Raw genomic sequence first — 57671 nt, forward strand, 5'->3', positions numbered from 1 at the left:
TTGCAAATAACTGTTTTACAGCAGGTTTTATGAGTTGTTTTTCTGCAAAGGAGGATATAACGGAGATTTCCATATACATTATTATATAATATAAGCACATTTATCTTTCCTCAAGGAAAAAATCTTTTTGAAAAAACATACTCTCAAATGACACAAGAATGAAAAACTCACAGAAAAAACGCCCTACTTTGCTTACAAAAAATCAAATAAACAACACTCAACAGTTTTATTATCATCCTACTGAAGGCATACCCTCCCAAAAAACAAAGCATAAAAATAAGGCAAACAGCTATACGAAAATTATAATCTCAATATTTTTCCTCCTTTCCTAACATCTTAATACTTCACCAAACGTTTGGGAGAACCATGCCACGAACATCCCAAACAAAAAACTTCTGATGTATCATACCCATCAAGTGAGTGTTCCGGATCCTTGGCCACCACTTCCCCTTCATCTGTTACATACACTAACAAACGTTCCCCTTTCTCGTTCTTTACATACATAGCAGCAATCTTACACTGCGGACAAAGCATTTTCTTCATATTTCTTTATATCAATATTAATTGCCATAAATATAAAAGAAAACATCATCTTCTCACAAATTGTTTATAGTTTTGTAAATAAAGTTCGTTATACAGATATGGAAGGAAGTACTATTTATATAAAAAATATGGTCTGCAACCGTTGCATCATGGTTGTAAAACAATTGCTCACAAATATGGGATTTACCCTCCGGCACATAGAATTGGGTAAAGTTATCGTTGAAGAACAATTATTACCCAACGACTATAAAGCAATAGACGAACAACTGCGCCCCATCGGATTTGAACTGATAGACGACAAACGTATCCGGCTAATTGAGCAAATAAAGAAAGAAATTATCGAACTGATTTACTATCAGGATAACAATCTCAAGACCAATCTATCGGATTACCTGACTACAAAATGTCACTCCGAGTATAGTCTGCTCAGCAAACTATTTTCAGAAACCACAGGTATGACCATTGAAAAGTATTTCATCGCCCAAAAGATAGAACGAGTAAAAGAACTACTACTCTACAACGAGCTATCCCTCAACGAAATAGCCATAAAGCTCAACTACTCGAGCACAGCACATTTAAGTGCACAGTTTAAAAGTGTAACCGGAACCACTCCCAGTCAATTCAGGAAAATAAAAGAACAAAAAAGAAAAGCCATTGACCAAATCGTATAAATCATATCCATAATTATATAACACCTCCTACCGTTTGCCACTGTATCTTTGCTTCCAATAAAAAAAGAATTATGGCAAACAATAAAATCGTCAAACAAACCTTTCCCGTACTCGAGATGAGTTGTGCCGCCTGCGCGGCACGCGTTGATAAAACCCTGAACAAACAACCCGGAGTATTATCAGCCACAGTAAACTATGCAGCAGCTACGGCTACAGTAGAATATGATACTTCACTCTGCTCACCCGAAGCACTGAAAACTGCCATCCAAAAAGCAGGATACGACTTAATCGTAGACATACAACCTCAAGAACCAGAAGAAGCAGAACATACTCATACAGAAAAACTGCACCATCAGAAAGTGCGTACCATCTGGGCTATTCTTCTGTCACTGCCCATTGCCCTTATCGGAATGTTCTTTATGGACATACCTTATGCCAATTATATCATGTGGATACTCTCCACCCCTGTCGTATTCTGGTTGGGAAGAGACTTTTATATCAACGCCTGGAAGCAACTCAAGCACCGCTCTGCCAATATGGACACTTTAGTAGCCAACAGTACCGGCATTGCCTACCTGTTCAGTCTTTTCAATCTCTTCTATCCTGAATTCTGGCTGGAGCGAGGTGTACAGCCACACGTATATTTCGAAGCAGCCAGTGTCATCATTGCCTTCATCCTATTAGGACGACTGCTCGAAGCAAGAGCCAAAGACAACACATCAGCTGCCATCAAAAAACTAATCGGACTTCAACCTAAAACTGTCACACTTCTTACTCCTGACGGCAAGCAGCAGGAAGTCAGTATCGAACAAATCCGTGTACACGACACTCTTCTCGTAAAACCAGGAGAAAAAATTGCTGTCGACGGTATGGTTTACGAAGGCAATTCGTATATCGACGAAAGTATGCTAAGCGGAGAACCGGTGCCTGTCTATAAAGAAAAAGGCAGTCGCGTTTTTGCAGGTACCATCAACCAAAAAGGAAGCTTCCAGTTCAAAGCCGAAAAAGTTGGCTCTGATACCATGCTTGCCCATATCATCCACATGGTACAAGAGGCACAAGGCAGCAAGGCTCCGGTACAGAAACTGGTCGACAAGATTGCCGGAATCTTTGTACCCGTCATCCTCAGTATTGCCCTTCTAAGCTTTGTATTATGGCTGATACTTGCCCCAGAGAACGGATTTACCCACGGACTACTGGCCGCAGTTACCGTACTCATCATTGCCTGTCCCTGTGCTTTGGGACTGGCCACTCCTACAGCCATCATGGTAGGAATAGGAAAAGGAGCAGAACAGGGAATCCTGATAAAAGACGCAGAAAGTCTGGAAACAGCCAAACGAATCGACACCATCGTACTGGATAAAACCGGTACTATTACCGAAGGACAGCCTACTGTAAACCACATGATATGGTGGAACAACAGCGAAGAAATCCGCAATATCTTTTACAGTCTGGAGAAACTCTCCGAACACCCACTGGCCAATGCCGTCACCCACCATCTGAAAGGAGAATTCCTGCCCCTTACCCAATTCGAAAGTCTCACCGGACAAGGTGTAAAAGCCTGTTTCAACAATCAGTATTATCTGGCCGGAAACGAGCAGTTGCTTAAAACACAGGGTATCCGGATTTCCAGCGAGCAGGAAGAAACCGCAGCAACCTTTACCCGTGACGCACAGACCGTCATCTGGTTTGCCGACGAGAAGCAAGTCCTGGGTATCGCAGCCATCAGCGACCGCATTAAAGAAACATCCCGAGAAGCCATCTCCCTCCTTCAACAACAGGGAATCGATGTCGTGATGCTGACCGGCGACAACCCTTCTACCGCACAAGCCATTGCCCGACAAGCCGGTATCAGCCACTACCAGGCCGAAGTATTGCCTCAACAAAAAGCTGCATACATCAAATCCTTGCAACAGAAAGGCAAATGTGTAGCCATGGTAGGCGATGGAATAAACGACAGTGCTGCTCTTGCCCAAGCCGACCTGAGTATTGCAATGGGTAAAGGAAGCGATATTGCCATGGATGTGGCAAAAATTACATTAATCTCATCCGATCTGACCAAAATTCCAGAAGCCATCCGTCTGTCTGCGCTTACCGTCCGCACTATCCGTCAGAATCTGTTCTGGGCATTCATCTACAATCTGATCGGAGTACCGGTAGCTGCCGGCATCCTGTTCCCAATCAATGGTTTTCTTTTGAATCCGATGCTGGCGGGAGCAGCCATGGCCATGAGTAGTGTAAGCGTAGTAACCAACAGTCTGCGCCTCCGCAACAAGCCACTGCGAAAAGAAAAAGTACGGACAAAATAAAATAAAAACACTATCTTTGTTTTTCATAGTAAAAACAAAGATAGTATGAATTTTAGAACTTGCTTTCACACAGACAGATACACTATATCTTATCCTCGTTTTCAGCTTACACAGCTCCACACATACAGTTCTCTGAATATCTCTAATGTATCTGCCCGATAATGTTTGACTTTTCTACCTCACGAATCGAAATACAGTCCTTCGATCTGTACAACCGTATTGAACAGATACACCGCCAGCCCGCAGCAGCTCCCGAAAATCTCCGGGCCAAATACATTCTTCTGTATAAAGTTTTGGAACAAGCCTGCTACGAACTGACAGTGGGGGTAACCTTTTCTTTTGCCAATCTGTTCTCCCGTATCGACTACATTTGCAAGGAGAAACGCATGACTCCTTCGGACAAATATGCCATACAAACGATGCGCCGCAATTGCAATGCAGCCATGCGAAACGACTTTCAGCCCCTGATGGAAGAATATCTTTACGATTTGCGCGCGCTGGTACGTTTCATTTCACTGGCCTTCGAAGAAGACATTCCTGCCAGTCTGCTTCCTCAAATACCTCATTCCAACCGTCCTTATAAAGGTACGCAGCACTCGCGTATTCCCTACATACGAGCTTCGGTTACAAGTTGGAACGAGAACCACATCTTTGCTGCGACCGACAGTGAAGAAGACCCTTTCATCATCATCGACTATATGAAAGGAGGATGCAACGGAGATTTATCCTATCTGCACGAACTGCTGACAGAAAACCTTCCCATCAACCTGCTCGATGTACACATTGATGAGGAGAACCATTACATCCCACAGCTCATTATCATTCATCCGGACTACCTGATTGACATCAGTTCACTGGCGGCCTGCTTCCGTGAATACGGACGTCATCCGCTGAACTTTTTCCTCAACAAGGTAAAGCCCAAGGCCAATACCGCTCCCATTCTGATGGGTAACCTGGCCAGCCAGTTTCTTGACGATTACATCAACGAACACAGCGAAGAACCGGTTACCTATGCCCGTACCATCAAAAAGTTCTTTGCCTCATCGGCACTGGAGTTTTGTACCTGCCCGCTCCCAGCCAACTTTCATGAACAGGCACAGGCACAGATGGTCAATATCCGATCGTTTGTACAAGACATACTTCCACACAATATCCATGCCTTCGACAAGCACAACACCCTGCTCGAAGCCTCTTTCATCTGCGAAAAACTAGGATTGCAGGGACGTGTCGATATGCTACAGAAAGACTTTAAAGTGCTGATAGAACAGAAATCGGGTAAAAGAGATGAGTTCAACCGCAAGCACAAGGAAGACCACTTTGTACAGATGATGCTCTATCAGGGAGTCTTGATGTACAACTTCGGGAAAGAGACCAACGACTTGCAGACCTTCCTTCTTTACTCTAAATATACCGACGGCCTGATGATAGAACACTTTGCTGAAACACTGTTTAGAGAAAGCATGAGACTGCGCAATTACATCGTTGCCAATGAAATCAGCTTCGGAGAAGGAGCCATTACCCCCGTTGTAGAACAACTCAATACAGACCTGCTCAACGAAAGACAGGTGTGCAACCGATTGTGGAACGACTTCCAGGAGCCTCAGCTACAAGAAACCATCAATACTTTAAAGCGCTGTACCCCATTGGAACGAGCTTACTTCCAGCGCTTCTTCACCTTCGTATCCAAAGAGCAGATTTTAGGCAAGACCGGAGGACGTGTCGACCCCTCCAACGGATTTGCCTCCTTATGGCATATGCCACTTGCCGAGAAACTGGAGTCGGGCAACATCTTACTGGGACTGACCATCCGTTCCAAAGCACAAAGCAGTCCCAACAAAGGATACGACCTCATCGAACTGAGTATTCCCCAGCAAGACGATGAATTCCTGCCCAATTTCCGTGCAGGCGACATCATTATCTTCTATTCCTACAAAGAGCAACCCGATGTCCGCAATCAGATTCTGATGAAAGGAAACATTGTCAGCATTCAGACCGACCGGATTACAATTCTGTTGCGAAACGGGCAGCAGAACAAAGATATTATAGGAGACGAACACGACACATTTGCCATTGAGCACGACTTCTCCGACTCTTCTGCTACCGCCGCCATGCGCGGACTGTATGCCTTTTTATCGGCACGCGCAGACCGCAAAGCACTCATTCTCTGCCAGCGTATGCCTTCCTGTTGCACAGAACGCAAACTGAACGGCTCTTACGGCCGCTTTGATGAGCTTATTCTGAAAGAGAAACAAGCCGACGACTACTTTTTGCTGGTAGGTCCTCCGGGTACAGGAAAGACCTCCTGCGCCTTGCGCTATATGGTAGAAGAAGCACTGACAGAACCGGATGCTTCACTTCTGTTGCTGTCGTATACCAACAGGGCTGTAGACGAGATATGCAGTATGCTGGTCGACTCGGGCATCGCCGCACAGACTCCGTTTATCCGCATCGGAAACGAGCTCTCCTGCGACAAGCGTTTTCTGCCTTATCTGCTGAAAAACAGTCTGGCGGATTGCCCCAAACTGACCGATATCAAACAGAAAATTGCCGATACACGCATTTTTGTAGGAACTACTACGGCCATCAACAACCGCCTGCATCTGTTTAATCTGAAACATTTCCAGTTGGCGATTATCGACGAAGCCTCACAGATTCTGGAACCAGACCTGACCGGAATTTTATCGGCACGCTGCGGACAGGCAAATGCCATCGACAAGTTTGTACTGATAGGCGACTACAAACAGTTGCCCGCCATCGCACAGCAGAGTGTAGAAGAAGCAGCTGTCAATGACCCTATCTTACAACAAATCGGGCTATACGACTGCCGTAACTCGCTGTTCGAGCGTCTGTACAAGCAATGTGCGGACACCCACCGCAGCATTCTCCACAAACAGGGACGTATGCATCCGGCCGTGTCCGAATTTCCCAATCAGACATTCTACTATTACGAGCAACTGGAGCCTGTTCCTCTGCCTCATCAGGAAGAAACTTTTCCATATCCGGATACTACAAAAGTACAAGACAGCACCGACCGCCTGCTGGCCAACCGCCGTATGATATTTATCCCGGCAGAAACTCCGCAAGAGGTTCATCTCTCAGAGAAAACCAACTTAAACGAAGCACGTATCGTAGCCTGTCTGCTGCAACACATCTACCGACTGACAGAGGCCAACTTTGATGTCCATAAAACAGTAGGTGTCATCGTACCTTACCGCAACCAGATAGCCATGATCCGGAAGGAAATCGCCCGACTGGAAATACCTGCCTTGCTCGATATCTCCATCGATACCGTAGAACGCTATCAGGGCAGTCAGCGCGATGTCATCATCTACTCGTTTACCATACGCAATTTCAGTCAGTTGAATTTCCTTACCGCCAATACCTTCCGGGAAGGAGACTTTCTGATAGACCGCAAACTGAATGTGGCCATTACCCGTGCCCGCAAGCAACTTATCCTGACAGGAAATCCACAGGTATTGGGCAGCCATATCACCTTCTATAAGCTGATGGAATACATCCGGATGCGAAACGGATACATTGAAACGAATACAGATGATTTCTGCAACGGACGGTTCGATATACCAGACTATACAGCCGGATGGGACTTGAATCCAGCTGTATACCCGCTGCCCGACGCATTCCGGCAAGTTTTTACGGAAACCGTCGAACAACCTTTCCAAGAGCAAAACAACCGTCAGGATGAAGTATATCATCGTGAAATAACCGGTTACGGGCGCTGTACCTTCCGTTCGGAAGCTGCCTTGTCTGCACCCGCCGACTATGCGTTGCTGTACAACCATTATTATATGCCACGTCAATATGCGGCAGCCCGATCTTTATGGGAGGGCAACGGTAACCTTTTTGCCACTGCCATGAAAAATGCATCGGGAAGAACCGTATTCTGCGATCTTTCTTATGAAGCAGGAGCATCGGGTCTGGCATTTGCCGACACCTGCCGCCAGTTGCCGCGTACCGCCCTGACGTACATCGGCATTTATCCGCTTCAGGAAATGGGAGAAACGGCGGCTCATTTTTTCCAGACCGAAAGTTATCGCCATGTAGCATGTGCCTTCTACCCTAAACTCACGGCCCTGAAAGCAGAATTCTGGATGGCACATTCGGTATTGTCCGAGCTGGTTGTATTCAATCTGTCGAATCTGTTCGACCGCATCACCCCCGCCGAAGCACGGGCACTGGCACTCGATATCAATCAGATTGTACATGCCTATCCGCTGAACCACTACATTACCGTTTTCCGGGATGATGCTGGAGCACGAATGAACAACCATTCGTATACGGTATTCTGCAATCATCTTACGCAAGAGCTGCGGCCGGTCAACGAGAAGATGCCTTTTGCCGGAAAATTCCATTATGCGCAAGAAGGTGCAACTACACCAACCGCACACGATTTTATGTATGAAATAAGAACCAACCAATAGAGAAAGACCATGAACCACAAACGCGCCATTATTGTAGGAGCCACCTCGGGCATCGGTAAAGAAGTAGCCCGACAGCTCGTGGCAGAAGGCTGGCACATCGGCATAGCCGGACGCCGGGAAGCACTCTTAAAAGAACTGCAGGCCGAAGCTCCTTCACAAATCAGTATTCAGTGTATAGATGTACAAGAGGACGAGGCCGAAGCACGACTCTACCAACTGATAGAACAGGTAGGCGGAATGGATCTGTTTCTTCAAAGTTCGGGTATCGGCCGTCAGAACAGAGACTTGAATGCAGACATCGAAATACGTACACTGGAAACCAACGGAACAGGATTTGTACGCATGGTAGGCGCTGCTTTCCGCTATTTCCGCAAGCAGGGATACGGACACATTGCCGTAATCAGTTCCATAGCCGGTACCAAAGGCTTAGGTTCTGCTCCCGCTTACTCTGCAAGCAAACGCTTTCAGAACATCTACATCGATGCTCTGGAGCAACTGGCCTATATGCAGAAGATACCGGTTCACTTTACAGACATACGCCCCGGCTTTGTAAAAACAGATATTCTGAATGACAACAAACACTACCCTATGCTGATGGATGCACAAACCACTGCCCGACACATTGTCTGTGCACTGAAACGGAAAAAACGGGTGGCAATTATCGACTGGAGATACCGGCTGCTGGTATGGGGATGGCGCCTCATCCCACGCTGGATATGGAAACGGTTGCCTGTCAAGAACTAAGCATTCCGGTCTGCCCTCACCTGCCAGTCAGAAAGAGAGCAGGCCGGAGGTATTTTTCAGATTGACACTTTTATTCTGAAATGCGCTTTTAACTATACAAATGTAAGAAATCCATATTTCGCGCTAACGCGTATTTTCAATACAAAGTGTACTCACGAGAAAATCCGGTAGCATTTTTCACTCAAAAAGCAGGCAAAAACATGCTTTACAGCAGATTAATAAGACCTGAAATGACAGCCTACGGTACTTGAATAAAGGGCTTACGATACTTGTATCATCTGCCTACGCGACTAATCGCATCAGTCCACGCGACCATTCGCGTAGATTGATGCTGCAGAAAATCTATTTTCAAGCCCTTTTTTACATAATTTTAGCCTCCAACTCCCGATTTCAGCATACATTTTTATTCTGATAAAAGGGGAGAAAAAGACGTATTCACCTTCCCATCTCACGGTTTACTGCAATCAAATCTATCACGATTTCTGTTTTTAAAGGTTATTGCTATCTTCCTGATTTCCCCAACCCCTTAAAAACGGAGGAATTTGTCATCGGCTCCGTATCCGGCTCCAAATAACGCCGTGTAGAAGGGTCTGATTTGACAATTTGAAATCTTCATTTACAAAGGAAAAAGGAGCAACGACATATTACATTTTGTCAGCCCGTTCGCGTGCAACAATCACCTTCAACCGGCGATACATATATGCAAAAGCTGGCACAAGGAATATTACTGCAAAAACCCAAGCCGTAGGATCACCAAAGCAAATAGCCCAGAAGCCCCACAAAGGAACCGCTACCACACTCACCAAAATACGTGCTATCATCTCTGCCACACCGGAGAACATGGCCAGATTGGTATATCCTGCTCCCTGAATAGAATAGCGGAGAATACACAACATACCCAAAAACGGAAAGAACGAAACGGATACATGAAGGAATAAAGCTGCTTTCTCTATTATCTCATGTTCGGAAGCATCGACAAAAAGCAGAGTAAACCGCTCTGCAAATCCCCACAGAATACCGTTTACAATCACCACATAAATAACCATAAGCAATGTAGCCGACTTTACTCCCTGCCAAATACGCTCCGGCTTTCCGGCTCCGTAATTCTGGCCGCAATAGGTAGCCATCGCGATACCCAAACTTTCCAGCATACAGAGGAAGAACATCTTGATACGGATACCGGCTGTAAAAGCAGCCACACAAGCAGTTCCCAAGGCATTGTTCGCACTCTGCAACATGATGCTTCCGATGGCAGTAATGGAGAACTGCAGTCCCATCGGTGTACCGATATAAAGGAGCTGCTTGGCCAATTCCGGACGGAATTTACGGTCGGACGGAGTCATACGGAGAATCTCAAACTTACGGTTCATGTACAGGTAGCACAATACAGCCGACACGCCTTGTGAAAAGACAGTAGCGATGGCTGCCCCTGCCACACCCCAACCGAAAACCAGGATACAGAGTAAATCGAGTAAAATATTCAATACTGTAGAAAACAGCAAAAACCAGAAAGGTGTCTTGCTGTCGCCCAATGCACGGATGATACTGGACAACAGGTTATAGAAAAAGGTACAAGGTACCCCGATAAAAGTAATCAGCAGATAATAGTAGGCATTGTCGAATATAGTTTCCGGCGTCTGCATCACCCGCAAAATAAATGCACAGAGCAAGCTGGTAATCAAAGCTATGATTACAGAAAGCAATGCGGCCAGTTTCAGACTGACTGCCACATAACGGCGCATCGTCACATAATCGTGCGCGCCAAACTTCTGCGCTACCGGAATACCGAATCCTCCGCAACAGCCGTTGCAGAATCCCAAAATAAGAAATACAACCGAGGTACTGGCTCCGACTGATGCCAGTGCATTGATTCCTAAAAATTTTCCTACAATAGCAGCATCGACCAATGAATAGGTTTGCTGCAGCAGGCTTCCCAACAACAAGGGAATTGTAAAATTGAATATCAACGGCAACGAAGCGCCGGATGTCATCTCTTTAGAGTGTGCCATAACTCTTTATCCTTAAAAACAATCTTTCTTATGCTTACTTTAATGTATGTCCCTTCTTTCTTAAATACAGCAGATGCTTGGGACTGCCTACTACCTGTGCTGTATAGATTCCGGTATGCCCTGAAAACAGATAAGCTACCACACAGGCTATGCCAATGTAAATACCCGGCTCAATACCAAAAAGTTCAATCCCCATCAGCGTACAAGCCACCGGAGTATTTGTTGCTCCTGCAAAAACAGCCACAAAACCCATTCCAGCCAGTAAAGACATAGGCAAAGGCAAAACAAAAGCCAGCGCACTGCCTAATGTGGCACCGACAAAGAACAACGGTGTAACTTCTCCCCCTTTAAAACCGACACCGATAGTAAAGGTGGTAAAAAGAAGCTTCAGCAGAAAATCGTACCACATCTGCTGCTCGGAAAAGGAAGCCACAATAGTAGGCACTCCCAAACCGATGTATTTCGTTGTACCCAACGCATATACAGCCAGTGCAATGATGATACCTCCTGCTACCGGACGTAAAGGAGGATAAGCAATGTATTTCTTGGCAAGATTTCCCCAAAAACCAATGGAGCGGGAAAAAAGCATCGCAGCAAGTCCGAAAAGAATACCGGCCACGCAAACCCACAGAATAGGAGCAACCTGAAGTTCCGGCACTACAGGAGCCGGGTAATGTGTATGAGCTACTCCCCAGCTATGACAAGTGAGATGAGCAAAAACCGCCGACAGAAAAGCCGGAAGAATGGCTTCGTATCGCATTCGTCCTACTACAATAACCTCCAGCCCAAATACCGCTCCCGCCAAAGGAGTACCGAATACGGAAGCAAAACCGGCACTGATACCCATCAGTACCATTACTTTATGATCGCGGCGATGCAAACGGAACAAGCGGGAAAACTGGTCGGCTATGGCTCCACCCATCTGTACTCCGGTACCTTCACGACCGGCGGATCCTCCGAAAAGATGAGTCAGAACCGTTCCGATATATACCAAAGGAGCCATACGGAAAGGAATAATGTCACGAGGAGAGCGAATTTCCTCTATCAGAAAATTATTGCCTTTAGCTGCTGTACCAGCCCAATAATGATACATCAGACCAATAACCAATCCGGCTAAAGGAAGAGCGGCTATAATCCATTTATGGGCTTCACGATAATCTGTTGCCCAGTTTAAAGAGACCAGCAACAACGCGGATGCTGAACCAATACACACTCCTGCCACACCTGACAGCAACAACCATTTTACCAAATAGGCCAATAAAGGCAACTGTTCTACCTTATGCCAGGCCCACCTATAACGAGTATCTTTTTTCATGTTCTCTCACAATTCGGGCGCAAAGATACAAATTCCCATTGAGGTGACAAACAAAAAACTGTCCCCCGGCTCACGCCGGAGAACAGTCACAACACAAACACAAAATAAAACACGACAAAACTACTATGCATCGACACTTCTCTGCACCCAAAGGAACAGAAAGCATTTACACATATTCACATATCTACAAATGCCTTAAAAGTGTCTGCACTTAGTATAACACAAAAAGAGTGTTATTTGTTCGCATATTCTCCAAAAAAATTTATTGTATTCCTTCTTCACGAAGTTTTACTTGCCAATTCCAAGCAGAACGCAAGGTTTCTTCTATTGTTGTATCGGCTTTCCATCCCAATTCATTATTTGCGAATGAAGGATCTGCCCATACCTGTTCGATATCTCCGGCACGACGTCCTGTAATCTGATAGTTCAGTTTTACGCCTGTAGCACTTTCGAACGCGTGAATCAGTTCCAATACAGAAACTCCACGGCCTGTTCCGATATTGAACACTTCCACTTTTTCTTTCTGCTTCTTATCCATGATACGGTTCATTGCTATCACATGGGCTTTAGCCAAATCAACCACGTAAATATAGTCACGAATACAAGAACCGTCAGGAGTATTATAATCATCGCCAAAAACACTCAGTTTTTCGCGTATGCCCATTGCAGTCTGGGTAAGATACGGAACCAGATTCTGCGGTACACCGTTAGGAAGTTCACCAATCAATGCAGTAGGATGTGCCCCTATCGGATTGAAGTAACGAAGCAGAATAGCCTGTATCGGAGCTCCTGAAGCTACTGTATCACGAATGATTTCCTCATTAATCTGTTTGGTATTTCCATAAGGAGATTCAGCCTTCTTGATAGGAGCCTGCTCTGTAACCGGCAGTTTGTCAGGCTGTCCGTATACGGTACATGAAGAAGAGAAGATAATGCCTTCTACCTCATGTTTCGGCATCAGCTCAAGCAGATTAATCAATGAAACCAAATTGTTGCGATAATACAACAGAGGTTTCTGTACAGACTCACCGACAGCCTTGCTTGCTGCAAAGTGAATAATACCTTTAATTCCCGGATATTTGCTGAACACAGCATCCATTCCAGCATAGTCCAAGCAATCTACCTTTTCAAAAGCCGGACGAATACCTGTAATCTTTTCAATACTGTCTACGACTTCCGCACGTGAATTTGAAAGATTGTCGACAATAATCACTTCATATCCGTTATTCTGCAATTCCACTACTGTATGCGAACCAATATATCCGGTTCCACCAGTGACAAGGATTCTTTTCTTCATAAGAACAATTATTTTATTAATCAGGAATAATCTAAACAATCTTCTACAAAAGTAGGAATTATTCCTGAAGTTCGTTCGTTATACGGCCAAAATTTATGACAAACCTTCTATTTCTCCATTCACGATGTCGATATGCAAAGCCTGAGGCTCTTTAGGCAATCCCGGCATACGCATAATTTCTCCGGCAATTACTACCAGCATCTCAGCTCCTGCATTCAGTACAATGTCGCGTACATGGAATTCAAAACCTTCTACCACACCATACTGTTTAGCATCGGTTGAGAATGAATATTGAGTCTTGGCAATACAGATAGGGAATTTTTCATATCCCAGACTTTCTGCCATCTTGATTTTCTTCTTAGCTGTAGCACTATATGTAATGATGCTGGCACCATACTGATCGCATGCCACTTTACGGATTTTTTCTTCAATGCTGTCTTTTTCTTCGTATGCGAAATGAAGAGGTTGAGAAGGTTTGTTTTCAATGGTATCCACAACCAGATTAGCCAACTCTACCGCTCCTGCTCCACCTTCCACAAAGGCATTGTTTACAGCAAAACCAATACCAATAGATTTACAGTGAGAACGTACAAATTCGATTTCTTCATCCGAATCATTTGCATAGCGGTTGAATGCAACTACAACGGTCTGACCGAATGACTGTAAGTTACGCAAGTGTTTTTCCAGATTGGCAAGTCCTTTATACAAACCTTCCATATTAGGTTCTTTTATCTTGTCAAGACTGACTCCACCATGCATTTTCAATCCTTGTGCAGTAGCTACTATAACAGTCAGTTTAGGCTGCAATCCCGCCTTGCGACACTTGATATCATAAAATTTCTCTGCTCCCAAGTCAGCTCCGAAACCGGCCTCTGTAATGACATAATCGCCGAATGTCATAGCCAGTTTGGTAGCCAGCACAGAGTTACAACCGTGAGCAATGTTAGCAAACGGACCACCATGAACGAAAGCAGCTGTATGTTCTGTTGTCTGTACCAGGTTAGGAGAAATCGCATCCTTCAACAATACAGTAATGGCACCAGCCACACCCAGATCTTTTACAGTAAACGGTTTATTGTCGATAGTAAAGCCCAACAAAATATTTTCGATTCTACGGCGCAAATCATCTTCATCTGTAGCCAGACACAAAATTGCCATAATCTCGGAAGCTGGAGTGATATCAAATCCAGATTCACGGGTAATACCATTGGTTTTTCCCCCCAATCCGGTCACAATATAACGAAGGCCACGGTCGTTTACGTCGAGCACACGATTCCACAAAACTTCTTTCAAGGCAAATCCATTATCCTGATTCTGATACATATAGTTATCCAGCAAAGCCGCAATCATATTATGGGCAGAAGTAATGGCATGGAAGTCACCGGTAAAGTGCAAGTTGATTTTCTCCATCGGAAGAACCTGAGCATATCCACCTCCGGCTGCTCCACCTTTCATACCGAAACACGGACCCAAAGAAGGCTCACGCAATGCACAAATTGCTTTTTTGCCAATCTTATTAAGACCTAAAGCCAAACCAATAGACACCGTAGTCTTACCAATACCGGCTTTAGTCGGAGTAATAGCAGTAACCAATATTAAGTTACTTTTCTTTACTTTTTCATCGTCTATCAATGTTTCAGGAACTTTTGCGATGTAACGTCCGTAATTTTGAATTTCTTCTACGGGGATATCATAGTCACGTGCAATCTGTTTAATCTTAGTCAGCTCAATACTACGAGCAATTTCGATGTCTGATTTCATAGTGTTCTTTTTATTTTAGAAAGCGCAAAGATACGAAAAAATAAATAACTTTGCCGCATCATTTTTGTGCATAAATAAACAGAATATATCGCATTATGAAATTCACCAATGAACATGTACGGCGTCAGGATCGTACATTAAACGAAACACGCGCATTTGAGATTTTAAAAGAAGGGGAATATGGAATACTTTCCATGCAATCTGAGAACGGAGACGGAGCTTATGGCATCCCCTTAAGTTACGTATGGGACAGAGGAAATTCCATTTATATACATTGTGCTCCCGTAGGCAGAAAACTGAATTGTATCGATCGGTGCAATCGGGTTTCTTTTTGCGTAACAGGAAGAACTAAAGTACTTCCGGAACAGTTTACTACGGCCTACGAAAGTGTGGTCGTACAGGGAGAAGCCTATCACAGTCTACCGGATGCAGAACGTATGTCGGCCCTTTCTTTATTCATTAGCAAATACTGCCCGGAGCATAAGATAAAAGGCATGACATATGCTGAAAAATCTTTCTTCCGGACTGAGATTATCCGCATTGACATACAAGAAATAAGTGGAAAAAGCAAACCATTATTCGGATGAAATCATCAGCAACACATTATACCCACAAACAAATCTGGCTTATAGCCTATCCTATTCTAATCAGTCTGTTGATGGAGCAGATGATTGGAATTACCGATACTGCCTTTTTAGGACGTGTAGGAGAAGTTGAGTTAGGAGCATCTGCCATTGCCGGTGTATATTACCTTGCTATTTTCATGATTGGATTCGGTTTTACCATCGGTTCTCAAATCTTAATAGCCCGACGCAATGGAGAAGAGCAATATCAGGCCATAGGAAATATTTTCTATCAAGGCATCTATTTTCTGATGGCCATGAGTGCAGTTGTGTTTACCTTGTCGCAAATCTTTTCCGATGAGATTTTAGGATTCCTGATTTCGTCTCCTCACGTAAGAGATGCAGCAGCCGACTACATCCACTGGAGAGTATTCGGTTTCTTTTTCTCTTTCATCGGAGCTATGTTCCGTGCCTTCTTTGTCGGTACCACACAGACAAAGACACTGACACTGAATTCTATAGTCATGGTACTTTCTAATGTGATATTCAACTACACATTTATATTCGGTAAGTTCGGCTTTCCTGCTTTAGGCATTGCCGGAGCAGCCATCGGTTCTTCACTGGCAGAACTGGTCTCTGTCATCTTTTTCATCATTTATACAAAGAGACGGATTGATTACCGGAAATATGCCCTACATATTATTCCAGCATTCCGAGCCAAAGAACTTGTACAGATAATGCATATTTCCTTATGGACCATGATACAGAACTTCGTATCACTGTCTACCTGGTTTCTGTTTTTCATTTTCATAGAGCATTTAGGAGAACGACCTTTAGCTATCTCCAACATTATTCGCAGTGTATCGAGCTTACCGTTCATGACAGTAGCGGCTTTCTCCTCTACCTGCGGTTCTTTGATAAGTAATCAGATTGGAGCAGGCCATGTACATGAAGTACCTGCCCTTATCCGCCAACACATCCGCTTGTGCGCCTACATCGTACTCCCTCTTGTAGCGCTAATCGCTTTACTACCGATTCCGGTACTAAGTATTTATACAGACATTGAAGAACTGAAACAAGCCTGCATACCTACCTTATGGGTACTATGTTCTTCGTATCTGTTCATGATACCTGGTCATATTTATTTTCAGGCTGTATCCGGTACCGGAAACACAAGGGCAGCCTTCATACTGGAGATGGCTTCACTTTGCATTTACCTGATATATACATCAATCATTGTAATGGGGCTAAAAGCTGATGTTGCTATCTGTTGGACAACGGAACATCTCTATGCATTTTGCATCGGTATAGTCAGCTACTTCTATATAAAGAAAGGAAAATGGCAACATAAAAGAATTTGAATAAGAACTACTTTGACTAATAATTACATGAAAAAACTACAAACCTTTTTAACCGTCTGCTGTTCTTGCTTGATATGCAACAATCTATACAGCCAACGTATAGAGACTGTAAATATTCCTGCCGGAACTTTCTACATGGGAAGTACCGATGCTATTGCCGGAGCTGACGAATCTCCCATTCATCCTGTGACATTGACTTATTCTTTCAGAATGGGTGTTACAGAAGTAACCAATGCACAGTTCGAAGAATTTATGCCCAGTCATAAAAAGTACAGAGGGAAAAACGGACTTTCCTGCAACGATAATGATGCAGTAGTTTATGTTTCGTATCAAGATGCCGTTGATTTCTGTACATGGCTCAGTAAAAAAGAAGGAAAAAACTACCGACTGCCTACCGAAGCCGAATGGGAATATGCATGTCGTGCCGGAAGTTATACTCCATATAATACAGGAGATGCCCTTCCGGAAGAGATGTGCAAGAACCAAGTCATTGCCAGAGATTATCAGCCTGTTTCTCTAAAGGTGGCTCAGTCGGCACCCAATGCTTTCGGGTTATACGATATGCACGGCAATGTAGAAGAGTGGTGTTACGACTGGTATGGAGCATATAGCAGCGAAGCTCAAACCAATCCGGTAGGCCCGGACGAAGGAGAATACAAAATAACCCGAGGCGGAAGTCACCATACCCCTGTACAATATTTACGAAGTGCAACCCGAATGGCTATGATTCCGGAAGATAAACATAGTCTGACCGGATTCAGAGTGGTAGAGAGCGACTTCAACCCCATATCTTGCAGAATCGACAAAGAAAAAGCATTCTTTCTCCCTCCTATTCCTTATGTCATACCTCCTTCCAATAAAAAAATTCCTTTCTACAAACACAACCATCAGCCTTCTCTTACCTGGTGCGATAACGGTGACTTACTCGCCGTCTGGTTTTCTGCCAATGAGGAAAACAGCAGAGAAATGGCTGTACTCTCATCCCGATTGAAGAAAGGTACAAGACAATGGAGCGAAGCTGAGCTCTTTCTCAAAATACCGGGCCGGAATCTGACAGGAACATCCCTGTTCAACAATGGCAAAGGAGAACTGCTTCATCTGAATGGAGTAGAAGCTGCAGGCGACTGGCAAAACCTGATGATGATACTTCGCAGAAGCCATGATAATGGATTAAGCTGGAGTAAACCACAAATCATAGCTTCAGAGCATACCAAAAGACATCAAGTCATTTCAGGTACATCAAGATCGAAAGAAGGATACCTTATCCAGGCATGTGATGCCGGACCAGGAAGTCATGACGGAAGTGCCATTCATATCAGTAAAGATGAAGGTAAAACATGGACTGACCCTTGGGACGGAAAAGCCTTACCCGACTTCAACAAAGATAAGCGGGGAAGTACTATTGCAGGAATACATGCAGGAGTAGTGGCCTTAAAAGACGGCACGCTTATGGCTTTAGGAAGAGGTAACAGTATCGTCAATCAGGAAGGAAAGAAAAGAATGCCTATGAGTTTGTCACACGATTTGGGTAAAACATGGACCTACTCTCCTTCTCCCTTCCCTCCCATCGACGGAGGACAGCGACTGGTATTGATGAGACTGAATGAAGGAGCTATTCTTCTTGTTTCGTTTACCGACCATCCGCAACGTACTCCGGAAAAAGAAAGAGGAATGACCTTTACTGCTGCCGATGGGACCACGTATACCGGATATGGAATGTACGCAGCCGTATCCTACGACGAAGGAAAGACCTGGCCCGTTAAAAAGCCACTGACAGACGGAACAACACGTTTTCTGAATGGAGGAGCATGGACTGGACATTTCATTATGGATGCCACTCATGCAGAACCCAGAGGTTATCTGGCAGGAACACAAACCCCGGATAATACAATACATATTGTAAGTAGCAACCTATATTACCAGTTCAATCTAAAATGGCTGGAAAAGAAATAATAGTTCTTAATCCAATAATATCATTATCCCTTATACAAGAATACAAAAAAAAAATCAAGCTTGGCTGAGGAAAGCAACCGCTTCACAAAGCCAAGCTTGATTTTTTATATTATAAATAAGTTCTCTATTAACGAAGTCTTTCGTACGCCTTTACCAGCATCTCATCCTTACCAATAGCACGTATTGCCAACCAATTCAATACAATAGCGACTAAAGGCAAACAAAGTGTCCACGACGGAGCAAAACTATTCTCCCCTTTCAGCATCAGCACAAAAGTTGCCAGTGTAGCATAATAGCCGACCAGCAGAATAATGCTGAACAAAGTCAGACGAATCTGCAACATACGCTTTCTATACAAGAAAATTGTTCCTAAAGCTACAAATCCTACCACCAGCAAAATTACAAACATAGCCCAAGGAGCATAATCGGCAGTACCGTCAGCGGCTACCAAAGCCAAATTGGTAAACTCTGTAACCGTATAGTCGGCAGCAATCAGATTACCAACCGGGAAAGACATCATAACTACCATCAGGATAGCTACGATCAGCAAATAAACTGTTTGAATACGCTGTATCATAATCGTAAACCGTATTCTATCTTTACTGCAGTTTTTCTTTCTCTTTCGCAGGGTTTCTATAATATACCTTTCCTTCGATATACTCCTGAGTAGCAATCAAAGTCGGCTTCGGAAGTTTTTCGTAATAACGAGAAATTTCAATCTGCTCTCTGTTTTCAAATACTTCTTCCAAGTTATCATTGTAAGACGCAAACTCCTGCAATTTCTTTGAAAGGTCGTTTTTCATTTCCACTGCAATCTGATTTGAACGTTTACCGATGATTGCCACTGTTTCGTATACATTACCAGTATCTTCGCACAACTCCATCATGTTACGAGTAACAGTATTTGTCGGAGCGTTTGTTTTTTTGTAATCCATAATTTCTTATTTAATTATAAACTGATTAATTTTCGTCATTCACATATTTGCTGGCATCTTTAAAGATAGCCTCTACTTCTTTCATATACTTGCTATCAGGAAACTCATTTTTGAATGCATAATATTCGTCAATGGTTTCACGCATACGCTCAGCCTTCTTTTCCAAGACACTTTCCTTTGCCATATCATATTTGGCACGGAGAATCAGAATAGACAAATCCTCACGTCTCTGAGTGTACGGATATTCACGAAGAATATTCTGAGCAGTCACAACAGCAGCCAGATAGTTATTACCCGTACTACTGTATACGGTATTTCCGGTATAAGACCCCAAATCGTAATACAACTTGGCAGAAAGATATTCCTTTTCTACCAGCTTATCCTGCAGTTCAAATATCATATTCTGGGCTATATCACGACGATTGCTAGTCGGGAAATATTCCAAAAACATCTGCAACTCATCGATGGCCTTGTATGTACTACTCTGATCCAATCGAGGTTCCGGAGTATCCAGATAAAGAGCCTTGCCGCTATGGAAACGGGCCAATTCGGTATAGGTACCGCGAGGATAAGTCGTATAATAGGTATTAAAATAGTGAGAAGCTGTTACAAAATCTCCCTGATTATAATAAGTCATAGCCAACATATACAAAGACTCCTCTCCGTTGGATGTACCTTTCATAATAGGTATCAACTCTTCAAGAATAGTTGCCGCTCTCGAGTTTTGTCCTTTCGCAAAATAAGCTTTTGCAGCTTCATATTTATATTCGTAGTCTGTGCTTTTCAGCACTTTATTATACTCTCCGCACGAAGATAAAACTCCGGCAGAAAGGAGACCTATAACGATGTACTTTTTCATGCTAATAAATATAGTTGTGCAAAATTACGTCTTTCCACCGAATAATACAATACAGCAACACGGTTTTTATATTAAAGCTTGTTTAAATTTCAGCGAAACGGGTTCAAACTCCGTAAGTTTGCCGACAGAAAGAGCTACTTCCACCCATAGTTCCAACGGAAAGGCCAGTTTCTGTTTCCTCTTTCCTCCTTGGGATAAAAAGCTGCAAAAAGCAACATTCCACAAAAGGAAATTAAAGAAACTGCAGAGAGAATTTCTTTTACTTTTGACCCCGTCTGTCGGATGAACAAAAATAATTGTGTATTTTTACACGATATATTACAAATCAACTAATCTTGTCCGTATTTTATGAATTTCGAACTTGTATCAGACTATCAGCCGATGGGCGACCAGCCGGAAGCCATTGCACAACTGACTGAAGGGGTGAAAGCCGGCACACCGGCACAGACCTTATTGGGGGTAACCGGTTCGGGAAAGACATTTACCATAGCCAACGTAATCAAGAATATCAACAAGCCTACACTGATCTTGAGTCATAACAAGACATTGGCAGCCCAACTATATGGAGAATTCAAGAATTTCTTCCCCAATAATGCCGTAGAATACTATGTGTCTTATTACGATTACTATCAGCCGGAAGCATATATCCCGTCTACCGATACGTATATTGAAAAAGACCTTGCCATCAACGACGAAATAGACAAGCTGCGTCTGGCTGCTACCTCGGCCCTGCTGTCGGGAAGAAAGGATGTCATTGTAGTATCATCGGTATCCTGTATATACGGTATGGGAAACCCGTCTGATTTCTATAACAATGTCATCGAAGTAAAGAAAGGAAAACTGATAGACCGCAACGTATTTTTAAGACGGCTGGTAGACAGTCTTTATGTAAGAAATGACATCGAGCTGAACCGAGGAAACTTCCGGGTTAAAGGCGATACTGTGGATATTTACCTGGCATATACCGACAATCTGCTTCGAGTTATTTTCTGGGATGACGAAATAGATGCCATCGAAGAAGTCGACCCCATTTCCGGACATCGGTTGGGCAGTTTCGACGAATACAAAATCTATCCGGCCAATCTGTTTATGACAACCAAGGAAAGTACCTTACGTGCCATCCATCAGATAGAAGACGACTTGACCAAACAGGTAGCCTATTTTGAAGAAATAGGAAAGCCTTATGAGGCAAAACGTATTTACGAACGCGTGACGTACGACATGGAAATGCTCCGCGAACTGGGACATTGTTCGGGTATAGAGAACTATTCGCGTTACTTCGACGGAAGAGAAGCCGGCACACGGCCTTACTGTCTGCTGGATTTCTTCCCGGAAGATTTCCTCATCGTAATCGATGAAAGCCATGTCAGCGTACCGCAAATACGGGCTATGTATGGTGGCGACCGTGCCCGGAAGACTAATCTGGTGGAATACGGATTCCGTCTGCCTGCCGCCATGGACAACCGTCCGCTTAAGTTTGAGGAATTTCAGGAAATGGCCAAACAGGTGATTTACGTCAGTGCTACTCCTGCCGACTACGAATTAATACAAAGTGAAGGTATTGTGGTGGAACAGGTCATTCGTCCTACCGGCTTGCTGGATCCGGTCATCGAAGTACGCCCCAGTATGAATCAGGTAGACGACCTGATGGAAGAAATACAGCAGCGCATCGAAGCAGAAGAGCGTGTACTTGTCACTACTCTGACCAAACGTATGGCAGAAGAACTGAGCGACTATCTGCTGCGCCACGATATCCGTTGTGCATATATACACAGCGATGTCGAGACTTTGGAGCGTGTAAAAATCATGGATGACCTGAGAGCGGGAGTATATGATGTGCTGATTGGAGTAAACCTGCTGCGTGAAGGACTGGACCTGCCCGAAGTGTCGCTGGTTGCGATTCTGGATGCCGACAAGGAAGGCTTCCTTCGCTCCCACCGTTCACTGACACAGACAGCCGGACGTGCAGCACGTAATGTCAACGGTAAAGTGATTATGTATGCCGATAAAATTACAGACAGTATGAAGCAAACCATCGACGAGACCAACCGCCGACGGGAAAAGCAGCTGGCTTACAACGAAGCGCATGGCATTACTCCCAAGCAGATTAAACGTGCACGAAACAATGCGCTTTCCAATCTGCAACCGGCTTCTTCGGAAACTCCAAAAGCTCCCAAAGCTTATTCCGATGCTCCGGAAACCATCACCGCAGCAGCAGACCCTATTGTTCAATATATGTCGAAAGAGCAACTGCAGAAGAGTATAGAACGTACCCGAAAGTTGATGCAGGAAGCAGCCAAGAAACTGGACTTCATCGAAGCTGCACAATATCGCGACGAATTGCTCCGTATGGAAGAAATGCTGAAAGAGAAATAACACATAAACTCAATACGCACCATGAACGAACTGGAAAAAATGAGGAATGGTCTGCTTGCCGACTTTACTGCTCCCGATATACAGGAAAGCTTCCGGCACTGCAAAACTTTATTGGCAAAATTCCGTATGCTCTCCATGTATGATGACGAGTATAGAACAATTCTGGAAGAACTGATACCGGGAATACCGAAAAGTACTGTCATTATGCCTCCTTTTCATTGCGACCACGGCAATGGGATACGTTTGGGAGAGCATGTATTCATCAATGCCAATTGTACCTTTCTGGATGGTGCCTTCATTACTATCGGGGCGCATACACTGATAGGTCCCAACGTACAGATATACACACCTCATCATCCTCTGAACTACCTGGAACGCCGTGAAGGGAAAGAATACTCCTACCCAGTCAGTATAGGCAGTGACTGCTGGATAGGAGGTGGAAGTATAATTCTTCCCGGCATTACTATCGGAGACCGTACCGTCATTGGGGCAGGCAGTGTAGTGACCAAAGATATCCCGTCGGATTGTGTGGCAGTGGGAAATCCGGCTGTAGTCAAGAAAAGATTGCTTTAAGATAGCAAGAATGGAAAGAGAGTGATGTGTGCCGAATAATTTAATCGACGACGTCGTACGGAAAATCAACGGCGCCAACTGTACAGCCAACGGCGCCGATTCTCCGTACGACGTCGTCGTTTTAAACCAACAAACAATATCACAGCATGATATTACTATAAAAAGTACCATTCCCTGCTGGTAATTCAAACCAGAGTAATCGCAGTCACTTAGTCTGATATAAAAAAAGAAAGAGAGCGTTTCAGAATCTGAAACGCTCTCTTTTCTTTATCTCGATTGAGTGAAAAATTATCCACCAAAGTTATCGTACATGATAGAAGATTCTTCAACGCCCAAGCTATCCAACATGCTAACCACAGCTTTTGACATCGGACCAGGACCACACATGTAGTATTCGATGTCTTCTGGAGCTTCGTGATCTTTCAAGTAAGTGTTCAACATTACCTGATGAACGAATCCGGCAGTGTATTTTACACCAGCTGCATCTGCTGCAGGATCCGGACGGTCCAGAGCCAAGTGGAAGTGGAAGTTCGGGAAGTCTTTTTCCAAAGCAAGGAAGTCTTCCAGATAGAATACTTCGTTCAATGCACGAGCACCGTAGAAGTAGTGCAATTCGCGGTCTGTAGTATGCAATGTACGAGTCATATGCATAATCTGTGCACGAAGCGGAGCCATACCGGCACCACCACCGACCCAAATCATTTCTTTCTTAGAATCGAAGATTGGGTGGAAGTCTCCGTAAGGACCACTCATCAACACCTTGTCACCCGGTTTCAGAGTAAAGATGTAAGAAGAAGCAATACCCGGATTTACATCCATGAAACCACTGCGGTCTGCTTTGAACGGAGGAGTAGCAATACGTACAGTCAACATGAACACGTCACCTTCTGCAGGATAGTTAGCCATAGAGTAAGCACGGATAGTTTCTTCCGGGTTCTTACATTTCAAGCCAAACAAACCGAATTTTTCCCAAGCTGGCAAATATTCGTCACCGATAAGGCTCTTATCGATGTCCTTGTTGTAATCCATTTCAAATTTAGGAATCTTAATCTGAGCATAAGAACCTGGGATAAAGTCCATGTGAGCACCTTTAGGCAACTGCACTTTGAACTCTTTGATAAAAGTAGCCACGTTCTTGTTTGAGATAACGGTACATTCGTACTCTTTTACACCCATTACAGATTCTGGCACCTTGATAGCCATATCACCTTTTACTTTTACCTGACATCCCAGACGCCAGTGGTCTTTCTGCTGTTTACGGCTGAAGTGGCTTACTTCTGAAGGAAGAATTTCACCACCACCTTCTACAACCTGACATTTACACTGTCCGCAAGAACCCTTACCACCACAAGCAGAAGGCAAGAATACATTGTTTACAGCCAATGTGTTCAACAGAGTAGAACCAGATTCTACTTCCAGCTGGTTCTCACCATTGACAGTCAATTTCACCTTACCCGATGCAACCAAGAATTTCTTGGCAACCAACAGGATAACGACCAGCACAAGAATAGTCACAAGGAATACTCCAATGCTTGCTAAAATAAAATTCATATCCATTGTTTTATTCCTTTCTTTATTAGATGTTCAAACCAGAGAAACACATAAATGCCATTGCCATCAGACCTACAGTGATAAATGTGATACCCAATCCTTTCAACGGAGCAGGAACGTCAGAGTAAGTCATCTTTTCACGGATAGCAGCCAAACCAACGATAGCCAGCAACCAGCCGATACCAGAACCCAAAGCATAAGAAACAGCATCAGCTACACCACCGATAAATTTAGGATCGGAAGCACCCAAGCCAATACGCTGCTGCATAAACAATGAAGCACCCATGATGGCACAGTTTACAGCAATCAAAGGAAGGAAAATACCCAATGATGCATACAGAGAAGGACTGAAACGTTCTACAATCATTTCAACCAACTGTACGATAGCCGCAATTACGGCAATGAAAAGAATAAAGCTCAAGAAGCTCAAGTCGATGCCCAGAATACCATCTGCAGCAAGTACTTTTGTCTGGAGCAAATAGTTTACCGGCAATGTTACTACCAATACGAATGTAACGGCAATACCCAGACCGAAAGCTGTTTTCACATTCTTTGATACGGCAAGGTATGAACACATACCGAGGAAGAATGCGAAAATCATATTGTCCACAAAGATAGAGCGGACGAATAAACTTATTAAGTGTTCCATAATTATTTCCTTATTTTATTATTCTTTTTCCTGCAATTCTTTGTGTTTTGCACGCTGATACCAAATAATGCAAGCAACGATAATCAACGCCATAGGAGGCATCAACATCAAACCGTTGTTTACATAGCCGGCATTCTTAATTGCATCGTAATTCAAAATATTGAAACCAAGCAGAGTACCCGAACCAAGGAGTTCGCGGATGAATGCTACCATAATCAGAATCTTAGCATATCCCAAACCGTTTCCGATACCGTCCAGACAAGACTCCCACGGACCGTTTGACATCGCAAAAGCTTCCAAACGTCCCATCAGGATACAGTTTGTAATAATCAAACCTACGTATACAGACAACTGAACGCTTACATCGTATGCAAATGCTTTCAACAATTCACTTACAATTGTTACCAATGCAGCTACTACTACCAACTGCACGATGATACGAATACGGTTAGGAATAGTTTTACGGATCAATGAAATTACTACATTGGAAAATGCTGTAATGATTGTTACTGAAAGACCCATTACAATAGCCGGCTCCAACTTAGAAGTTACGGCCAATGCAGAACAGATACCCAATACCTGAACGGTAACCGGGTTATTCATACCCAACGGAGTAGAAAATACTTCTTTGTTTTTAGCTGAAAATAAACTTCCCATATGATTATCTCCTCCTTTTTTATTCTTTAGTAGTTAAAAATTTGGTATACTGTCCCATACAATCTTTCAACATTTTGTCTACTGCAACTGATGTGATTGTACCTCCAGAAATACCGTCTACCTGGAATTCCGGTTTTTCAACCTTACCGTTCTTTACAACACCCAGACCGATTGCTTCACCATCCAATACATTCTTTTCTTTGAACTCATTCTGAAAGTGTTCACCTGCAATTTCTGCACCCAATCCCGGAGTTTCAGAAGCATGAGAGAAGTAAACACCGTATACGGTATTCTTATCTTCATTCAATGCAACATATCCCCAGATAGCGCCCCACAATCCGGCACCGTATACAGGAATTACATATTTAGTCTGACCTTCGATTTCGCAAACAAACAAATGAGAACGTCCGTTTTCCTTGAAGTCTTTTTCATAAGCAGTTACAAAAGTTCCTTCATACGGAGTAAGTGTACCGTCTGCTGCTACCAGCATATCAGATTTTACAATTTTAGCAAATTCAGCCTCAGCATCCTGAACATTCTTAATTCCTAATGAAGAAAGAATCTGCTTTTTAGTATCCAGCTCTACGTTCTTTCCCTGAATATCGCGCAGAGAAGAGTTAACGAAAGCCAGCAAGAATGCTACGATAACAACCATTACCGAAGCATAAATGATAGTATAAGAGTTACTATTAGTATTCATTGTATATTCGGTTTTTACTTGTTAGACATAGCACGTTTTGCACGACGGGAAATATTGTTCTGAACCACTACATAGTCGATCAGCGGAGCAAAGATGTTCATCAGCAGGATAGCCAACATCATACCTTCTGGATAACCTGGGTTCAATACACGGATAATGATTGCCATAGCACCAATCAGGAAACCATATACAAACTTACCGTTTTCTGTACGTGAAGAAGTAACAGGGTCTGTTGCCATAAATACAGCACCAAAGCAGAAGCCACCCAAGCACAAGTGTTCGTACCAAGGCATCTGAGCGATTGAAGTATCAGGACCGATTGTATTGAAAATCCATCCCATTACGGCACCACCTACAAATACAGACAACATAGTCTTCCAACTTGCCACGCCTGTCCACAAAAGGATTACTGCACCGATTGCAATAGCGATTACACTGGTTTCACCGATAGAACCCGGAATCAAACCTGTTACCATGTCCCAAGAGAATGCAGGGCATTCTGCAACTTTAGCCACACCAAGAGGAGTCGCAGCAGTCAAACCGTCTACAGTCTGTCCCATACCGAAGATGCTGTTACCAGATACCCATACAGCATCACCAGACATCTTAGTAGGATAAGCAAAGAACAAGAATGCACGAGTAATCAATGCAGGGTTAAAGATGTTCATACCTGTACCACCGAATACTTCCTTAGCAAATACTACAGAGAAAGCAGTAGCTACGGCCAACATCCACAACGGACAGTCTACCGGAACAATCATCGGAATCAACATACCAGAAACCAGGAATCCTTCCTGAATTTCTTCTTTTTTCCACTGAGCTACGATAAACTCAATACCCAAACCTACTACATAAGATACAACGATTTTGGGCAATACAGCCAAGAAACCGTAGATGAATTTCTCCATAAAGCTACCTTCCATACCTGTAGCAAGGTAGTGCTGATAGCCTACGTTAAACATACCGAACAGCAATGCCGGTATCAATGCAATAACCACGATTGACATGATACGCTTACTATCAATCGCATCGTGGATATGCGTACCTGTCTTCGATGTTGTATTCGGAACGAACAAGAATGTTTCAAAACCGTCGAATACAGAACGAAGAGCATGGTATTTGCCTCCCTCTTCAAAGTTCGGCTTTATCTTGTCGAGATAATTTCTTAATGCTTTCATTTAGTTTTATTCTTTAAATTAGTTGACAAGGGAAAAGATTGATATTTTCCACTCCTTGTTACCTTTATTTATTAACACATTTCACGACGGAGCATATCCAGTCCCTCACGAACGATACGCTGTAATTCCATCTTTGAAGAGCAAACAAATTCGCAAAGAGCGAAATCTTCCGGTGCAACTTCGTAGATACCCAACTGTTCCATGCGGTCAATGTCGCCAGCAATGATAGCCTTAATCAAATACTCAGGCATGATATCCATCGGGAGTACCTTGTCGTATTCATTCGCCATAATCATATGACGTTCTCCACCTTTCACACGTGCATCGAGAGTATATTCTTTCTTACCCATCAACCAGCTGAAGTAAGAATGACTCATACTGAACTGATTGAAACGAGGCATAATCCATCCCAACATTTCGTGCACATCATTTCCTTCCGGAATTACAGTTACCTGGCTATGGAAAGCGCCCAAGAAGCCGTTTGCTGGAATCTGCTTACCAGTCAACGGGTTACCGCTGATACAGCGCAACTCTTTGTCTTTGTTTACATTGTCAGCCAACACATCTGTCAGCAAAGCACCGACTTTCAGCTTGCAATAAGCAGGTTTCTTTACTTCTGAACCAGTAATAGCTACGGTACGAGTCAAATCCACACGTCCTGTATTGAACAAGCGACCAATAAAGATAACTGCTTGAGGATCGATAGTCCATACTGTTTCACCTTTATTAATAGGTGCAATGTGGTTAATTTGCACGCCCACATTTCCAGCCGGATGAGGACCGTCAAACGCTGTAACAGTCACATTCTTTGCCTGAGTCAAAGCAGATGACTTCTGATTCACACTCACATTTAAATAAGTCTTGGCCATTTTAGCCAAAGCATCAAGTCCTGTCTGGAAATTAGCTTCTTCACCTTTCAAAGCCACTTCGAAATCGGGAGCCAGCGGATTACTATCGAATGCAGATACGAAAATTGCATTCGGTGCAATAGTAGGATCAGCTACTACATCATACGGACGCTGTTTGATAAATGCAAACATACCGGCATTCAGCAATGCTTCCTTCACTGCAGCACCATCCAACTGAGCTACATTTTTCTTGCCAAACTCTTCGAAATCCTGTTCAGCAGCAGCTTCAACTGTAATGCTTAACACTTTACGGCGGGCACCACGCTCCACACATGTCACTACGCCACTTACAGGCGATACAAATTTCACTTCAGGATGATTCTTGTCAATAAACAAGGGTCCTCCGGCCATTACATATTCCTGTTCTTTTACTACAACCTTCGGTGTAACACCTGTAAAATCATCGGGACACAAAGCATAGAATCCCGGCTCTTTTACAGCCATAACCTCAGCAGCAGCTTTGCCTTTCAGGTTTATGTCCAAGCCTTTACGCAATTTAATTACATTTGCCATATTGGGTTATAAAAATGGTTTACTAATTTGCGTGCAAAATTAAAGAAAAAATAAGTAAATAAAGAACAATTCTGCTTCGAATTAGAGAAATATTTCTTTAAAATAAAGAAGTCTTACAGATTTATCCACAAAGAGATACCGGGCACCTCAAAACAACACCCAAACAAACAGCCTCCCCATCACAATGAGAAAAACGACCGTCACAGCAGAATGGTATCAATATCCGATAAAGATATAAAAATACAACAATCACCATCTAATTTCCAGCAACAAAAAAAAGGCTGCAAGGACATTCCCTTACAGCCTTCAAGCATTTGTTATTTCTCTTTCTGGTAATAACGTACCCAATCAATCTGCATTTCCACAGGAAGATCAAGAGTATCAACCTTTCCTACCCAGTTTCCTCCCAGCTGCATATCAATAAGCAGATAATAAGGACGATCGAACGGGAATTGCCCTTCTTTATCCGTCTCAATGCGAGGATAAGTCAGCGTATGTTTGTCATTGATAAAAAACACTACACTATCCGGATACATTTCCACCGCATATACATTATAATCATTCGGATTGATTGAAGCAGTTGTTCCCCGTTTCGGATTATCCAATATCCCTAAATGTTGGGTATAAACCGAATGCACAGTCTGATAAGCAATTGAATCATAGTTCAACCGCTCCATGATATCAATCTCACCCCCTGTCGGCCATACATATTTCTCTTCCTCAAAAGGCTTCAGCCAAATAGCAGGCCATGCTCCTGTACATCCTTCCAACTTTGCCTTCACCTCAATGCGGCCCCCATAAAATGCCCGCTTGTATTTGGTATACAATCCTCCTGTAATATAAGCAAGTGTATCCTTGGTTCTGTCGGGATTCATAATACCTTTCAGCACCAGATTGCCATTACGCATTTCATAACATGCCTCATTATCGGACATATGCTGTGCCCATTCCGGATGCCATCGGGGAATCTTTGACCATGTAGCTGTATCAAACGCTGTTCCTTCAAATTCATCCTCCCAAACAAGTCTCCAGCCATCTTTCCCCTTTTGAGAAGAGCAAGAGACCAGCGAGGTAAAAAACAACACTCCCAACAAGTAACTTAACTTCATAGCCGAAACTGTTATTCTTCAGAAGCAAACATCGGATCCCATGCCGGCAAGCGAACCGGTTTCTGTTTCAGGATATCCAATACTTTTTCCGGAACATATTTCTTTTCTACTACCAGACGGAACATATATTCATCAAACCATTCATCGGTCATAATCATATGCCCCTGATATCCAGAAGATGCTCCCCAACTATTTTCCACCATCCACTTTTTAGGCTTACCGTTTTCATCCAAATCGACAGCCATCAATGTCATAGCATGACTTGAGCCACTGGCAAAAGTCTGAACACGTTGTTTTTTATCCATGCCGAATGTAGTTCCCATCAACGATTCATAATCAAAATTGCGCAAATCAAGAACACCACGCTGGCGGTCCATGAATTTACCTACGTCACACGAAAAATACATCATTGTACTGTCTTTAATAGAAGCAATCGCCATCGCCTTGATATCCTCTACCGGTAAATTTACATAAGTCCAGTTCTTTCCATCGTATGCATGGCGGTCGAAATCTATTTCATAACACTTATAATACTCACGGCTTGGGTCATTCATCAGCATCACATAGTTATTGGTCAAATCATTACCCAAGAATTCCTTGTAGAATGATTGCGGCGTATATTCTTTTGTCACTCCATTAATAGTCCAAGAAAAGCGTTCAACCGGCTCACCAAAAGCCAAAGCCAACATCCGATATACTGTACCCAACATTTCTGTTTTTTTAGCTTCGAGTGCAGATGGTTTTGCGCCTTTAGATGCTTCCTCACGAAGTTGCAGACCAAACTCTTTCAACTTCAATCCTACCAGCCGGCTAATCTGAGCTGTGTTTTCACTGCTATATGTTTCCGGCATCACTTCAGAAGGTACGACACCATACTTGCCAATAATATCAGAAATACCAGTAAACTGCCCTCCATCATTCAGTGGATTACGGAACAACCACTCTACCATTTTATCATCCAAAGGCTTCTTACTGGTATCGATAATACCTTGCAGAAACAAGTTGGCCTTTTCCAACTGATCGTAGAAGAAACAATAATTCTGAGAAAAAGTCAATTCATCAAGTCCGTATTTAGCCATCATCTGGGCACGAAGCACATTCAATCCGGTAAACAGCCAGCAACGTCCTGACTGCTTCTGGTTAGTAATGCCATGTGACACCACCTTATGAGAAAAATGAGTATCAAAATTAGCCAGACTTTCCTGATTACGCGCCAACACACTGATATCAGTACCAGCCATTGCATTATGAATAGCCTTATCGGCTGCCGTATGTTTATAAGCTCCTTTTATTTTCCCGAGCATCTCCTGAGTAATTCCCCCATCCTGTGCCTGTACAGCAAGTGCAGTAGCCAACAGACATGCCAATGTCATGTGTTTTTTCATCGATTTTTGTCTTTTATTTTATATTAATAATGTTTTCTGCGCCAAAAGTAGGAAAACTTCTCCGATATTCGTAATTTTGATGACTTTTTTGTTACTAACATGCGGTTAAGACCTATCAAACATATCATACAGTTTACCATCATTCTGCTACTTGTCCTGTATTTCGGGATAATAGGCATCCTGAATGTTCCTTACATTCAGCGTCAAATGTCTGTTTATGCCAGTCAAGAATTAAGCAAGATTTTACAGACAGAAGTAAATGTTGGTAACATTGATTTAGGATTACTAAACCGTATCATCATTCAGAATGCAACCTTACAAGACCGGCAGGGAAAAGAACTGCTGAAAGTAGCACGTCTATCAGCTAAGTTTGACCTCCATTCACTTGTATCTGGGAAAATCCGTATCAGCAGCGTACAGCTGTTCGGTCTCAATGCTCGTTTAAATCGTCCTACCCCCGATAGTGCACCTAATTTTCAATTTATACTCGACACTTTTGCTTCAAAAGATACGGTAAAAAAAGAATCCAACATCGACCTTCGTATTAATGCCGTATTGATACGCCGCGGACAAATACATTATGATTTGCTTTCGGCTCCTGCTACTCCGGGAGTATTCAACGGCAATCATATTGGTATTGAAAATCTTTCTGCTACACTTTCACTGAAAGCTTTCAGCCGCGACTCTTTGAATGCACAAATCCGCCGCATGAGTTTCAATGAGCAAAGTGGATTTACGCTGAAGAAATTAGCTCTTAAACTTACGGCCAATCGCCGCCATCTGGCAGCGAACCACATAGAAGTAACACTTCCACAAACATCATTACAAATCGACACCATTGCAGCTTTCTACAATGGATTCGATTCTTTGCCTAAGCTCAGCGAACAAACACGCTACATGGGTAAACTTCATGCAGAAATTACCCCATCCGATATTGCATCTTTTGTTCCGGCTTTACAGCATTTCCACGATCCGGTTACCTTGCGCCTTGCATTCAAAGGAAAAGGAAATCGTACGGAATGTACAGAGCTGTATGTTACCAATCCGTCTCAAAGCCTGCTTATAAAAGGAAACGCTACTGCCGACCAATGGAACAGCAAGCGTAACATGTATTTATCCGGCAATCTGGAAACAGCTCAAATCAATAAAGAAGGAGTGCAGTGGCTCCTTCAAAATTTAACAGGAAAACAGGATAAAGAAAAAACTTTAGAACGTCTTGATTTTGTCCGGTTCAACGGTAACATTTCCGGCCACTTACAGCAACTCACCACAAAAGGAAGTTTCACCTCAAACGCAGGAACAGTCAATGGTAACGTCACCATGCATACAGATACCCTCACAGGCTTACGTTCATATTCCGGGAAGATTTCCAGTAAAGAGCTGAATCTGGGTATTCTGTTGAACCAGGAAAAGACCTTAGGAAAAACTTGCTTTGACGTAGAACTGAAAGGATTCAAATACAGAAACAACAAACCCGAATCGTACATAAAAGGAAACATTACTTCGTTTGAATACAAACAATACGAATATCATAACATCAGTCTGGACGGACAGTATACAGGAGGAGGATTCAACGGACGGTTAGCCCTTAACGACCCCAACGGAAATATTGAAATCAATGGAAAGTTTGTCACTTCACAGCAGACACCCGATTTTAACCTAAGAGCCGTAGTACAACATTTCCGCCCGAATGATCTGAACCTGACAACCAAGTACAAAAATAAAGACTTGTCATTAAGTCTTACAGCTGATTTCAGCGGTCATTCCATCGACGATATGCAAGGCAAAATCAGTATAGACAGTTTACTGGTAAACTCTACAGAAGAAGACCAGCGATATTTCCTGCCTAATTTGTCGGTTACTGCCGGTAGTGTCAAAGATAGAAGTGAGAAACAAATACGCATTGACTCTCCTTTTATTCAAGGTAGCGTAGAAGGAAATTACTCGTACCGTACCCTGTTGACCAGTATTCTCAAAACCGCACAGCGATACGTACCGGCATTGGTTTCTTCCAAGAAAAAATTACCTGAAACCAACAACAATTTCCGCTTCCGTTTTGCACTGGAAAATGCAGAATTCTTTTCGAAAGTACTGGATATGCCGGTAGAATTGTCTATGCCAGCCAATATAAGCGGTTATTTCGACGATGAGCAGACTCGTTTGCAAATCCGAGGATATGTGCCCGAATTTACATACAATGACTCCTACTATGAATCGGGAGTACTATTGTGTGAGAACAGCGAAGATATGCTTCAATGCCACGTCAGGGCAAACAAGAGAATGAAGAAAGGTGCCATGGTAAACCTGGCATTGACAGCCAGAGCCAAGGACGATAAGCTTCGCACTACAATAAACTGGGGAAATAATACAAGCACAACATTCAGCGGGAAAGTGGAAGCTTTGGCTCATTTCAAACAGTCGGAAGAAAAAAAACAACTGCATACCACTATCGACATACAGCCAAGTCAAATTATTTTAAATGATACGGTATGGCGTATTCACCCGGCAGAAATTATTGTCGAAAAAAACAATATAGAGGTAAACAACTTCCTCTTTGAGCATGCAGACCAGCATCTGAGAGCCAACGGAAAAATCGGCAAGGAAGAAACCGATTCCTGTATTGTAGATCTGAAGAATATCAATCTGCAATACATCATGGATATTATCGAGTTTCATGCCGTGAAATTCAACGGAATGATAACCGGAAAAGTACATCTGAATCACGTACTTGAAGATCCGGTGATGCACACACGGCTCGATGTAAAGGGATTCTCTCTGAATGATGCACTGCTGGGAAGAGCCGACATTACCGGTAAATGGGACAAAGAGCTGGGAGGAGTACGACTGTTTGCAGACATCAAGGAAGATACAGTTTCGTTCACTAAAGTAAACGGCTATGTGTCCCCCAAAATGAAAGGTCTTGATCTTCATATACAAGCCGGAGGAACAAACCTTGCGTTGTTACAACCATTCATCGAAGGTATTTTCAGTAACGTGCAGGGACGTACATATGGCAATATCCGACTGTTCGGCCCATTTTCGCAATTAGACTTAGAGGGAACAGCCAATGCCAATGTATCAATGAAAGTGAATATTCTGAATACGAGCTTTCAGGCCAGCTGCGATTCACTGCGAATTACCCCCGGACACTTTTCTTTCCGAGATGTGAGACTAACAGACCCGGAGGGACATACCGGAACTGTAAACGGGGACTTGAACCATACAAAACTCAAGAATCTGTTGTACCGTTTCCGTTTCGATACAGACAACATGCTGGTATATAAATCGGAAAAAGAGACTCCCGACTTCCCTTTCTACGGACAAATCTATACAAGCGGAAATGTCAGTCTGCAAGGAGGAGGAGTCAACGGACTTAGTGTAGACGGAAACTTACGTACCGATGCAAAAACTTCATTTGTATACGTAACCACTACAGCTGCTGAAGCTACCAGTTCGCAGTTCATCACATTTGTAGACCGTACTCCACACCGGCTGCAGGAAAATATACAGACCGACTTATACCATCATCTCAATGAAGAAAAGGAAGATGATGAGGATGATACTCCGGGGGATATTCGTCTGAACCTCCAGATAGAGGCCACACCGGCTGCTACCATGAAAATTGTAATGGACCCTGCCGCAGGCGACTATATCTCTGCAAACGGAACAGGCAACCTTCGTATCAACTTCTTCAACAAAGGAGATTTCCAGATGTTCGGAAATTATAACATCGAAGAAGGTATCTATAAGATGAGTATGCAGAATATCATCAGAAAAGACTTTATACTCCAGTCCGGAGGAACGGTATCTTTCAATGGTAATCCTAAGCAGGCGAATCTGAATGTGCAGGCTATTTATACTGTCAACTCTGCTTCGCTGAACGACTTGATTGCAGATGCTTCTACAAATAAGGGAACAGTAAGGGTAAACTGTATTCTGAACTTGTCCGGCAATCTGACCTCTCCTACCTTAACGTTCGATCTCGACCTGCCGACTGTCAGCGACGAAGACCGGGAACTGGTACGCAGTCTGACCAGTACGGAAGAGCAGATGAATACTCAGATTATCTACCTGCTGGGAATTGGTAAATTCTACACTTACGATTATGCCAACAATGCACAGTCGTCGAATGCAACCAGTTCACTGGCTTTCAGTACGCTCTCCGGTCAGTTGAACAACATGCTCTCGCAGGTAATAGACAGCCAGAACTGGAACGTAGGAACCAGTCTGAGTACCGGTCAGGAAGGATGGACAGATGTAGAAGCCGAAGCCATCTTGTCCGGAAGATTACTGAACAACCGGCTAATTATAAACGGAAACTTCGGATACCGTGACAATCCGATGCGGAACACCAACTTTGTGGGCGACTTCGAAGCAATGTGGCTGCTTACCAAAAACGGAGAATTCCGTCTGAAAGGATACAACGAGACAAACGACCGATACTTTACCAAATCTACGTTGACTACTCAGGGTATCGGATTTATGTACAAGAAAGATTTCACTAACTGGAGAGAGCTTTTCGACTGGATTTTCCTTCGCCGAAGAGGAAAACGAAGCTCTAAAGAAAATGCATCTTATAAACCCGAGGCCATCCAACCGACCTCACAAGATAAAAAAACAAAAAATACAAACTAACAAGATAAATATGGAAACAACGTTTTTTCTGCCTGCCGAATGGCACAAACAAAGTTATATCCAGCTTACATGGCCTCATGCTGATACAGACTGGGCTTATATGCTGGACGAAGTAGAAGCTTGCTTCCTTCAGATAGCCGAAGCAATAGCCAGCAGACAACCGCTGCTGCTGGTTGCCCCTGAGTTTCCCGAGATATTAAAAGACTCTCCTTACAAGGAAAACATTCATTTTACAAGCTGTCCGACCAACGACACTTGGGCCCGCGACCACTCTTTCATTACTCTGCTGGATGCACAGAACCATCCTATCCTGCTTGACTTCTGTTTCAACGGATGGGGAATGAAGTTTGCAGCCGACAAAGACAATCTTATCAACAGCCATCTGTACGAACAGAAAATAGTACAGGGAGAATATGTCAACTGCCGCAACTTTGTTCTCGAAGGAGGCTCCATAGAAAGCGACGGAGAGGGTACTCTTCTGACTACTTCGCTGTGTCTGCTGGCCCCTAACCGTAACGATACCATGAACCGCGCACAGATAGAAGAGTATCTGAAAGAACGCTTTAATCTTCGTCAGGTATTATGGTTGGATCATGGTTTTCTGGCAGGAGATGATACCGACAGTCACGTTGATACATTAGCCCGCCTGTGTCCGGATCATACTATTGTGTATGTACAGTGCACCGACGAAACCGACGAGCACTATACAGCACTGCATGCCATGGAAGAACAGCTGAAGAGCTTCCGTACAGTAGACGGAAAACCTTATCGCCTCCTTCCGCTGCCAATGGCAGATGCCGTATACGATGAAGACGGACTCCGCATTCCGGCTACTTATGCAAATTTCCTGATTATGAACGAGGCTGTACTCTACCCTACTTACAATCAGCCGGAGAACGACCGTAAGGCAGCATCTGTACTGGCAGAAGCTTTCCCCGGAAGAGAAATCGTAGGCATAGACTGCCAGGCACTGATCAAACAGCATGGTTCACTGCACTGTGTAACAATGCAATATCCCGAAAATGTAAGACCTAACACTTTATAAAATTATGAAAAGAACTATCCGAGTAGGTATCGTGCAGCAATCATGCACCAACGACCTCAAATTCAATTTGGAAAAGTTGCACCGCAACATTGCGTCTGTGGCACAGGCTGGAGCTCAGCTCGTAGTTTTGCAGGAACTGCATAACACTCCTTACTTCTGCCAGACAGAAGACACTAACCTGTTCGATTTGGCAGAACCTATTCCCGGACCTTCTACCGGTTTTTATAGTGAAATAGCGGCTGCTTATCATATCGTTCTTGTGACTTCCCTGTTCGAACGGCGTGCTGCCGGACTGTATCACAATACGGCTGTAGTATTCGATGCAGACGGAAGTATTGCCGGCAAATACCGCAAAATGCATATTCCAGACGATCCTGCCTATTACGAGAAATTTTATTTCACACCGGGCGACATTGGCTTCGAACCGATTCAGACATCCATCGGAAAGTTGGGTGTACAGGTTTGCTGGGACCAGTGGTATCCGGAAGGAGCTCGTCTGATGGCACTGAAGGGAGCGGAACTGCTGATTTATCCTACCGCCATCGGATGGGAAAGTACCGACACACAGGAAGAAAAAATGCGCCAGTTGGGAGCATGGGTTACCGTACAGAGAGGCCATGCTGTAGCCAACGGATTGCCGGTTATTGCAGTAAACCGTGTAGGACTGGAACCGGATCCTTCGGGACAGACCAACGGAATCCAATTCTGGGGAAACAGTTTTGTAGCCGGTCCGCAGGGTGAACTTCTGGCACAGGCAAGCAACTTGAAAGAAGAAAACCTGGTGGTGGAAATCGACATGAACCGTAGTGAGAATGTTCGCCGTTGGTGGCCATTCCTGCGCGACAGACGAATTGACGAGTTCGGCAACCTGACCAAACGTTTTATCGACTAAACGCATATATAAGAAAGGATAAAGGTCATTGCCTTTCTTTATAAAAGCTTCCGAAAATTGGAGATGAACAACCTTCGTTTTCGGAAGCTTTGTTTTTATTCTCATTCTTCTACTCTCCCCTCTCCTGCACATTCCGAATAAACATTCGAAGAAATGCACCTTTTACACTTTGAGGTTTGGTTGTAACTTTGCGGTTGCGAATACAATCGAACCTCAATTATTATAACAGACAAGAATTTGAAGAATTAGAATTGCAGGTGCAACAAAGCAACCTGCCGTTGAAGTCGTACCTTCAACGGATAGGTGTAAGTTATTCAACCTATCATTACTGACGTAGAAAATGTTCCGTTGACAGAAACAGTATCAAACAAGAGTTGGCTCCTTTCAGTTCTAAATAAGCAGTTACGGAACCTTCCCTAGAAGAACAATTGCCGCATAATGAGGTAGGAATTGTAGGAGTATGATTAATATTAAGAGGAATAAATGAATCACCTGTTGGATCGGTATGTTTGGTATATGGATGACTCAACCCGTATTTTTTCTACCAATAATGAAAACATGAAGATTATCACAGGTGACTTATAAATCAAGATTAGAGGAGCTGTGAGCATTCGGTAATTTACATATTTCAAAGTGCATCCGGATAATAGTTTTTTATTATCTTTGCTTTGGTTATATCAGAGAATAAATTTTTAGAGTTTTTTTTTTTTGTTATCTAACTTTCTTGTGGAAACATTAAAGTATATGGTAAAAAAGTATATTAACACAGTTAAGGGTATTTTTTATGTAATCTTCTCGGGGCGCTCATCAAAGGATATGTTTACAGGAATATTTAACCTGAATTTATACAAGGGTGGGATACTGAGGAAGGAAATAGGAATTAATAATCTATTAAAGGTAAGACATCTTAAAATTAACGGATTCATCAATATCCATGATTTGTATTTCATGCAATATATGGATAATTTAGAGATGCTGGATTTATCAAATATCATATATCACAGGAAAAGAATTCACGAAAGAGAGAAACTTAAATTAAGAAAGAATCTGCTGAAAAGAAAAAAGAAACTAACGACTATTCATTTGCCAGAATTTATAAGTTATATACCGGATAATTTTTTTTATGATTGTAAGAGTCTTCAAAGAGTGGTAATTCCCGAATCTGTTAAAATTATCGGCTGCAATGCTTTCAGTGGCTCTGGTATAAATGAAATCGTAATACCAAATTCTATTGAGCGTATAGAGCATGGAGCTTTTGATAATTGCAAAAACCTTAAGTCGGTAATAGTAGAAGACGGTAAGAAATTAATTTCCTGGAAAGGAATTCAGTTTTATAATTGTCCGGATTTGAAGACCGTATATATAGGGAGAAGTTTCAAAGAAGAAGATACTTTAGTTTCGCATCAGGGCATAGATGAACTCAAATTAGGGCGTTTTGTTAAAAATATAAATATTGAATTTGACTTTGTAAATAAAGTAATTTGCGAAATGAAAGCACCTCCCTCCGTAAAAGGAAATCTTAATAAAATAAACTATATAGATATAAAGCATAATTATGACTTGTTCTGGATTCATCCTTTATGGAACAAAATATTGAGAAAAAATAACAGCAAGCATTCAGTAAATTGTCTCAATATAGAGTCTTGAGTTATATCATACAAAGTTATGATGACACAAGAAGAAGTAGTAGAGATAATGAACTACTGCAAAGAGCACAAAGTGACTTATAAGTTAAGCAATCATTCAGGCCTTCAGCCATGTTGAGCCATAATGACAGCATGCGCTATCTGTTGTATAACCGCCCGACTGATATGCGCAAAAGTTTTCTTACTCTCAGCGGTATCATCACCGGCATCATAGGGCAGCCCCCTACAACGGCAATGTGTATATCTTCATAAACCGTGACCGCATAAAACTCATGCATTGGGAACTAGGCGGCATGGTACTGCATCACAAACATCTGAATACCGGTATCTTAGGTAAACCTGATTCGGTCAATGAGAAACATAAGGCGAAAAAGGAGTATGAGTAGTGCGTACGCGATGGCATCACGGGATACATTATATTCCATTAGGAATTACGATGGTCGGCTGTTGGGCACATATCAGAAGGAAGTACATGGATACCCTGGAAGAAAACAGGAAGCTGGCCACACAGACGATTCAATACATCAGTAGGCTGTACAAGTAAAAGTTGCATGGGTAAAGCCATCGAATATACATACACGCTTCCTCCAAGACTTTCCAGATACGTAAACGACGGAAGAATAGATACTATTAATTTCGAATCGACTACGAATAGCACCGATTCGGAACTAATTCACAAGATTTGCAACGTGGTTTACCGGATACTTATCATTCCGATAGCTGACCCATAAAGGCATGGTATCAATCAGAAAGTTCATTCGACGACGTCGATTTTACATTCAACGCCGCCGTTTATAAAACCAACGACAGTGGATGTAAAGCCGACGACGTCGGATAAAGCGAAGTGCGCATTCTTCTACTCTTCGCGAAAGGCTACACCAAACTATCTTTCTTGCAATACTTCCTATCACAAACCAACATTGGAGGAAAGGATGCAAAAAAACATCGGCGGTGCTGGCCTCTGCTTTCTAAGCATGAAACCAACACCGCCGACAGTGTATCAGAAAAATCTTCTCTCCGCTTCTCGGAGAGAAGGTCTTGAATTATTACAAGCCAAACAATACAGCCAGGCCCTTATCTACTCCGGAAAAGCCCATAAAGGCCATAGCCAGCAAACCAGCTGTTACCAGAGCAATAGACATACCACGCATTCCCTTCGGAATATTTACCAGACTCAACTGTTCGCGAATACCTGCAAATACAATCAGAGCCAAAGCAAAGCCAAGTGCTGTAGAGAAAGCATATACTACACCTGTAAGCAGATCGTATTCCTTCTGAATAACAAGAATAGTCACACCCAGAATACAGCAGTTAGTTGTAATCAACGGAAGGAATACTCCCAATGCCTGATACAAAGAGGGAGATACCTTTTTCAGAATAATTTCCACCATCTGTACCAATGCAGCAATTACCAGAATAAAGGCAATAGTCTGCAAGTAACCCAATCCTGTAGGATTCAGTACAAAATGCTGAATCAGATAAGTTACAATAGTAGCCAGTGTAAGTACGAAAGCCACAGCAGCTCCCATACCCATTGCGGTTTCCACCTTCTTAGAAACTCCCAAGAACGGACAGATACCCAAGAACTGTGACAACACAATGTTGTTCACAAATATAGCGGTGATAAATATCAATATATATTCCATATCTTCTTTTTGTTTTTAGGAGTTAAGCTTTCTTCAGTTTGTTTACAATTGCAATCAGGTAACCCAATGCAATGAATGCTCCCGGTGCCAATACGAAAATCAGCATACCGTAATTTTCGGGCATCAAGGCTATATTAAACAATTTTCCTGTACCCAGGAATTCGCGTACACCACCCAGAATAGTCAGTGCAATGGTAAAACCAAGTCCCATTCCCAATCCGTCGAAGAAAGAAGCCAACGGAGTATTCTTGGCAGCAAAGGCTTCTGCACGTCCCAGCAAGATACAGTTTACTACAATCAACGGAATGAACAATCCCAATGTAGCATACAAAGCCGGAACATAAGCCTGCATAATCATCTGCAACAAAGTCACAAACGAAGCAATGACTACCACAAAGATAGGAATACGTACCATATCAGGCACCAGTTTCTTGATTAATGAAATAACCACATTCGAACAAATCAATACAAACATGGTAGCCAATCCCATACCCATACCATTGATGGCAGAAGAAGTAGTACCCAACGTAGGACACATACCTAAAAGGAGTACAAACGTAGGATTCTCTTTCACAATCCCGTTCATCAATACTTTAAAATTATTCATAGTCTATTCCTCCTTTTAATTGTTTTCTACGTTTTCTGTATTCTCGCTCTTAGCCTGAGAAGTAGCACCACTGGTTCCGTCTACGTGCTGATTCTTGTAAGCCGCATACGCATTGTTTACAGCTTGCAGAAATGCACGGGTTGTAATTGTAGAAGCAGTAATGGCATCTATTTCTCCTCCGTCTTTACTTACTACCAAAGGAGCATTTCCCGGATTCTTTCCGGTGATATCGCCTTTGGCACCTTTCTTAAACCAGTCGGCAGCTTTCGAACCCAAGCCCGGAGTTTCCGAATGGCTCAACAAAGAATAATCGATGATGTTTCCTTCCGGATCGAAACCTACCAGCACAGTCAGCGTTCCGGCAAAGCCGTTGGAAGAAGATTCTACGGCCGCACCGATAAATTCTCCACCTTTAGTAGCCTTATAGATTTTGTACGATACTCCACTTACCTCGATAGTTTCGGGAGCCTCAGCCGGATTGTTGTCAAATCCGGGTACCACCACAGCAATTGCATCACTCAATGTCTTGGCATTGGCCTGTGCAATCGGTTCGGCTGTTACTTCGTTCACCCATCCCAGCAATGCACCGGCAACAACTGTAAATCCAGTGAGCGACAAAGCCATATTCTTCAAAGATGATTCTAACTTTTTCATTTCTTCACAACCTCCCCAAAACGTTTAGGTTTACAATAGGTGTTAATCAGCGGAGTAAATGCATTCATGATGAGAATAGCAAAAGACATACCTTCCGGATATGCACCGAATGTACGGATTACTACAGTCAGGAAACCAATTGCTACACCATAAATAAGCATTCCCTTGTGGTTCATCGGAGAAGTCACATAGTCGGTTGCCATGAAAATAGCTCCCAACATCAAACCACCGGTAAACAGATGAGTCAGTCCTCCTGCATATTTCACCGGATCAACCAGATTCAGAATAGAAGCAAATACAAATACGGTGAGCAGGATAGAAACCGGAATGTGCCATGTAATGATTTTCTTCCACAGCATATAGGCCAAACCTAACAACAATGCTACTGCACTGATTTCGCCCACACAACCAGGATTATTTCCCAGGAACAAATCCAGTACACTTGGCAACTGGCTCAGTGCTTCTGTATCGCCGTGTACAGCCTGCTTCATCAGGGCCAAAGGAGTAGCACCTGTAGCAGCATCAGTGTAAGAAGTCCACTGAGAAGTAAGTGGCCATGAAGTCATCTGAACAGGGAAAGAGATAAGCAGGAACACACGTCCTACCAAAGCCGGATTGAAAGGATTGCATCCTAAACCACCAAATGTCATCTTACCTATACCGATAGCTACCAACGCACCGATAATAATAATCCATAACGGAAGATTGGAAGGAAGATTGAATGCCAGCAACAAACCTGTAAGAGCGGCAGAGCCATCCAGAATAGTATTGCGGCTGCGTTTCAATATAAATTTGGTAATAGCCCATTCAAAGAACATACAGGCTACAACCGATGTCAGCGTAACGATGACAGCTCCCAGACCGAACATATAAAACGATACAAGCAAGGCAGGTATCAAAGCGATAATTACACCGTACATGTTTTTCTGTACGCTGTCGCCGCTATGCACGTGGGGAGATAACGATACTATTAATTTATTTGCCATAATAACTTTTGAGTTTTTGAGTTTGTAAGTTTTTGAGTTTAAGTCTCCGAGTTTATAAGTCTATATGGCTGCAAACCGTGCGTCCATCACAAACTTAGGAACTTAAGAACTTAAAAACTCACTTTTTAGCATTACGTGCGCGGATAATACCACCCACCTTACCTTTACCTAAACGAATATAATCCAGCATCGGACGATGTGAAGGACATGTAAACTGACATGAACCGCACTCAATACAAGACATAATCATTGCGTGTTCTACACGTTCCCAGTCTTCATGTGCCGAACAAGTAGCCAAAAGGAATGGCTCCAGTCCCATCGGACAGGCACTTACACACTTCGCACAACGGATACAAGGATCTGGTTCTGCACGGCGTGCCTCCTTCTCGTTCATCAGCAATACACCTGAACTACCTTTGCAGATAGGAACTTCTGTATTGGCCAAAGCTTTACCCATCATCGGTCCACCTCCGATTACCTTTCCGGTATCTTCCGGCAGTCCGCCGGCAGCCTCAATAAGCTGGCTCATCGGAGTTCCCATACGAGTAAGGAAGTTAGACGGATTTTTCACCGACTTACCTGTAACGGTTACAATACGTTCGAACAAAGGTTTGTTCTTCTGAACTGCTTCGTATACGGCATAAGCAGTACCTACATTCTGCACCACAGCTCCTACATTGATAGGAATAGCAGGAGGAGCAGGAACCTGACGACCGATTACGGCATCGATCAACTGTTTTTCACCTCCCTGTGGATATTTCACTTTCAAAGGTACTACCTCAATGCCTGGGTAAGATGCAGCTTTTTCAGTCATCAGCTTAATTGCATCAGGCTTATTGTTTTCTATACCGATATATGCCTTTGTTACTTTTGCAGCTTTCATCAGAATGCTTACCCCCACGAGTACTTCATCTGCTTTTTCAAGCATCAGACGATGGTCTGCAGTCAGATAAGGTTCACATTCCACTGCATTGATAATAACACATTCGGCCTTGCAACCCGGAGGAGGAGTCAGTTTCACATGAGTAGGGAAACATGCACCACCCATACCAACTACACCTGCATTTTTAATCTTTGCAACAATTTCTTCCGGAGACAGACTGCACTCTTTAATCAAAGTTGTGCTGCGGTCGATAGTTTCTTCCCATTCATCTCCTTCTACATCAATATAAATAGCCGGTTTACGATAACCACTTGCGTCAATTACGCTATCAACCTTACTCACCTTACCGGATACAGAAGAGAAGATAGCTGCCGAAACAAAACCTCCGGCCTCAGCAATTTTGGTACCAACCTTTACCACATCGCCTTTCTTCACGATAGCAGTAGCAGGAGCACCAATATGCTGAGACAAAGGGAACACAGCCTGCTTGGGCAGAGCCAATGTTTCGATTGCCTTACCGGCTGACAATTTATTTTCTGCTGGATGAACTCCACCAATTCTAAATGTCTTCACTGTTATATTATTTATTAGTATTTACGACTTAAGTTAATTAAGCTTCTGCTTTCGGAGCCTGTGCCGATTCAGTAGCTGATGCAGATGCCGGATTGACAACTTCTGCTTTTGGAGCAGATTCAACCGGAGCCTTCGGAGCAACCGGAGTTGCTACTGCTTCAGCTGATTTAGCTTTGCGAGGAGGAAAGTTCTTCGCAATGATTGCTCCCTGCGGACATTCCATCTCACATTTACGGCACGACTTACATTTAGCCGGATCGATGTAGGCCAAATTGTTTTCCAACGTAATGGCTTCGAACGGACAAACCTTCACACACTTACCGCAACCAATACAAGCAGCAGTACATGCTTTACGAGCTACCGCTCCCTTTTCCTTGTTCACACACTGTACATACACACGACGGTTGTTCTTTCCCTTCGGACGAATCTCAATAATATTGCGCGGACATGCTTTGCTACAAGCACCACAAGCCGTACATTTTTCTTCGTCTACTTCCGGAAGACCTGTCTCCGGATTAATCTGAATTGCACCAAATTGGCAGACCTTTACACAGTCTCCACAACCCAAGCAACCAAAAGAACATCCGGTCTCACCTCCATAAGTTGCATGTGCTACAGCACACGAACGTACTCCATCGTAGTGAGTAATCTTTGGACGGTTCGCACAAGTACCGTTACATCTTACTACTGCTACTTTTGGTTCTGAAGCCATAGCCTCCAATCCCAAAATAGCTGCCACTTTCTCCATAGTAGGTTGTCCACCTACCGGACATAATTTCCCTTCCAATGAACCGGCCTTTACACAAGCTGCAGCAAAACCAGAACATCCAGGATAACCACATCCTCCACAATTGGCTTGCGGTAACACTTCCGCAACCTGCCCAATACGTGGATCTTCATACACAGCAAATTTCTTTGAAGCAGCATAGAGTATGACTGCTGCAATCAGACCTATAACGCCCAATGAAATCACTGCCACCAAAATTAAACTCATAATAAAAAGTAGGTTATTAATTATTTTATAGTTTCCAATACAAATACAAAAGTCCGACTCAACTTATTTCGGCACATATATATAATAAGATAATAGGGAATTAACATAAGCAACGCCACTAAAGCCGAAAAAGCCTCATTACCTTCGGTCAATCTCATAGTAATAAACAAGACAGACAACAATATCAGAAAAGGAAAGCCAAATGCCAACCATACAGCTTTCATCCCCATTGAAGTTGCTCCTACAATCCATACCTGATCGCCAACCTGACAATCAAGATTATTCCGATTATATACATCTATTAATTTTTCTTTTGTTTCTGAAGCATTGCAGTGACCTTTCACACTACAAGATGAACAAGCAGATGTTTGCTGAATTCTTACCCGAACGTAAGAACCTTGAATGTTTTCCACAATACCCAGATGTTTTATTTTATTGGCCATTTTTGTCAAGTACACTTTACAAATGCGTGACAAATGTACTATAAATATTGTATTATAGTGTATGTTAACCCCGAATTTCTCATTAAAAAAAGTAAAAAAGGAGAAGAGAATAATCTTTTTGTCTTCTCTTCTCCTTCCTGTCGACTTATTTTAATCATGAATCCATATCTATCCCTCTTCCTTTCATCAAGCGCTTCATTTTCGCACAAACCGTTCTCAAACGTTTTATTACAGTAGACATATTTATTCCTGTTCTATTGGATATTTCCTGATATGTACAGTCTTCCCAATATCTCATTCTGATAAGCCGTTGCATAGGCTCCGACTGCTCCTTCACTACAGCCTCCAAAATACGGAAACACTCCTCCGAATGAGAAGGGACCGATTCCTCTGCTGCCAGTTTATTATGATTCAGCAAGTTCGGACTTAACTCGACCGTATCTGGCCTTTTTTTCCGATAAGTAGAATACAAATAATTACCTACTACACAATGTGCCCACGCAGGGAAATATCCTCTTCCCTCGTATACACTCTTCAATTTCTGGGAGATTCGCAACGAAACTTCCTGATACAAATCAGCAACCTCATCCTCGTTATTTGTTTTCTGACGAATCCAGTGCAGAATACAAGATGAATAACGTTCCAACAGTACATCAAAACATTTAGTATCACCAGCGCGATATCCTTCTATCAGCGCATCATCGGATAATTCAAACAAATGGTTTTTCATATTCGGTATTACTCCATCATTTACAGTATAAAACAATACATTTCTCAAAAGTAAATACAAAGGAAGAATTCAATTAAAGAAATTATATCTGCAACAATAGAGTATTTAGTTTTAAGGTAAGGTTATTTTTAATTTAAAACTTAATATACGTCCGATAAAAAATCTTGAATATTTTCTTTTTTCGTTGTATTTAAGAATGATTTCTAGAGTAAATTTAAATATTTTTTCAATAAAGCAAAATAATATTTAAAAAAAAGCGCAAATACATGATCTGAACATGTATTTGCGCTTTTACCAAAGAAACAACTGATGGCTTTACTTCTTCAATGCAGCTATACTTTCTTTCAATGCTGCAATTTTAGTTTCGGCATCAGCCTGTTTTTTACGTTCCATTTCTATTACATTTGCCGGAGCCTTGCTGACAAATTTCTCGTTGCTCAGTTTCTTCAATACACTTTGCAAGAATCCTTCCTGATATTTCAAGTCAGCCTCCAGTTTCTTCAGTTCCTCTTCTACATCAATAAGATTACCCAAAGGAACAGCATACTCTGTAGTACCTACCATAAAGGCTGCAGCTCCTTCTGCTTTCGTTTCTACAGAAGTAATGGCCGACAAATTACACAATTTTGCAATAACAGAAACAAAAGCCTCTACAGGATTTTCTCCTACTACTTCCAAAGACAATGCTTCTTTCTGTGCAATATTCTTTTGCAGACGGATAGTACGGACACCACCAATCACCTCTTTCACTGCTTCAAACTGAGCAATCACAGCTTCGTTGAACGAAACATTCATATCCAAAGTCTGTGTCATGATACTTTCGCCTTGCTGACGATCGTAAATATGCTGCCACAGCTCTTCTGTAATAAAAGGCATAAACGGATGAAGCAGCTTCAACAATGTATCGAAGAAGCCCAAAGTCTTTTCAAAAGTCACGCTGTCGATAGGCTGTCCGTAAGCCGGTTTCACCATTTCCAGATACCAACTTGAGAATTCATCCCAGAACAATTTATAAACAACCATCAAGGCTTCACTCAAGCGATATTTTCCGAACAGATCGTTTACTTCGGCAGCTGTCTTAGCCAACATAGCCTCAAACCACTCAGTAGACAAGCGCGCATATTCCGGCTGTTCAATTTCAGCTACATTCCATCCCTTTACCAAACGGAATGCATTCCAAATCTTATTGTTGAAGTTACGTCCCTGTTCGCACAAAGCATCATCAAAGAGAATATCGTTACCTGCAGGTGCAGCCAACATCATACCCATACGTACACCATCAGCTCCATACTTATCAATCAAATCCAATGGGTCTGGAGAGTTACCCAATGATTTTGACATCTTACGGCCAATCTTATCACGTACAATACCGGTGAAATATACATTCTTGAACGGCATATCACCCATGTATTCGTAACCAGCCATAATCATACGGGCTACCCAGAAGAAGATAATATCCGGTCCTGTTACCAGATCGGAAGTAGGATAGTAATATTTGATTTCTTCATTTCCCGGACGGTTGATACCATCGAACAACGAGATAGGCCACAACCAAGAAGAAAACCAAGTATCCAAGCAGTCATCATCCTGACGAAGGTCTTCCAACTTCATATCCTGCTTACCAGTCTTCTCTTTAGCAAGTTCAAGCGCTTTTTCTGCAGTTTCAGCTACCACGAAACCACCTTCCGGCAAGAAATAAGCAGGAATACGATGTCCCCACCACAGCTGACGGCTGATACACCAGTCTTTGATATTCTCCATCCAGTGACGATAAGTATTCTTATACTTAGCCGGATAGAACTTCAACTCATCATTCATTACAGGTGGCAAAGCCATATCTGCAAAATGCTGCATTTTAAGGAACCACTGCATAGAAAGTTTCGGTTCAATAGCTACATTGGTACGTTCAGAGAAACCTACTTTATTGGTATAAGCTTCCACTTTTTCCAACAAACCTGCTGCAGCCAGATCTTTTTCAATCTGTTCGCGAACATCGAAGCGGTCCATACCCACATACATACCAGCAGCTTCACTGATAGTTCCATTATCGTTGAAGATATCAATGCTCGGCAAATTGTATTTCTCACCCAACATATAGTCGTTCACATCGTGAGCAGGTGTTACCTTCAAACATCCTGTACCGAACTCAATATCTACATAGTCGTCTTCAATAACCGGAATCACACGGCCCACCAACGGCACAATCACCTTCTTACCCTTCAACCACTGGTTCTTCGGGTCGTTCGGATTGATACACATTGCAGTATCACCCATAATTGTTTCAGGACGAGTAGTTGCAACAACTGCATAACGTCCTTCTGCGTCACCTTCTACCTTATAACGCAAATAAAACAACTTGCTGTGTTCTTCCTTATAAATTACTTCTTCATCACTCAATGCTGTCAAGGCTTTCGGATCCCAATTTACCATACGAACCCCACGATAAATCAAACCTTTATTATAAAGGTCGACAAATACCTTGATTACACTTTTGCTGCGTTCTTCGTCCATTGTAAAGGCTGTACGATCCCAGTCGCACGATGCCCCCAATTTACGCAACTGCTTCAGAATAATACCTCCGTGTTCTTCTGTCCAAGCCCATGCGTGCTTCAAGAACTCCTCACGAGTCAAATCAGTCTTTTTAATACCTTGCTGTGCCAGTTTATTCACAACCTTTGCTTCTGTTGCAATAGAAGCATGGTCAGTACCCGGTACCCAACAAGCATTTTTCCCCATCATACGGGCACGACGTACCAGAATATCCTGAATGGTATTGTTAAGCATGTGTCCCATGTGGAGAACTCCGGTCACATTTGGCGGTGGAATAACGACGGTATAAGGTTCACGTCCGTCAGGTTTCGAACTGAATAGTTTATTGTCCAGCCAATACTGATACCATTTTCCCTCCACATCAGCGGGATTATACTTACTAGCTAATTCCATTGTTTCTATATCGTTTGTTTTAATAATTAACGTAATATGCGATTGCAAAAGTAATAAAAGTTGTTGAAACTGCGATACTCCCCCGAACGAAAACTTATATTCTGCATTTTTACGCTTCCACTTCTATGTATTTGGGAGACTTGCCATATTTATTTTCTCCTTTTTGGCTATCAAAACACAATAAAACAATTAATATCAACTGAACGAGAAAACATAAAATGTGCAGCCATACATATTTCAGCAAAGTATTGCTCATCATCCTGACGGCTTCCATTCCTTCCATACCATCTGCAGCCTGTACAAATTTCCACTCCTCCATTCCCAACAAAAGCAAATACACAAGCATCAGCGTAAAATCGAAAAATGCCCATCCTCCGCTTCTTCCCGTATCATGCAAGCGCCTTACTCCCATCGGAAGCAATATACACTTCCACAAAAAGATCCCTCCCAAAACATACAATGGAAAGAACGGTGAAGCGGTCGGCCCTAAAGGGAAAGTTGCCGAAAATACACCCAATATTACATAAGTCAACGACATACCCCACCAGTATTCGGAACGGCGGGAACGACCTTTAAAGACAAACAGTTTCTTCACTATTTCCTTCATGGCCTCTGCAGGCCCAAGCGATGAAACGACAATCTTCTTTTCCATAGCAAACAAATACAATTAATCAAAGACTCATTATTTTTCCTCTGTCTGTTTACACAGCCACAGTTTTTTATCCGACTAACCAGGTCAGCATTTCCTAAATTGCAAATTTAAGAAAAAACACTCAAATTTCATCCTGCTGTAAAAGATAAAAAACAATGATTACATTGCAAGCCTCTTGTTAAACTGGCTTAGAGTATCAAGTTTTTTTCTTACCTTTGCACCATTAATACTTTAATTTATAAAGCACAGATGAAGAATATCAGAAACTTTTGCATCATTGCCCACATTGACCACGGAAAGTCGACACTCGCAGACCGTCTGCTGGAGTACACACAGACCATTAAAGTGACCGAAGGACAGATGCTCGACGATATGGATCTGGAACGTGAGCGAGGCATTACCATCAAAAGCCATGCTATCCAGATGGAATACAATTATAAAGGGGAAAAATATATTCTCAACCTGATTGATACTCCGGGACACGTAGACTTCTCATACGAAGTATCCCGCTCTATCGCTGCCTGCGAAGGAGCATTACTGGTAGTAGATGCTTCACAAGGCGTACAGGCACAAACCATCTCCAACCTTTATATGGCATTGGAACATGACCTTGAAATCATCCCGGTTATGAACAAATGCGATATGGCCAGTGCCATGCCCGAAGAAGTAGAAGATGAAATCATCGACCTTCTGGGATGCAAACGGGAAGACATCATCCGTGCTTCCGGAAAGACCGGTATGGGAGTAGAAGACATTCTTCAGGCTGTAGTAGAACGTATCCCCCACCCGACCGGAGACGAAGAAGCTCCGCTTCAAGCTCTGATTTTCGACTCTGTATTCAACTCATTCCGAGGCATCATCGCTTACTTTAAAGTAGTGAACGGTGTAATCCGTACCGGAGACAAAGTGAAATTCTTCAATACCGGTAAAGAATACGATGCCGATGAAGTGGGTGTACTGAAAATGGATATGGTTCCTCGTAAAGAACTCAGAACGGGAGATGTAGGTTATATCATTTCCGGCATCAAGACTTCAAAAGAAGTAAAAGTTGGAGATACCATCACTCACATTGCACGTCCTTGCGACAAAGCCATCGAAGGATTCGAAGAAGTAAAACCGATGGTCTTTGCCGGTGTTTACCCCATTGAAGCCGAAGATTATGAAAACCTGCGTGCATCTTTGGAAAAACTGCAGTTGAATGATGCCTCACTGACCTTCCAGCCCGAATCATCACTGGCTTTGGGATTCGGATTCCGTTGCGGCTTCCTGGGACTTCTCCACATGGAAATCGTACAGGAACGACTCGACCGCGAATTCGACATGAATGTCATCACCACTGTGCCTAACGTATCCTATATGGTATACGACAAACAGGGAGGAGTACAAGAGGTACATAACCCTGGCGGTATGCCCGACCCTACTTTGATAGACCACATCGAAGAACCATATATCGACGCTTCTATCATTACTGCAACCGACTACATCGGTCCTATCATGACTTTGTGTTTAGGTAAAAGAGGTGAACTGGTACGTCAGGATTATATTTCCGGAAACCGTGTGGAACTGCATTACAAGATGCCTCTTGGAGAAATTGTCATCGACTTCTACGACAAGCTTAAGAGCATTTCAAAAGGATATGCTTCATTCGACTATCATCAGTCCGGCTTCCGTCCGTCTAAGTTGATTAAGCTGGATATCCTGCTGAACGGTGAATCGGTGGATGCACTCTCCACACTGACCCACTTCGACAATGCTTACGATTTAGGACGCCGTATGTGTGAGAAACTGAAAGAGCTTATCCCACGCCAACAGTTTGAAATTGCTATCCAGGCTGCTATCGGAGCCAAGATTATTGCCCGGGAAACCATCAAGGCAGTACGTAAAGACGTAACAGCCAAATGTTACGGTGGTGACGTAAGCCGTAAGCGTAAACTGCTTGAAAAGCAGAAGAAAGGTAAAAAACGTATGAAGCAGATTGGTACAGTAGAGGTTCCGCAGAAAGCTTTCCTTGCCGTATTGAAACTGGATTAAAACAACTATCACACTATACAGAAAATCTCCAAAGTACCTCTATCCGGTTGCTTTGGAGATTTTTCGTTTTCTTCTTATCAAAAGATATTCATCTCATCGGCTTCAGTTTTACTACCTCCCCCAATTCCGGCAACAATACAGACATATCCCGCTTCTTGGCTTCTGCCTTAAACACATGAGGTGGATCGAAAAGAGGCTCGTCCGAAAGATCGAATGTACCATAATGCATCGGAATCGTAAGACAGGCTTGCATATCTGCCGAAGCAGTCAGTGCATCATAAGGCGAAATATGATTAGGTTTCATAAACCAGCGCGGTTTGTAAGCCCCTATTCCTACCATACAATAATCAATATGCGGGAACAAATGAGGAAGCTCACTGAAATGAGGAGCATACCCTGTATCTCCACTATTGTAAATTACAATTCCTCCAGCTTCTATCATGAATGCTCCCCACAAACGTTCTCCCCCATCACTGACCCCACGCTTGCTCCAGTGCTGTGCCGGAAGAAAAGTCAGTTTCAAATCACCGTCCTGATATTGCTGGTACCAGGCAGCCTCTATCACCTCCATATCCGGGAACCATCCTTTAATCAAGACTCCGGTACCAATACCGCAAAAGAGCTTCATCTGAGGGTTATCGGCAAACAAACGAGCCACACTGGGCTTGTCCAAATGGTCGAAATGATCATGACTGATCAACAAATAATCGATATGCTGAAAAATAGAAGGATTGGCCGGAAACAAGCTACGGCGCTTTACAAAAGGGATATTGCCATATACCGGATCAATCATAAAGCGCTTTCCACCCAACTGCAAGAAAAAGGAATTGTGTCCCAGCCATATCAGAGAATTACCTACCACATTATCCAGCGAGCGTAAAAAATGTATCTTGGGATTCCATTTTACAGTACGCTTTTCCTTTCGCTGCGGATTTGGGGAGAAACGCCATTTCAACACGCTCCCCATTCCAGGACGCCAACGATGCTGGCGATTGAAGAATTTACCCTTTACCGTAGGATTGCCTCGCCAATGCGGGTTTACCATATGCAAGCACTCGTTTTTTCGAAATGTAATCCGTTCTCCCATATACTCTCCTTCCAAAAAAGAAAGCTGTGTCCAAAGAAAACAATATTCTTCCGACACAGCCTTTTATTTTATAACATCTGCCCACAATCTTTCAAATTATCCGGTGAATCACTTCCCGTCCTTCGGGGCAAATTGCAGTTTACCTTGTTTATTCTGAAAGTTCCGACAATTCTTCTTTTCCGTTATTTTTCAAGCAAATCTTTCAGAAAAGCATCCAGTTCTTCGTCCAGTCCCTTAAGAAGCTCTTCATTCAATAAAAGTGTTTCTTCATCGTCTACCAATAAAAGTTCAGCTACAGTTTCTTTTTCATCGTCTACCAAAACAAAAGAAAAAGGCTTCAACAAACATAACTTATCCAGCAGACCCTCGTCCTTCAATACTGTAAGTTCCGAACGCAGCAAAGATTCCACCTCTGTATAGAAATCATCCTTATCGTAATCCACCCACTCATCCACGATAGTACGTGCCAATTCTTCGTCATCGTCATTAAAAACAATAAATTCGCCGCTATCTTGTTTGGGCTGTAAATGGATATCTGTAACTACAGAACCTTCACTTCCTGTAATATATCTGCATAAAGCTTCTTTCAAAGCAGAAATAATCGAAAAGTGCGAATGTTCACTTATATTCATATGCTATGCCTTTCTTTTTATACTTCAAATGTACAAAAAAAATCATTCCTGCAAGAATTATTCTCAGAATTTGTTTCCAAAACGGCTCATTTGAATATTCAATTTCAAAGTAGTTTCCTTTCTTGCTTTCAGCTGCTTCTCATACAAAGCCAGCATCCGTACGTCATCACTTCCCGATTTCAAAAGAGATTTTGCCTTGTCCAGCCATTCTTCTGCCTTGTCAAAATCCCCTTCCATTTCATACGACAGTGCGACATTATATGCAGCCTTCATTTTCAATCCGCCTTTCTTATAGCGCTTGTACAATCCGGTCCATAACTCCCGCGCTCCTTTCCAGTCATTTTCACCGACACAAACCTCAGCATCACGCATTTCCACACATCCTCCTCCAAAATAAGAACGTTCCACTGTCTTCCAGCACGGAACCAGCTGACTAGTCAACATTGAGGCTGCCATCTGACCACTTTCAGCCATCAGCTGCTTATCCGAAGGCAGATTGGACATATCCCAATATACACTGTCTGTAGCAGCAACTACATGCAACGGCTTTTCACGGAAGGGAGCATAAATGCTCAACACCGGAGTCACTTTTACCTTTACTGCCTGCCACACCATTGCCCATTCCGGATAGAAAACATCTTCCTTGGCTGTATGAATCATTACGCGATCCAAGGAAAAAATCAAATCGGCACCCAAATCGGATGAAAGTTTCTTCACTTCCTCCTGCGACAAGGCGGCATGAACTTTATCTTTCGCACACAAAGCCGAATCACAAATTACCACCTGATAGAAATATCTGGAATCGGCAAGAGAAGTAGCCAGTGCCTCTGCCGCAGTCTTACCGTCCGCATTCAGTTCTCCTAACGTAAGAACTCCCTTTTCTGAAGTTGAAGAAAGTTCCGGCATATTATTGACTACTGCTACTGTTCTTACATCTGCAGGGAAATTATACTTGGCCGGAGCAAGTTCTTCAAACGAAAGAATCCGTACAGAAGTACAAGAAGAAAGCACGCATGCCAAGGCCCACATCATATATTTTTTCATAAATCTTGTCTTTAGCGTTCGTAAACAAAGGTAATGAAATTCGCAATACCGAAAAGATAAAAAGAAAAAAATGCAAAGAAAAGGAGTTAAAGTACCTTATGCGCACGGCTTATAAAGTATTGTTTCCAGAGATTGAAGCATTAACCGGCTTGTGCAGCACACACTGACTTAAGAAAAATTTTGTGCTGATTTCTTCTCAAATCCATCGACATCGGACATAATAGATAATATGAACTTTAGGCAGCTATATCTTTGCCTGAAAAGGAGTATAGCCGACGACGCCGGCTGTGTAGCCAATGGCGCTGACCGTACAAACGGCTACGCCGGATGTATAGCCGACGTCGCTGAATACAATCCTTCATGTATTACAATTTAATCTATAACCATCATTTAAATTTTATCTAACCATGAGCGTTAATTACACATTGCAGAGAATGAACGACCTCAACCACGAGGGAGAAACCATCCTTGTTCCTAAAATGATTTTAAGAGGCCGCTACTCCTCCAAAGAACTTGCCAAAGAAATGGAGAAATATTCTACCTTCAGCCGAAGTGAAATTATGGGTATACTGACTCTTCTGAGTGAAATGATTGCCTATAAAATGGCTAACGGCTATTCCGTGAAGCTGGATGAGATTGGTACCTTTACTCCAGCACTGTCAGTCCGGAAAGAGATAGAAACAGATTGCCAGACAAGAACCGATGCCCGGCACATCGGTGTATCGAACATTTTGTTCCGCCCGGATAAAACACTTATCCTAAATACCGCCATGCAATGCAAACTGAAAAAAGGCCCCCAAAGCTATGGCTGCCTGCATACACAGTATACTCCTGAAGAGCGTCTGAAAATAGCACAGACTTATCTGGAGTCTCACGAGATACTGACTGTAAAAATATACGAAGAGATTGCCGGATTAAGACACACCCAAGCTGCCAGTGAACTTAAATTATGGAGCAGAACACCGGAAAGCGGAATCGGTTGTCATGGAAAAGGAAGCCATAAGGTGTACGTACGAAACAAAGCAGAAATGAAGTAAAGAAATTTCTTTTTACGTAAGAAAAACGACAAAGGTCCACAAACATAAAAATCACCCCCTTATGAGGGTGATTTTTATTTATTTCTTCTGACTGAACAACCATTTCATAAAATCCGGATAGTTGAAAGCAGGATGCCAGCTGGCATGACCGCA

At 42.9% G+C, this 57671-nt stretch carries 46 protein-coding genes and 1 pseudogene (1 of these 47 running past the window's edge); 17 read left to right on the top strand and 30 right to left on the bottom strand.

The window, feature by feature from the left end; genetic code table 11:
• Positions 1 to 336 precede the first annotated feature (336 nt).
• Positions 337 to 543, bottom strand: a complete 207-nt coding sequence (locus WKU26_RS06900; RefSeq protein ID WP_340321397.1) for a hypothetical protein — start codon at positions 541 to 543, stop codon at positions 337 to 339.
• Between the two features lie 98 nt (positions 544 to 641).
• Between WKU26_RS06900 and WKU26_RS06905 the strand changes: the two genes are divergently transcribed.
• The 4 genes from WKU26_RS06905 (at position 642) to WKU26_RS06920 (ending at position 8706) form a co-directional block, all read left to right on the top strand.
• Positions 642 to 1214, top strand: a complete 573-nt coding sequence (locus WKU26_RS06905) for a helix-turn-helix domain-containing protein (protein WP_340321398.1) — start codon at positions 642 to 644, stop codon at positions 1212 to 1214.
• A 71-nt stretch (positions 1215 to 1285) separates the two neighbouring features.
• A complete protein-coding gene (locus tag WKU26_RS06910) occupies positions 1286 to 3523 on the top strand; it encodes a heavy metal translocating P-type ATPase (RefSeq protein ID WP_340321399.1) in 2238 nt (745 codons plus the stop codon).
• Positions 3524 to 3684: 161 nt separating this feature from the next.
• Positions 3685 to 7962 carry an AAA domain-containing protein gene (locus WKU26_RS06915; protein ID WP_340321400.1) on the top strand — a complete coding sequence of 1426 codons (4278 nt, stop codon included), beginning with the start codon at positions 3685 to 3687 and terminating at the stop codon, positions 7960 to 7962.
• 9 nt (positions 7963 to 7971) lie between these two features.
• Entirely contained in the window at positions 7972 to 8706 is a 735-nt protein-coding gene (locus WKU26_RS06920) for an SDR family NAD(P)-dependent oxidoreductase (protein ID WP_340321401.1), read from the top strand.
• Between the two features lie 644 nt (positions 8707 to 9350).
• Here WKU26_RS06920 and WKU26_RS06925 read toward each other — a convergent pair.
• The 4 genes from WKU26_RS06925 to WKU26_RS06940 form a co-directional block, all read right to left on the bottom strand.
• Positions 9351 to 10715, bottom strand: a complete 1365-nt coding sequence (locus WKU26_RS06925) for an MATE family efflux transporter (RefSeq protein WP_340321402.1) — start codon at positions 10713 to 10715, stop codon at positions 9351 to 9353.
• Positions 10716 to 10749: 34 nt separating this feature from the next.
• Positions 10750 to 12030, bottom strand: a complete 1281-nt coding sequence (locus WKU26_RS06930; RefSeq protein ID WP_340321403.1) for a voltage-gated chloride channel family protein — start codon at positions 12028 to 12030, stop codon at positions 10750 to 10752.
• 262 nt (positions 12031 to 12292) lie between these two features.
• Positions 12293 to 13327, bottom strand: a complete 1035-nt coding sequence (galE, locus tag WKU26_RS06935) for a UDP-glucose 4-epimerase GalE (RefSeq protein ID WP_269878251.1) — start codon at positions 13325 to 13327, stop codon at positions 12293 to 12295.
• A 93-nt stretch (positions 13328 to 13420) separates the two neighbouring features.
• On the bottom strand, positions 13421 to 15088 hold the full coding sequence (locus WKU26_RS06940) for a formate--tetrahydrofolate ligase (protein ID WP_269878250.1): 1668 nt from the start codon (positions 15086 to 15088) through the stop codon (positions 13421 to 13423).
• 95 nt (positions 15089 to 15183) lie between these two features.
• Between WKU26_RS06940 and WKU26_RS06945 the strand changes: the two genes are divergently transcribed.
• The 3 genes from WKU26_RS06945 to WKU26_RS06955 are packed head-to-tail and all read left to right on the top strand — an operon-like array spanning position 15184 to position 18965.
• Positions 15184 to 15675 (top strand): pyridoxamine 5'-phosphate oxidase family protein, encoded by a 492-nt coding sequence (locus tag WKU26_RS06945; protein WP_340321404.1) that lies wholly within the window; start codon positions 15184 to 15186, stop codon positions 15673 to 15675.
• Complete coding sequence (locus tag WKU26_RS06950) at positions 15672 to 17012, top strand: MATE family efflux transporter (RefSeq protein WP_340321405.1); 1341 nt, start codon at positions 15672 to 15674, stop codon at positions 17010 to 17012. Before WKU26_RS06945 ends, WKU26_RS06950 begins: the two co-directional genes overlap by 4 nt.
• 27 nt (positions 17013 to 17039) lie before the next feature.
• Complete coding sequence (locus WKU26_RS06955; protein WP_340321406.1) at positions 17040 to 18965, top strand: SUMF1/EgtB/PvdO family nonheme iron enzyme; 1926 nt, start codon at positions 17040 to 17042, stop codon at positions 18963 to 18965.
• Between the two features lie 127 nt (positions 18966 to 19092).
• Here WKU26_RS06955 and WKU26_RS06960 read toward each other — a convergent pair whose 3' ends face one another.
• The 3 genes from WKU26_RS06960 to WKU26_RS06970 are packed head-to-tail and all read right to left on the bottom strand — an operon-like array spanning position 19093 to position 20759.
• The gene (locus WKU26_RS06960; protein WP_340321407.1) at positions 19093 to 19542 is read right to left on the bottom strand and encodes a DUF4293 domain-containing protein; all 450 of its coding nucleotides are present in this window, start codon (positions 19540 to 19542) and stop codon (positions 19093 to 19095) included.
• Between the two features lie 22 nt (positions 19543 to 19564).
• Positions 19565 to 19900: a DNA-directed RNA polymerase subunit omega gene (locus WKU26_RS06965; RefSeq protein ID WP_340321408.1), complete on the bottom strand. Its 336-nt coding sequence runs from the start codon at positions 19898 to 19900 to the stop codon at positions 19565 to 19567.
• Positions 19901 to 19925: 25 nt separating this feature from the next.
• Positions 19926 to 20759, bottom strand: coding sequence for an outer membrane protein assembly factor BamD (locus WKU26_RS06970; protein ID WP_269878242.1), 834 nt, complete (start codon positions 20757 to 20759; stop codon positions 19926 to 19928).
• A gap of 348 nt (positions 20760 to 21107) precedes the next feature.
• Here WKU26_RS06970 and uvrB point away from each other — a divergent pair, with 348 nt between their 5' ends.
• Together uvrB and WKU26_RS06980 are read left to right on the top strand one after the other, a co-directional pair.
• Complete coding sequence (gene uvrB, locus WKU26_RS06975) at positions 21108 to 23135, top strand: excinuclease ABC subunit UvrB (protein WP_340321409.1); 2028 nt, start codon at positions 21108 to 21110, stop codon at positions 23133 to 23135.
• A gap of 21 nt (positions 23136 to 23156) precedes the next feature.
• The gene (locus WKU26_RS06980; RefSeq protein WP_340321410.1) at positions 23157 to 23708 is read left to right on the top strand and encodes a sugar O-acetyltransferase; all 552 of its coding nucleotides are present in this window, start codon (positions 23157 to 23159) and stop codon (positions 23706 to 23708) included.
• A 288-nt stretch (positions 23709 to 23996) separates the two neighbouring features.
• Here the strand turns inward: WKU26_RS06980 and nqrF are convergent, their stop codons facing one another.
• The 8 genes from nqrF to WKU26_RS07020 all read right to left on the bottom strand — a co-directional run bounded on the left by nqrF (position 23997) and on the right by WKU26_RS07020 (position 32358).
• Positions 23997 to 25265, bottom strand: a complete 1269-nt coding sequence (nqrF, locus tag WKU26_RS06985) for an NADH:ubiquinone reductase (Na(+)-transporting) subunit F (protein WP_340321411.1) — start codon at positions 25263 to 25265, stop codon at positions 23997 to 23999.
• 19 nt (positions 25266 to 25284) lie between these two features.
• Positions 25285 to 25908: an NADH:ubiquinone reductase (Na(+)-transporting) subunit E gene (nqrE, locus tag WKU26_RS06990; RefSeq protein WP_340321412.1), complete on the bottom strand. Its 624-nt coding sequence runs from the start codon at positions 25906 to 25908 to the stop codon at positions 25285 to 25287.
• Positions 25909 to 25926: 18 nt separating this feature from the next.
• The gene (locus tag WKU26_RS06995; RefSeq protein ID WP_340321413.1) at positions 25927 to 26565 is read right to left on the bottom strand and encodes an NADH:ubiquinone reductase (Na(+)-transporting) subunit D; all 639 of its coding nucleotides are present in this window, start codon (positions 26563 to 26565) and stop codon (positions 25927 to 25929) included.
• A gap of 19 nt (positions 26566 to 26584) precedes the next feature.
• Positions 26585 to 27265, bottom strand: a complete 681-nt coding sequence (locus WKU26_RS07000; RefSeq protein WP_340321414.1) for a Na(+)-translocating NADH-quinone reductase subunit C — start codon at positions 27263 to 27265, stop codon at positions 26585 to 26587.
• A 14-nt stretch (positions 27266 to 27279) separates the two neighbouring features.
• Positions 27280 to 28443: an NADH:ubiquinone reductase (Na(+)-transporting) subunit B gene (locus tag WKU26_RS07005; protein ID WP_340321415.1), complete on the bottom strand. Its 1164-nt coding sequence runs from the start codon at positions 28441 to 28443 to the stop codon at positions 27280 to 27282.
• 71 nt (positions 28444 to 28514) lie between these two features.
• Positions 28515 to 29864 (bottom strand): Na(+)-translocating NADH-quinone reductase subunit A, encoded by a 1350-nt coding sequence (locus WKU26_RS07010; RefSeq protein WP_340321416.1) that lies wholly within the window; start codon positions 29862 to 29864, stop codon positions 28515 to 28517.
• Between the two features lie 317 nt (positions 29865 to 30181).
• On the bottom strand, positions 30182 to 30973 hold the full coding sequence (locus WKU26_RS07015; RefSeq protein ID WP_340321417.1) for a glycoside hydrolase family 16 protein: 792 nt from the start codon (positions 30971 to 30973) through the stop codon (positions 30182 to 30184).
• An 11-nt stretch (positions 30974 to 30984) separates the two neighbouring features.
• Positions 30985 to 32358: a C1 family peptidase gene (locus WKU26_RS07020; RefSeq protein ID WP_340321418.1), complete on the bottom strand. Its 1374-nt coding sequence runs from the start codon at positions 32356 to 32358 to the stop codon at positions 30985 to 30987.
• 99 nt (positions 32359 to 32457) lie between these two features.
• Here WKU26_RS07020 and WKU26_RS07025 point away from each other — a divergent pair, with 99 nt between their 5' ends.
• The 6 genes and pseudogenes from WKU26_RS07025 to WKU26_RS12750 all read left to right on the top strand — a co-directional run bounded on the left by WKU26_RS07025 (position 32458) and on the right by WKU26_RS12750 (position 41120).
• Positions 32458 to 36993 (top strand): translocation/assembly module TamB domain-containing protein, encoded by a 4536-nt coding sequence (locus WKU26_RS07025; protein ID WP_340321419.1) that lies wholly within the window; start codon positions 32458 to 32460, stop codon positions 36991 to 36993.
• Between the two features lie 10 nt (positions 36994 to 37003).
• Positions 37004 to 38038 carry an agmatine deiminase family protein gene (locus tag WKU26_RS07030; protein ID WP_340321420.1) on the top strand — a complete coding sequence of 345 codons (1035 nt, stop codon included), beginning with the start codon at positions 37004 to 37006 and terminating at the stop codon, positions 38036 to 38038.
• A 4-nt stretch (positions 38039 to 38042) separates the two neighbouring features.
• Positions 38043 to 38930 carry a carbon-nitrogen hydrolase gene (locus tag WKU26_RS07035; RefSeq protein ID WP_269878225.1) on the top strand — a complete coding sequence of 296 codons (888 nt, stop codon included), beginning with the start codon at positions 38043 to 38045 and terminating at the stop codon, positions 38928 to 38930.
• A 744-nt stretch (positions 38931 to 39674) separates the two neighbouring features.
• Positions 39675 to 40577 carry a leucine-rich repeat domain-containing protein gene (locus WKU26_RS07040; protein WP_340321421.1) on the top strand — a complete coding sequence of 301 codons (903 nt, stop codon included), beginning with the start codon at positions 39675 to 39677 and terminating at the stop codon, positions 40575 to 40577.
• Between the two features lie 223 nt (positions 40578 to 40800).
• Positions 40801 to 40962, top strand: a pseudogene (tnpB, locus tag WKU26_RS07045) (IS66 family insertion sequence element accessory protein TnpB); the annotation flags it as partial.
• Positions 40963 to 41048: 86 nt separating this feature from the next.
• Positions 41049 to 41120 (top strand): hypothetical protein, encoded by a 72-nt coding sequence (locus tag WKU26_RS12750; RefSeq protein WP_445323224.1) that lies wholly within the window; start codon positions 41049 to 41051, stop codon positions 41118 to 41120.
• A 502-nt stretch (positions 41121 to 41622) separates the two neighbouring features.
• On the opposite strand, the gene rsxA is transcribed toward WKU26_RS12750, so the two are convergent.
• The 10 genes from rsxA to WKU26_RS07100 form a co-directional block, all read right to left on the bottom strand.
• Complete coding sequence (gene rsxA / locus WKU26_RS07055) at positions 41623 to 42222, bottom strand: electron transport complex subunit RsxA (RefSeq protein ID WP_269878223.1); 600 nt, start codon at positions 42220 to 42222, stop codon at positions 41623 to 41625.
• Positions 42223 to 42244: 22 nt separating this feature from the next.
• On the bottom strand, positions 42245 to 42829 hold the full coding sequence (gene rsxE / locus WKU26_RS07060) for an electron transport complex subunit RsxE (RefSeq protein ID WP_269878221.1): 585 nt from the start codon (positions 42827 to 42829) through the stop codon (positions 42245 to 42247).
• 15 nt (positions 42830 to 42844) lie between these two features.
• Entirely contained in the window at positions 42845 to 43483 is a 639-nt protein-coding gene (locus WKU26_RS07065; protein ID WP_340321423.1) for an RnfABCDGE type electron transport complex subunit G, read from the bottom strand.
• Positions 43480 to 44469 carry an RnfABCDGE type electron transport complex subunit D gene (locus tag WKU26_RS07070; RefSeq protein ID WP_340321424.1) on the bottom strand — a complete coding sequence of 330 codons (990 nt, stop codon included), beginning with the start codon at positions 44467 to 44469 and terminating at the stop codon, positions 43480 to 43482. The genes WKU26_RS07065 and WKU26_RS07070 overlap by 4 nt, the downstream gene beginning before the upstream one ends.
• 118 nt (positions 44470 to 44587) lie before the next feature.
• Entirely contained in the window at positions 44588 to 45925 is a 1338-nt protein-coding gene (rsxC, locus tag WKU26_RS07075) for an electron transport complex subunit RsxC (RefSeq protein ID WP_340321425.1), read from the bottom strand.
• A 37-nt stretch (positions 45926 to 45962) separates the two neighbouring features.
• Positions 45963 to 46919, bottom strand: a complete 957-nt coding sequence (locus WKU26_RS07080) for a Fe-S cluster domain-containing protein (protein WP_340321426.1) — start codon at positions 46917 to 46919, stop codon at positions 45963 to 45965.
• A gap of 20 nt (positions 46920 to 46939) precedes the next feature.
• Positions 46940 to 47362, bottom strand: coding sequence for a SoxR reducing system RseC family protein (locus tag WKU26_RS07085; RefSeq protein ID WP_340321427.1), 423 nt, complete (start codon positions 47360 to 47362; stop codon positions 46940 to 46942).
• A 154-nt stretch (positions 47363 to 47516) separates the two neighbouring features.
• Positions 47517 to 48092 (bottom strand): RNA polymerase sigma factor, encoded by a 576-nt coding sequence (locus tag WKU26_RS07090; RefSeq protein ID WP_340321428.1) that lies wholly within the window; start codon positions 48090 to 48092, stop codon positions 47517 to 47519.
• 315 nt (positions 48093 to 48407) lie between these two features.
• Positions 48408 to 51035 carry a valine--tRNA ligase gene (locus WKU26_RS07095; RefSeq protein WP_340321429.1) on the bottom strand — a complete coding sequence of 876 codons (2628 nt, stop codon included), beginning with the start codon at positions 51033 to 51035 and terminating at the stop codon, positions 48408 to 48410.
• Between the two features lie 109 nt (positions 51036 to 51144).
• Positions 51145 to 51687: a DUF805 domain-containing protein gene (locus WKU26_RS07100; protein ID WP_340321430.1), complete on the bottom strand. Its 543-nt coding sequence runs from the start codon at positions 51685 to 51687 to the stop codon at positions 51145 to 51147.
• A 249-nt stretch (positions 51688 to 51936) separates the two neighbouring features.
• On the opposite strand from WKU26_RS07100, the gene lepA reads away from it, so the two are divergent.
• Positions 51937 to 53718 carry a translation elongation factor 4 gene (gene lepA, locus WKU26_RS07105; RefSeq protein ID WP_269878206.1) on the top strand — a complete coding sequence of 594 codons (1782 nt, stop codon included), beginning with the start codon at positions 51937 to 51939 and terminating at the stop codon, positions 53716 to 53718.
• Between the two features lie 88 nt (positions 53719 to 53806).
• Here the strand turns inward: lepA and WKU26_RS07110 are convergent, their stop codons facing one another.
• The 3 genes from WKU26_RS07110 to WKU26_RS07120 all read right to left on the bottom strand — a co-directional run bounded on the left by WKU26_RS07110 (position 53807) and on the right by WKU26_RS07120 (position 56481).
• Complete coding sequence (locus tag WKU26_RS07110; RefSeq protein ID WP_340321457.1) at positions 53807 to 54805, bottom strand: MBL fold metallo-hydrolase; 999 nt, start codon at positions 54803 to 54805, stop codon at positions 53807 to 53809.
• Positions 54806 to 54987: 182 nt separating this feature from the next.
• Positions 54988 to 55437 carry a hypothetical protein gene (locus tag WKU26_RS07115; protein ID WP_269878204.1) on the bottom strand — a complete coding sequence of 150 codons (450 nt, stop codon included), beginning with the start codon at positions 55435 to 55437 and terminating at the stop codon, positions 54988 to 54990.
• Positions 55438 to 55500: 63 nt separating this feature from the next.
• Positions 55501 to 56481, bottom strand: a complete 981-nt coding sequence (locus WKU26_RS07120) for a DUF6340 family protein (RefSeq protein WP_340321431.1) — start codon at positions 56479 to 56481, stop codon at positions 55501 to 55503.
• Positions 56482 to 56888: 407 nt separating this feature from the next.
• Between WKU26_RS07120 and WKU26_RS07125 the strand changes: the two genes are divergently transcribed.
• The gene (locus tag WKU26_RS07125) at positions 56889 to 57518 is read left to right on the top strand and encodes an HU family DNA-binding protein (RefSeq protein ID WP_340321432.1); all 630 of its coding nucleotides are present in this window, start codon (positions 56889 to 56891) and stop codon (positions 57516 to 57518) included.
• A 78-nt stretch (positions 57519 to 57596) separates the two neighbouring features.
• On the opposite strand, the gene WKU26_RS07130 is transcribed toward WKU26_RS07125, so the two are convergent.
• On the bottom strand, positions 57597 to 57671 hold the end of the coding sequence (locus WKU26_RS07130; RefSeq protein WP_340321433.1) for a carboxylesterase family protein. 702 nt of this gene lie beyond the right edge of the window; only the last 75 of its 777 coding nucleotides appear in the window; its start codon lies beyond the right edge, outside the window; it ends in the stop codon at positions 57597 to 57599.

Origin of the sequence: Phocaeicola sp. HCN-40430 (genome assembly GCF_037890285.1) — a bacterium.
Lineage (GTDB): Bacteria > Bacteroidota > Bacteroidia > Bacteroidales > Bacteroidaceae > Phocaeicola > Phocaeicola acetigenes.

What these genes read in the sequence shown, in the direction of transcription:
- WKU26_RS06900 (WP_340321397.1), bottom strand. Translation starts at nt 543, where the DNA reads ATGAAGAAAATGCTTTGTCCGCAGTGTAAGATTGCTGCTATGTATGTA.
- WKU26_RS06905 (WP_340321398.1), top strand. Translation starts at nt 642, where the DNA reads ATGGAAGGAAGTACTATTTATATAAAAAATATGGTCTGCAACCGTTGC.
- WKU26_RS06910 (WP_340321399.1), top strand. Translation starts at nt 1,286, where the DNA reads ATGGCAAACAATAAAATCGTCAAACAAACCTTTCCCGTACTCGAGATG.
- WKU26_RS06915 (WP_340321400.1), top strand. Translation starts at nt 3,685, where the DNA reads ATGTTTGACTTTTCTACCTCACGAATCGAAATACAGTCCTTCGATCTG.
- WKU26_RS06920 (WP_340321401.1), top strand. Translation starts at nt 7,972, where the DNA reads ATGAACCACAAACGCGCCATTATTGTAGGAGCCACCTCGGGCATCGGT.
- WKU26_RS06925 (WP_340321402.1), bottom strand. Translation starts at nt 10,715, where the DNA reads ATGGCACACTCTAAAGAGATGACATCCGGCGCTTCGTTGCCGTTGATA.
- WKU26_RS06930 (WP_340321403.1), bottom strand. Translation starts at nt 12,030, where the DNA reads ATGAAAAAAGATACTCGTTATAGGTGGGCCTGGCATAAGGTAGAACAG.
- galE (WP_269878251.1), bottom strand. Translation starts at nt 13,327, where the DNA reads ATGAAGAAAAGAATCCTTGTCACTGGTGGAACCGGATATATTGGTTCG.
- WKU26_RS06940 (WP_269878250.1), bottom strand. Translation starts at nt 15,088, where the DNA reads ATGAAATCAGACATCGAAATTGCTCGTAGTATTGAGCTGACTAAGATT.
- WKU26_RS06945 (WP_340321404.1), top strand. Translation starts at nt 15,184, where the DNA reads ATGAAATTCACCAATGAACATGTACGGCGTCAGGATCGTACATTAAAC.
- WKU26_RS06950 (WP_340321405.1), top strand. Translation starts at nt 15,672, where the DNA reads ATGAAATCATCAGCAACACATTATACCCACAAACAAATCTGGCTTATA.
- WKU26_RS06955 (WP_340321406.1), top strand. Translation starts at nt 17,040, where the DNA reads ATGAAAAAACTACAAACCTTTTTAACCGTCTGCTGTTCTTGCTTGATA.
- WKU26_RS06960 (WP_340321407.1), bottom strand. Translation starts at nt 19,542, where the DNA reads ATGATACAGCGTATTCAAACAGTTTATTTGCTGATCGTAGCTATCCTG.
- WKU26_RS06965 (WP_340321408.1), bottom strand. Translation starts at nt 19,900, where the DNA reads ATGGATTACAAAAAAACAAACGCTCCGACAAATACTGTTACTCGTAAC.
- WKU26_RS06970 (WP_269878242.1), bottom strand. Translation starts at nt 20,759, where the DNA reads ATGAAAAAGTACATCGTTATAGGTCTCCTTTCTGCCGGAGTTTTATCT.
- uvrB (WP_340321409.1), top strand. Translation starts at nt 21,108, where the DNA reads ATGAATTTCGAACTTGTATCAGACTATCAGCCGATGGGCGACCAGCCG.
- WKU26_RS06980 (WP_340321410.1), top strand. Translation starts at nt 23,157, where the DNA reads ATGAACGAACTGGAAAAAATGAGGAATGGTCTGCTTGCCGACTTTACT.
- nqrF (WP_340321411.1), bottom strand. Translation starts at nt 25,265, where the DNA reads ATGGATATGAATTTTATTTTAGCAAGCATTGGAGTATTCCTTGTGACT.
- nqrE (WP_340321412.1), bottom strand. Translation starts at nt 25,908, where the DNA reads ATGGAACACTTAATAAGTTTATTCGTCCGCTCTATCTTTGTGGACAAT.
- WKU26_RS06995 (WP_340321413.1), bottom strand. Translation starts at nt 26,565, where the DNA reads ATGGGAAGTTTATTTTCAGCTAAAAACAAAGAAGTATTTTCTACTCCG.
- WKU26_RS07000 (WP_340321414.1), bottom strand. Translation starts at nt 27,265, where the DNA reads ATGAATACTAATAGTAACTCTTATACTATCATTTATGCTTCGGTAATG.
- WKU26_RS07005 (WP_340321415.1), bottom strand. Translation starts at nt 28,443, where the DNA reads ATGAAAGCATTAAGAAATTATCTCGACAAGATAAAGCCGAACTTTGAA.
- WKU26_RS07010 (WP_340321416.1), bottom strand. Translation starts at nt 29,864, where the DNA reads ATGGCAAATGTAATTAAATTGCGTAAAGGCTTGGACATAAACCTGAAA.
- WKU26_RS07015 (WP_340321417.1), bottom strand. Translation starts at nt 30,973, where the DNA reads ATGAAGTTAAGTTACTTGTTGGGAGTGTTGTTTTTTACCTCGCTGGTC.
- WKU26_RS07020 (WP_340321418.1), bottom strand. Translation starts at nt 32,358, where the DNA reads ATGAAAAAACACATGACATTGGCATGTCTGTTGGCTACTGCACTTGCT.
- WKU26_RS07025 (WP_340321419.1), top strand. Translation starts at nt 32,458, where the DNA reads ATGCGGTTAAGACCTATCAAACATATCATACAGTTTACCATCATTCTG.
- WKU26_RS07030 (WP_340321420.1), top strand. Translation starts at nt 37,004, where the DNA reads ATGGAAACAACGTTTTTTCTGCCTGCCGAATGGCACAAACAAAGTTAT.
- WKU26_RS07035 (WP_269878225.1), top strand. Translation starts at nt 38,043, where the DNA reads ATGAAAAGAACTATCCGAGTAGGTATCGTGCAGCAATCATGCACCAAC.
- WKU26_RS07040 (WP_340321421.1), top strand. Translation starts at nt 39,675, where the DNA reads ATGGTAAAAAAGTATATTAACACAGTTAAGGGTATTTTTTATGTAATC.
- rsxA (WP_269878223.1), bottom strand. Translation starts at nt 42,222, where the DNA reads ATGGAATATATATTGATATTTATCACCGCTATATTTGTGAACAACATT.
- rsxE (WP_269878221.1), bottom strand. Translation starts at nt 42,829, where the DNA reads ATGAATAATTTTAAAGTATTGATGAACGGGATTGTGAAAGAGAATCCT.
- WKU26_RS07065 (WP_340321423.1), bottom strand. Translation starts at nt 43,483, where the DNA reads ATGAAAAAGTTAGAATCATCTTTGAAGAATATGGCTTTGTCGCTCACT.
- WKU26_RS07070 (WP_340321424.1), bottom strand. Translation starts at nt 44,469, where the DNA reads ATGGCAAATAAATTAATAGTATCGTTATCTCCCCACGTGCATAGCGGC.
- WKU26_RS07080 (WP_340321426.1), bottom strand. Translation starts at nt 46,919, where the DNA reads ATGAGTTTAATTTTGGTGGCAGTGATTTCATTGGGCGTTATAGGTCTG.
- WKU26_RS07085 (WP_340321427.1), bottom strand. Translation starts at nt 47,362, where the DNA reads ATGGCCAATAAAATAAAACATCTGGGTATTGTGGAAAACATTCAAGGT.
- WKU26_RS07090 (WP_340321428.1), bottom strand. Translation starts at nt 48,092, where the DNA reads ATGAAAAACCATTTGTTTGAATTATCCGATGATGCGCTGATAGAAGGA.
- WKU26_RS07095 (WP_340321429.1), bottom strand. Translation starts at nt 51,035, where the DNA reads ATGGAATTAGCTAGTAAGTATAATCCCGCTGATGTGGAGGGAAAATGG.
- WKU26_RS07100 (WP_340321430.1), bottom strand. Translation starts at nt 51,687, where the DNA reads ATGGAAAAGAAGATTGTCGTTTCATCGCTTGGGCCTGCAGAGGCCATG.
- lepA (WP_269878206.1), top strand. Translation starts at nt 51,937, where the DNA reads ATGAAGAATATCAGAAACTTTTGCATCATTGCCCACATTGACCACGGA.
- WKU26_RS07110 (WP_340321457.1), bottom strand. Translation starts at nt 54,805, where the DNA reads ATGGGAGAACGGATTACATTTCGAAAAAACGAGTGCTTGCATATGGTA.
- WKU26_RS07115 (WP_269878204.1), bottom strand. Translation starts at nt 55,437, where the DNA reads ATGAATATAAGTGAACATTCGCACTTTTCGATTATTTCTGCTTTGAAA.
- WKU26_RS07120 (WP_340321431.1), bottom strand. Translation starts at nt 56,481, where the DNA reads ATGAAAAAATATATGATGTGGGCCTTGGCATGCGTGCTTTCTTCTTGT.
- WKU26_RS07125 (WP_340321432.1), top strand. Translation starts at nt 56,889, where the DNA reads ATGAGCGTTAATTACACATTGCAGAGAATGAACGACCTCAACCACGAG.